Consider the following 55,668-nt stretch of genomic DNA (forward strand, 5'->3'; position numbering starts at 1 on the left):
TGAAGCTGGTCCAGACGGCACCCTGCGCGGTCAACAGATCGTAGGAGCCTGCAGTTTTCATCGGACGGGCTTCAGGGAAATCCTCACCGGGGACATGGGCATCCATATGGGTGCCCCATGTCTCGCGCACCTTGTCCATGGTCCACCGTTTCGAGGCATAGTCCGAGAACCGGCGCGGGTCGAGTTCCGACATGTCCATACCCGGATCGCCATCTACGATCCATTTGGCCAGACGATTGCCCACAGTGCCGCCCCAAAGGATACCGCCGGGCATCCCTTCGGCCAGCCACAGGTTCTCGTGCCCGGGTGCAGGGCCGGCCAGAGGCAGCTCGTCCGGGGTCATCTGGAACGGGCCGCGGGTGTTGGCTTTTATGCCAACCTCGCCCAGCGTCGGAACCCGTTCGATGGCGCGCTCCCACTGGGTTTCCACGGCATCGAAGTCTTCGGGCAGAAGATCGGCCCCGAAATCAGGCGGCACGCGGTCTTCGGCGAACAGCTTGAGGTCCTTGGTGAATTCATAGGGGCCAAACTGGATGCCGCCCACGTCCTCGCGCAGATAGGCGCCATAATCCTCGTCCCGCAGGATCGGGAATTCTGGCAGACCCTGTGCCCTGCGCTCTTTCAGCAGCGGCACGGTTTCCGTCGTCCAATATTGGTGAATGATGGGGATACAGGGCAGGTCCAGACCCACACGGCGCGCGTTTTCACGGGCGTAGTTTCCGGTGGCAAAGATCAGATGCTCGCACGTGATCTCACCCTGGTTGGTGGTTACCTTCCAGTGGCCGTTTTCCAGCTTTTCGTAAGCGGTGGCTTCGGTGTTCTGATAGACCTTGGCCCCGGCATCGCGCGCCAGCTTGGCCAGCGCCATGGTGATGTCGGCGGGGTTCACATAGCCGTCTTCGGTGTGCAGGATGCCGCCACGAATGTCGGGGCTTTGGTTCAGCAAGGGGTGAACCTCGGCAATCTCTTCCGGTGTCAGCAGCTTGCACGGCACCCCGGCGGCCTCGGCGATCGAGATATAGGACTGGAACTCATCCCAGCGCTTTTCGGTATTGGCAACGCGCAGCTGGCCCACTTTGCGAAGGCCCACCGAGGCGCCCATCTTTTCCTCAACCTCGGAATAGATGCGAATGGTCTCCATGGTCATCTTCGACACGTTTCGCGACCGTACAAAGGTCACAAGCAAACCGGCCGCATGCCACGTGGACCCTGACGTCAGCGTCGTCCGCTCCAACATCACCGCATCTGTGCAGCCATGTTCGGTCAGACCATAAAGGAGCGAGGCGCCAACGCAGCCGCCCCCGACCACTACGACTTTCGCATGTGACTTCATCGTATGTTCATACCGTGTCTGGTTTGCCAACAGTGTTTGGAAGCACCATTCCGTCAGTCGGTCTTTTGCGCAATTGGAAAAATATTTCACTCTGAATGAGTTGAAGTCACCCAAGCCGAACTTGTGCCTTTTGCATTGCGCAGGGTACCCAAGCTTTCGGCTAGGGTAAGATGATCAAAGGCCCCAATGGTAGACTGCCATCGAGTGTTGGACGGCGCTCTTGCTTGATCCGTGCAACAGGGCGGCCAGTTCTTAGGCGAAAACCGGTGCAATGGCGGCGTCGTGAACCTTGAACCATTGCCTCTTGCGGGCCGAGGCCCTAGCTTAACGTGCAGTCAACGATAGCAAGGCAGGATTTTGGTGGTTTCCCTGGTTCGTCGCGTGGCACTGGCCGCGCTGCTTTCATCCTCGGTCGCAATCCCGGCATTTTCGGATACCGGGTCCGGGGCCTATCTGGCCGGGCGTCAGGCAATCTACGAAAACGACTATGCCGCCGCCGAAAGGTATTATGCGCAGGCGTTGCGGTCTGATCCGCAGAACGCCTTGCTGTTGGAAAGCGTGGTTGTCGCCCGGCTGGCGCTGGGCGAGGTTGAGCGCGCATTGCCCATCGCCCAGACCATTGAAGAGATTGGCCTGCCAAGCCAGGCAGCCCGGATTGCCATTGCTGCAAATCTGATCGCCGAGGGCGATTGGGAGACCCTGCTGTCTCGTGATCCCGAAACGCAGGGCGTTGGCCCCTTGGTCGATGGGCTGATGACTGCATGGGCCTACCTTGGTCAGGGTGAGATGACCAAGGCGATGGAGCAGTTCGACACGGTCACTACCCAGGAAGGTCTGCGCGAGTTTGCCCTCTATCACAAAGCGATGGCCCTGGCGTCGATTGGTGATTTCGAAGGGGCCGAAGCGATTTTCGCAGCCGATGACGGGGTTGTGGCCCGGTTCACCCGCCGCGCCGCGTTAGCCCGGACCGAGGTTCTGTCGCAGCTTGACCGGAATGAGGACGCTCTGACCTTCCTGGCCGATGTGTTTCAGGCCGGAAGCGATCCGTCGATCACAGATTACACAAGCCGATTGTCAGACGGTGAAACACTGCCCTTCACCCATGTAAGAACGGCGCAAGACGGCATGGCCGAGATCTTCTTTTCGGTGGGTGCCGCGTTGAATGACGAGGCCGCGCCGGACTACGTGCTGCTCTATGCCCGCACGGCCAGCTTCCTGCGGCCCGATCACGTCGACGCCCTTTTGATGAGCGCTGAGCTTCTGTCGGAACTCAACCAGCTTGATCTTGCGGTCGAAGCATATCGCGCGGTTCCAAAGGACAGCACCGATCACCACGTGGCCGAACTGGGCCGGGCCGATGTTCTGGGGCAATCCGGTAAAACCGACGCGGCGGTTGAGGTTCTCCAATCGCTGGCTGCGGAAAAGCCTGATCTGCCCAGTGTTCATGTCGCTTTGGCCGATCTGCAGCGCCGTGAGGAGAACTACGCCGCCGCGGTTGATTCCTACAACACCGCAATTGATCTGGCGGAGGGTGTCTCGGCCGCGAATTGGTTCCTGCACTACGCGCGCGGGATTTCTCATGAGCGCCTCAAGCAATGGGATCAGGCCGAAGCCGATTTCCGTCGCGCGCTTGAGCTGAACCCGGATCAGCCGCAAGTTCTGAACTATCTGGGCTACTCCTTGGTCGAACGGCGCGAAAAACTCGATGAGGCGCTGGACATGATCGAACGCGCCGTCGCGGCTCGCCCCGACAGTGGCTATATCGTTGACAGTCTGGGCTGGGTCCTGTTCCGCCTTGGTCGCTATGGCGAAGCGGTCGAGCATATGGAGCGCGCGGTTGAGCTGATGCCGGTGGATCCGGTGGTCAACGACCATCTGGGCGACGTCTACTGGGCCGTCGGACGCGCCCGCGAAGCTGAGTTCCAGTGGAAACGGGCTCTGTCCTTTGTTGATCCCGAAGACACCGATGGTGAGGCTGATCCCGAACGCATCCGACGCAAGCTCGAGGTCGGTCTGGATACGGTTCTTTCCGAAGAGGGCGCGGATCCGTTGAAGGTTGCCAATGGCAACTAGCGCCTTTGCGCCCGCCAAGGTCAATCTAACCCTGCATGTCACCGGCCAGCGCGCCGATGGCTATCATCTGTTGGATTCGCTGGTGGCCTTTGCCGACATTGGCGATCAGTTGGCGTTTGAGCCGGGCGCAGACCTGTCGATCTCGGTGGGCGGAGAGCATGCTGCCGGGGTTCCGACGGACAGCCGAAATCTCGTCTGGAAAGCGGCCGAGGGCACCGGGTGGACGGGCCATGTCACGTTGAACAAGGCGCTGCCTCATGGCGGCGGCATTGGCGGAGGGTCTTCGGACGCGGCTGCCATGCTGCGCCAGGCAGCGGCGCAAGGGATTGATATCCCACCACATCTTCCGGCCGCGTTAGGGGCTGATATACCGGTTTGCATGGTGGCCGAGGCCGCGCGGATGCGGGGAATTGGCGAAATGGTGGATCGGATCGCTTTGCCCTCATTGCCCGCTCTTCTGGTCAATCCGGGTGTCGAGGTTCCGACCGGATCGGTCTTTAACGCTATGTCGTCGCGGGACAATCCAGGCTTGCCGGATCAAGTCCCCTCATTCGCAGGCGTGGAAGACTGCGCCGCTTGGCTTTCCGACCAAAGAAACGACCTAGAACAACCCGCCATAAGCCAGTCCCCGCAAATCGGGCGCGTGTTGGAAGAGTTGGCGGACACGAGGGATGTGCTGTTGGTCCGAATGTCGGGGTCAGGGTCGACCTGTTTTGCGCTCTATCCGTCGATGAAGGCCGCGCATTTCGCAGCCTATGAGATCGGCGCGGCCCAGCCCGATTGGTGGTGCTGCGCAACCAGCCTCAGTTGAGGCGCGAGACCACGTAGTCGGCCAGATCGCGCAGCAGAGTGCGGATTTCGTGATCAGGCAGAACCTCGAGCGAGGCTTTGGCTTTTTTCGCCCAACCAAACGCATCCTGACGGGTCGCCTCGAGCGTCTGGTATTTGTTCATCAGACCAAGCGCATGCTCCAGATCGCCGTCCTGCTGGCGGCCTTTCTCGATCGTACGTTCCCAGAAGATACGCTCATCTGTTGTTGCCTGCGCAACGGCCTTGATCACAGGCAGGGTCAGTTTGCGCTCGCGGAAATCGTCGCCCACATTCTTGCCGGTTGCCTTGCTATCACCCTGATAATCCAGAAGATCGTCGGCGATTTGGAAGGCAATGCCCAGGGCATCGCCATAGTCGAACAGAGCTTTGACCTGCGCGTCTGAGGCTTCCGCAATCACGCCGCCAACCTCGGTCGCTGCGGAAAACAAAGCCGCGGTCTTGCCGCGTACGACCTGCAGATAGATGCTCTCATCCGTGTTCAGATCGGTGGCGGCGGTCATCTGCAGCACCTCGCCTTCAGCAATCGTGGCCGAGGCATTGGCGAGGATGTCCAGAACGCGTAGCGATCCGGTTTCAACCATCAACTGGAAGCTGCGGGAAAACAGATAGTCGCCCACCAACACGCTGGATTTGTTGTCCCACAACAGGTTCGCCGTAGGCCGCCCGCGTCGCTGGGCGCTTTCGTCTACCACATCGTCATGCAACAGGGTCGCGGTGTGAATGAACTCGACCGTCGCGGCAAGACGCACGTGATGTTCGCCGGTATAATCAAACAACCGCGCCGCCGCCAATGTCAGCATCGGGCGCAGGCGCTTACCACCCGCTTCGACCAGATGCGCGGTCACCTCGGGGATACGGGGCGCGTGTTCGGACGCCATCCGGGTCCGGATCAGCGTATTCACCGCCTCCATTTCGCCGGTCAACATTTCGGCCAGCCGTTCGTGCGGCTTCGAGATTGTGCTGATGCCCATCACACTCCTGATACAAGGCTCGACTTTCGCCTTGCCTTGCCCTTACATCCATCCCCATGAAAGAACTATTGCGCAGCACCGATCCGACAATCCTGGCCTTTGCATCCGCTCTTCTTGAGGGCGAGGATATAGACTGCTTTCAGATGGACGTAAATATGAGCATCCTCGAAGGCGGTATCGGAATCTTCCCCCGTCGTCTGATGGTTCGCGCCGATGACCTGAGCCGCGCAGAGCGTGTGATGCGCGACAACGAGATCCCGCTGGGGCGATGACCGGGTTCAAGGAGGATGAGCTGAGCCGGAATGATTTCCTCGGCGGGCGGCTGCGTCTATGGCAACCTGTATCTGGTTATAGAGCGGGCGTAGACCCTGTTTTGCTGGCGGCCAGCGTACCTGCGACCAGCGGCCAATCGGTGCTGGAGCTTGGCTGCGGGGCAGGTGCTGCAATCTTGTGCCTTGCGACACGGGTCCCCGGATTGGACCTGTGCGGTGTTGAACTGCAAGCGGCCTATGCGGATCTGGCCCGCCGCAATGCCGCCGATAACAATATGGTGTTGGAGGTCGTTTCCGCTGATCTGACCGAGCTGCCCTCCGATCTGAAGCAGCGCCAATTCGACCATGTCATCGCCAACCCGCCCTACTATCGCGCAGGCGCGCATAGCGCAGCCATGGACCGGGGGCGCAGTGTGGCTTTGGGAGAGCAGACGCCTCTGGGTGATTGGATTGGTGTCGCGGCCAAACGACTGGCCCCGCGCGGCTATCTGCACATGATCCAAAAGGCGGATCGCCTGCATGATATGCTTTTGGCCTGTCAGGGGCGTCTGGGCTCAATCGAAGTGCTGCCGCTTGCGGCCCGCATGGGGCGAGAGGCCGAGCTTGTGATTCTACGGGCCCGCAAAGGCGGGCGGGCGGCGTTCCGGCTGCATGCTCCGGTCATCCTGCATGCGGGTCAACGGCACGAGCGCGACGGTGACAGCTATACGCCGGAACTCTCGGATGTGCTGCGGCAGGGCGCTTCGTTGGGGCCGTTTCACGTCAATCGGCAATGACCAGCCGAATTTGTCGGATTTATCACGTTTTCTTCGCGTCTGCGGCGTGACAGGGTGGAAACGATATGCTCAACTTCTTACGTGACATCTAGACACGTAAACCAAGGAGGATCGCCATGAGCGTGAGCGCACATCTGACGGAACTGAAGAAGAAGCACGAATCTCTCGGTCTCGAAGTGGAACAAGCTCAACGCGCGCCAGGCATTGATGATCTTCATATTGCCCAGCTAAAGAAACAGAAGCTAAGGCTGAAGGAAGAGATCGAGCGCTTATCGACCTAACCTTTAAGACTGGCGCGCGCCGCAACCAAGGCCCCGCCGGTGATCAAGACCGCCGCGATCGCCAATGTCCACGTCGGCATGGCGATCCCGGCAAAAACCAGAACCACGGTAGACAGTAAAGGCGCCGCGTAAGAGCTGGTGCCCAGCATCTGAATGTCGCCCTGCTTGACCCCGATATCCCAGACATAGAACGCCAGACCGACCGGTCCCAGACCAAGGGCCAGTGTCGATATCCAGCTTAGCGTGGTGTCCGGCCAGACCGGTGCCTCAAGCGCGAAATGCAGGCCCCATGAGGCAATCGCCGTGAACACGCAGAACACCGCGACCGAGCTTGTGGGCGTTTCCCCCAGTTTCCGCGACAATACGGAGTAGCCTGACCATGTCAGTGCGCATAGGAACGCCAGCGCATATCCCGGCAGGTGGTCGGCTTGAAACCCGGCGCTGCCGCCTCCGGTGATGATCAGCGCAGCCCCGGCAAAGCCCAAACAGGCCCCGATCAGGTGGCCAGCGCGCAGATTTTCTCCGGGCAACAAGCCCGAGAACAGGACGATAAGCAGTGGCCAGAGATAGGCGATCAGCCCTGCTTCGGCCGCCGGGGCCATCCGAAGGGCCGAGAAGTATAGAGCATGGTAGCCAAACAGACCCACCGTTCCAAAGGCGTAGACTTTCCAACTGATGCGGCGCAGCTGGGATAATCCGCCCGATCGCCACGTCCAGACAAGCCCCAAAGTACCGCCGATACTGAAGCAGATCGCATTCAGCAGCAGAGGCGGCGTTGGGGTTGACCCGACCGTGAACAGGGCCAGCAGCGCCCAAAGCAAAACCGCAATGAAGCCGATGACGGTGGCGCGTTGTCTGGTCATGTGGATGAGGCGTCTTCTACAGGAACGATGGTGAATTCATCCGAGATATGAGCGGTTTTTTCAATCTCCGCAACAAACCAATCGCGAAACGCTGCGACCTGAGGCCGGTTCTCCGCTCCGGGCAGACAGAGAAAGCGAAAGCGACCTTTGGTCTCAATGGCCGTTTTGAATGGCGCGACCAGCCGCCCCTCCATCATGTCCTTGATGATCATCGCTCGTCGCCCCAAGGCCACACCCACTCCGGCGACAGCCGCGTCAATCGCGTGGTCTGCGTTGGAAAAATGCGCCCCGTGGGTCGGCGTGAACTCGACGCCAACAGCTCGGAACCACGTCGGCCAATCTGCCGGAGGTTTCAAAAACGCAATCGAATCGTCATGAATCAGAGGCGCGTCACGCAGGCTTTCGGGAGTTGTGAACTCGGCGGCCAATTCGGGTGTCATGACAGGGGTCAGCCACTCTTTACGAACCGGTAGGCAATAGAGCCCATCATCCCCGCCATAGCCAAACCGGATCGCGACATCCACGTCATCCCTCTCAAGGTCCATATTGCGCAGGGTGGCCGAAAACCTCAGGTCAATTTCGGGATGGGCGCGGGCAAAATCGTAAAGGCGCGGAGCCAGCCATTTGGCCGTCAGCGCAGGACCGGCCGTCACGGTGAGGGTGGTGTTGTCCTGAAGCCTGCGTGTTGCGGCCCACGCGGCTTTGAGCGACGCAAACCCCTCGGCAGCCCCTGGGGCAAGCGCTTTTCCGGCCTCTGTCAACTCGACCGCGCGGTTCAGGCGGCGAAACAGCGGGTGGCCCAAATGGTCCTCAAGCGATTTGATCTGGAAGGACAGCGCCGCGGGCGTGACGTTCAACTCGTCTGCGGCCTTGGCGAACGACATGTGCCGCGCGGCAGCGTCAAAGGCGCGCAAAGCGGTGAGAGTGGGAAGGCGATCACTCATGTCACTTAAGTAATACTTATCTGAATGCTTGAAAACTCTCGTTTGTGCCTTTTCCCATCACGGGTCATGTTTAGGGCAAGTCAAGTTCCGCTTTAGCAAAGGGGATCCGCCATGATTGAGATGTCAACAAACCCGTCCGTCCAGATTGCAATTCGTCGTGCCCATGAAGAGCGCAGCAGGCTTGTTCACAAAGTTCTGGGATGGGTGTTTGGTTCCCGCTGACCGCAGCGCGCGCGGACTTACGGGATAAAGAAGGGCCGGTCCAAAAGGACCGGCCCGTTTTCGTTCAGTGCGTTGAAATCAGACGAAGAACTGAGCGCCGTTGGCCGAGATGGTCGACCCATTGATGAACTGCGAATCGTCGGACGCCAGGAAGGCGACGCAGCGCGCGATTTCCTCTGGCTCACCCAATCGGCCGGCCGGAATCTGGCCGATGATCGACTCGCGGACCTTTTCAGGCACAGCCATAACCATTTCGGTGGCGATGTAGCCGGGGCAGATCGCATTGGCGGTGATACCGGCACGCGCGCCTTCCTGCGCCAGCGACTTCACGATACCCAGATCGCCCGCTTTGGTCGCCGCATAGTTCACCTGAGCGAACTGGCCTTTCTGACCGTTGATCGAGCTGATGACGATGACGCGGCCAAACTTACGCTCGCGCATGCCGGGCCAGATGGGGTGTACGGTGTTGAACACGCCGGTCAGGTTGGTGTCGATGACCTGATGCCACTGTTCAGGCGTCATCTTGTGGAAGGGCGCGTCGCGTGTGACGCCCGCATTAGCTACGACGATGTCGATGGGGCCGACTTCGGCCTCGACCTTTTCGATACCCGCTTTGGATTCGTCATAGTCGGCCACGTTCCACTTGTAAGTGGCGATGCCGGTTTCCTCGGTGAATTTTGCAGCGGCTTCGTCATTCCCCGCATAGGTGGCGGCAACATTGTATCCTTCGGCCTTGAGCGCCTTGGAAATTGCTGCGCCGATGCCGCGAGATCCGCCGGTTACGAGTGCTGTACGTGCCATGGATGACTCCTCCAATTTTGGTCGTCTTGGTAATTCTGTTACTCTGAGAGAGAGTGTTGCGCAATATCGTTTCGTGTTCGATCTTGTCTTTCTGTCTGGCGATATTGTCGCAGCGGTTGTGTAAAGCTTGATTGTAACAAAAAAGGGCGCCCAGTGGACGCCCTTTTCTATTTAGATGTCAACGCACTTAGTCGCGCTCCACGCAGAGGGCGACACCCATGCCGCCACCGATGCAGAGGGTGGCCAGCCCCTTCTTGGCATCACGGCGCTTCATTTCGAATAGCAGCGTGTTCAGAACCCGGCAGCCGGATGCTCCGATCGGGTGGCCGATGGCAATTGCGCCACCGTTCACGTTCACAATCGACGGGTCCCAGCCCATGTCTTTGTTCACGGCGCAGGCCTGCGCGGCAAAGGCTTCGTTGGCTTCGACCAGATCCAGATCGTCAACCGACCAACCTGCTTTCTCCAACGCTTTACGCGACGCATAGATCGGGCCAACGCCCATGATCGACGGGTCGAGACCGGCAGTCGCGTAGGATGCGATACGGGCCAGAGGTTCAATCCCGCGCTTTTCGGCGTTTTCAGCCGACATCAGCAGGGTCGCGGCGGCACCGTCATTCAGGCCCGAAGCGTTGGCGGCCGTGACCGAGCCGTCCTTGGTGAAGGCCGGGCGCAGTTTGGCCATTGCTTCCATTGTCGCGCCGTGACGGATGTATTCGTCCTTATCCATCACGATGTCGCCCTTGCGGGTTTTGATGGTAAAAGGAACGATCTCATCTGCGAACTTGCCCGCGTTTTGCGCGGCTTCGGCCTTGTTCTGCGAGGCAACGGCGAATTCGTCCTGCATGTCACGGCTGATCTGCCATTTCTCGGCGACGTTCTCAGCCGTCTGACCCATGTGATAGCCGTTGAAAGCGTCCCACAGACCGTCGCGGATCATAGTGTCGATATATTTCATGTCGCCCATCTTGTGACCGGCGCGCAGAGCGGCGGCATGGGGCGACAGGGTCATGTTCTCCTGACCACCGGCGGCGACGATCTCGGCATCGCCCAGTTGGATATGCTGCGCCCCCAAGGCAACGGCGCGCAAGCCCGAGCCGCATACCTGGTTGATGCCCCAAGCCGCGCTTTCCTGCGGCAGACCGGCATTGATATGGGCCTGGCGTGCGGGGTTCTGCCCCTGAGCGGCGGTCAGAACCTGACCCATGATGGTTTCGCTGACTTCGCCTTTGTCGACGCCGGCGCGTTCGACGACGGCTTCGAGGACGGCAGCGCCCAGATCATGCGCGGGGGTATTGGCAAACGAGCCGCCAAAGCTGCCCACACCTGTGCGTGCGGCGGATGCGATTACTACATTGGTCATATAATTTGTCCTTTACCGTCGTGGTCCAGCGGGAAATGTGACGACGCGGACCGCAGAGGGCCTCCTCTGCCCGTACCAGAGCGCCAATTTCTCCCCCCTCTAGTGCCTTCTGCAATAGCGTAATGCTGCACTTGCAGCAACGGACAGCTTGCCTCAGGCGGCAATCGGGCAGGTATTCGCGCGGCAGTGGCCCAACTAAGTACCTGTTTTGGAATTTCTTTCTGCCTTCCACGGCGGCGACAACGACGGTGCGCCAAACAGGAAACCCTGCATGCAATCGACACCACTTGCGCTCAGAAAAGCGGCGTCTTGCGGATTTTCGACTGATTCGGCTGTGACCAGAATTTCGAACTCTCGCGCGACTGCGATCAATGCACGGACGAGGGCCTGATTGTCGGGGTTGTTGCTGATGCCGCGAATGAATTGACCGTCGATCTTGGCGGCATCAAACAGGAATTCGCGGAAATGCCGAAAGCTGAAATTGCTTGCGCCGAAGTCATCCAGAGCAAAGGCAATGCCGCGCTCCTGCAACCTGTCCATCAGGTCAATGACCAGTTCTGGAACCTGCATCGCCGATTTCTCAGAGATTTCAAGGATAAGTCGTTCGCCCAGATTGCTATCCCGTTTGAGAAAGCGATCCAGAATACGGGACCAGTGCGAATACCCGATCGAACGCGCCGACATGTTGATCGACAACCGGATCTGAGGGTTCTTGACCAACGTCTGCAACCCCATCTCAAGCGCGATGCAATCCAACTCGCGCCCGATTGGCGTGTTTTCCACCTGAGGCATGAAATCCCGCGCAGGGATGACCCGCCCGGTTTCGTCCAACACGCGGATCAGCCCTTCGTAGAAGGCAACGTTATGGGGGGCCTGTGCCTGCATCACCGGCTGAAAGGCCAGTTTGCATTGTTTGTGCCGAACCGCATCCGAGGCCATCTGCAATACAGATTGATCCCGACCGGAAACTGCCGAGGTCAAAGGGCTGTCGGGCCCTTGCCCTGACTCTGCAACTGTCTTGTCCCGCATGCGCGCTGATCCTGAATGGCTCTTCGGTCGCAGTGTCGCAGGAAACAGATGAATCTGTGGTTAATGCAGGTGACGTTCAGCGCGCAGATTGCCACGCATGGCTGAGGGAGGCCGCTGCTCCGAACACCGCGCCCATTACGCCAAGGATCATCATGGAAAACCCGATCAGGACAAGCGCTGATGCTGCCGTTGCGATGGCGGCGAACATGGCCAGAAGCACACCCAGCAGTCCGACTGTGGTTGATACGGTTGTCACGCGGGTCATTCCGGCCTCCGGTCACTGGTTACGTCACATCTGACGTTCCATATGGACCGTTCAGGCCGGATTTCAACCAAAGCGACGTGGTGTAACGCCGGGATCAGGCCTGTTTTGCTGCGGAATTAGGCAGGTTTTCGCGGGTTTGCTCGAATCCGGGCGTTCCGAGATCTTCAGGGTGGCGGGCCAGATGCTTCGCCTTGATCTGCGCTGAGCTGTCCCGGCTGCCATCATGGCTATAGCCGGGCGGGGCAAAGCAATATGCGAGGCGTTGCTTCAGCGTCAGGCCGGGTTGGGTCGCATCGCGCCAGATGCCGACCCATTCGTGAAAGGCGACGCGCAGCGGGTTGAAGGTGGCGATGTTGTGAACCAGCCCATAGTCGACCCGGTCGTTCTCTTGCTCGGGGACAAAAGTGCCGAACATCTTGTCCCAGATGATGAAAACGCCAGCATAGTTGCAATCCAGATAGCGCGCGTTGCGGCCGTGATGCGCCCGGTGATGGCTGGGAGTGTTCATGACCGCTTCGAACCAACGGGGCATTTTGCCGATGGCTTCGGTGTGAATCCAAAACTGGTAGATCAGGTTGATGCCGCCCACGAACAGCACCATCGCCGGGTGAAAACCCAGCAGGATCAGCGGCGCGCGCACCACCATCATGAAGGTAAACGTATAGGTCCAGGTCTGCCGCAGCGCGGTGGTCAGGTTGTAGTGCTGCGAGCTGTGATGGTTCACATGGCTGGCCCAGACCCAGCGGATACGGTGGCCGAACCGATGCACCCAGTAATACCGCAGGTCTTCCAGCACAAAGCAAAGGATGATGATCGGGATCGAGGTGCCCAGATCGAGCGGCGTTATCCGCCACAGCCACATGAAGAACCCATAGGCGATGAACCCCAGTAGAAACCCCGATGCAATATTGCCTGCCCCCATGATCAGAGAGGTCACGGCATCGCGCGTCTCGTACCGCCCGCCGCGGCCTTTGACAGCGATCCAGAGGAATTCGGCCAGAATGGCGGCGATGAAGAAGGGGACGGCCCATTGGACGACGTCGGGAAAGGTGATCTGATCGGTCATGCGGGCTCCATCAGGTTGCGCCAGTGGGGGCGCTCGAGGTCATCCAGATGGATGATGGCTTTGGGGGTGCCGAAATCGTGGAACAGAATCTCGAACCCGTCGGTGCGGTCTAGCAAGTCATAGTCTAGGAGACGCTGCGCGACGGTATCCGCGCCAAAGGACCAGAGGAGACCCGGCCCATTTTCCGTCCGTACCAGCGCAGCATGGCGATCATGGGCAACCGTGACGTCAATAACTGTGTCTTCCGGGAAGTGCCGAACCCATTGTTCGCGCGCGGTTTCCAACGACAGAACGCAGCGTTGCGATCTGCCGGTCAGATGCACCAACAGTGTGATCCCGGCGATTCCGCCGACCACAAGCACCAACAGAATTTCCAGTGGCATTCCATCCTCCTGCGCACAGAGTGCGGATCAGAGGATAGGCTGTCAAAGGTGGCGTAGCGTCAGCTTGGGCACAAGTTGGACCCAGAGGTTCGTTGGGCTCTCACTCCTAGTTTGCGATCGTGTAGACGATCGCGTCACCTTTGCCCTTGTTGCGAACGAACTCGACCTGATTGCCTTCGATTTTGACTTTCAAGCAATCCTCAGGGAGTTTCTTTTGCCCAACGACGACGTTTCTGCACCAATAGCGTTTGCTCCAGGCCCAGGCACCGGTAACTTTTGCGTTGTTACGACCTGTGCCTTCTAGTTTTCCGTCGGATGATATGATCAACCAAGTATCGCCGCTGACCAGTTTTTTGTCGGCCACGGCTTCGATAAACTGGTTTTGTTTCTTGAGGTCCTTGGCTTGCGCATCAGTACCCAATCCGGAAATGAAAAAAGCACCTGCGGCGATTGCAACAAAAAGTCTCATCAAAAAATCCTCCCACTCATTACAGGTGGGAGGGTAGCATGGTTTCCACCAGTATCTAAGCCCTTTAGCTGTTGGCTTCGACCAGAGTCGAAATGATCGCCTTCGCGCTGTCCGAGTTCCATTCGGCATCACCGATCAGGCGGGCGATTTCATTGCCGTCCGGGTCGATGATGACCGTGATCGGCAGACCGATGACACCCATCTCACGCGCCACAGCTTGCGAGGGATCCTGATGGCGGGGCAGGTTGTCGATGCCGTTTTCCTCGAAGAATTTCTTGATCCCGGCGGGCGAGTTGCGCCCGGTTGCAAGGGTCAGAACCTCGAACTTGTCGCCGCCGAACTCGTCTTGCAGCTCGGCGATCTGGGGCATTTCCTTGCGGCAGGGCGCGCACCAGGTGGCCCAGAAGTTCAGCAGGACGTATTTGCCCTTGTAGTCCGCAAGCGAGGCCGTGCCGCCGTCATCTTCCAGTTGGAAATCAACCGGCGTCACAGGCTTGGGTTCTTTATGCAGGATCAGCCGTTTCAGGCTGTCTTCGCGCAAGGGGCCCAGCGTTTCGGCATCGGTCGCCAAAGCGGCATTTGCACCCAGCGCAAGGGCCATATAAAGGGGGATCAGACGAAATAGGCGCATATCAACTCCGGGTTTTCTTACATGACCGATCAATCCTCGAACCAGATGTGGGGCGGCCGCTTTGCCGCCGGTCCAGACGCGATCATGGAGGCGATCAACGCCTCGATCGGGTTCGATCAGCGGATGGCAGCCCAGGACATCGCAGGCTCGCGCGCCCATGCCGCTATGCTTGCGGCGACAGGCGTTATTAGTGATAGTGACGCGCAGGCCATTCGGGAAGGGCTGCTCACAGTCTTGTCAGAAATCCAGAACGGAGAGTTTCAGTTCTCGACTGTGCTGGAAGACATCCACATGAACGTCGAAGCGCGCCTGAAAGAGGTGATCGGAGAGCCCGCAGGCCGTCTGCACACGGGCCGGTCGCGTAATGATCAGGTGGCAACCGATTTCAAACTCTGGGTCCGCGATCAACTGGATGCGGCAGAAACCGGCCTTCTGGCCCTGATCCGCGCGCTTTTGGCGCAGGCCGAGGCCGGGGCGGATTGGGTCATGCCGGGCTTTACCCACCTGCAAACAGCGCAGCCGGTGACATGGGGCCACCACATGATGGCCTATGTCGAGATGTTTGGCCGCGATCTCAGCCGTGTGCGCGATGCGCGCGCCCGGATGAACGAATCCCCCCTTGGGGCCGCCGCGCTGGCCGGGACGTCCTTTCCCATCGACCGGCACATGACGGCCGAGGCGCTGGGCTTTGCCCGCCCCGCCGCGAACTCGTTGGATGCCGTCAGCGACCGCGACTTCGCGTTGGAGTTCCTGTCCACTGCCTCGATCTGCGCCGTCCACCTGTCGCGCTTTGCCGAAGAGCTGGTGATCTGGTCCTCGGCTCAGTTCCGGTTTGTGACGCTCTCGGATCGCTTCTCGACTGGGTCCTCGATCATGCCGCAGAAGAAGAACCCCGACGCTGCGGAGCTGATCCGGGCCAAAGTCGGCCGCATCTACGGCGCAAACACCGCGCTGATGATGGTGATGAAAGGTCTGCCTCTGGCGTACTCCAAGGACATGCAAGAAGACAAGGAACAGGTCTTTGACGCCGCTGACAACTGGATGCTGGCTCTGGCCGCGATGGAAGGCATGGTCAAGGACATGACCGCCAACCGCGACAGCCTTGCCGCAGCGGCGGGGTCGGGTTTCTCGACCGCGACTGATCTGGCCGATTGGCTGGTGCGGGTTCTGGGTCTGCCGTTCCGCGATGCCCATCATGTCACTGGTTCGCTGGTGGCGCTGGCTGAAAACAAGGGCTGCGACCTGCCTGATTTGACCTTGGACGACATGCAGTCGGTCCATGCGGATATCACCGATAACGTCTATTCTGTTCTTACTGTCCAAAACTCGGTAAACTCGCGCCAATCCTATGGTGGCACCGCCCCCGATCAGGTGCGGGCGCAGGTTGAGCGATGGAAGGCGCTGGTGTGATGACAGTTCTACGCATAGCGGCAATTGTGGCGGCGGGGTTCGCGCTCGCCGGATGTGGCGCGGATGGTGAGCCGGTTCAGCCAACGGCCAGCCTGGGTGTCGGCGTCGGCTCAAGCGGAACGCATGTGGGCGGAGGCGTCGGATTCCGCAGCGGAGGCCTTGGCATCTACATTGGCGTTTAATCGCTGATCGCGCTGTAATTCCGGGTAAAATACCCAAGTCGTGTTTGCCATGTCATGGCATAGCCTCATCTATCGAACTCAAAGACGGATCTCATGCGAATTTTCGGACTATTCTTGGCGCTCTTCGCGCTTTCGGCTTGCGAACCGACCTCGAGCTCGCGGCCGAAGCCGCAAAAAGAGACCAGTTCAACCGGTATCTCTGTGTCTGGTTATGCGCGCGTCGGGGCGTCCAAAGAATTCTGACCGCCCTGCGGCGTATCGTTTCAGCGCGAATCCATTGATCCATAGGGCGGTTTTGGTCTAATCGCGCTGCTATGGATCACTTTCTCTACCGCGACGGCGCGCTTTACGCCGAGGATGTCCCAATTTCTGAGATCGCAGCCGCGGTCGGAACGCCGTTCTATGTCTATTCGACTGCGACCCTGTTACGGCATTTCAAGCTGTTCGATGACGCGCTTGAAGGCGCCGATCACCTTGTTTGCTATGCGATGAAGGCCGCGAGCAACCAGGCGATTCTGAAAACGCTTGCGCAGGCGGGCGCTGGAATGGATGTGGTCTCGGGCGGGGAGTACCTGCGGGCCAAGGCCGCCGGTGTGCCGGGCGACAAAATCGTCTTTTCGGGCGTTGGCAAGACGGCGGATGAGATTCGCACTGCTCTGACTGGCGGCATCCGCCAGTTCAACGTCGAATCCGAGCCCGAGATGGAAGTGATCAACGCGGTAGCGACAGAGCTGGGCGTTGTTGCGCCGATCACCGTTCGGGTGAACCCGGATGTGGACGCTAAGACCCATGCCAAAATCGCAACCGGCAAGTCCGAAAACAAGTTCGGCATCCCGATCTCGCGTGCGTCCGAGGTCTATGCCCACGCGGCCGCTCTGCCGGGGTTGGAGGTGATCGGCATCGACGTCCATATCGGCTCGCAACTGACCGAGCTGGAGCCGTTTGAGCTGGCCTACACCAAGGTCGCCGAACTGACCGAGCAGTTGCGGGCAGAGGGTCACAACATCCGCCGCCTCGATCTGGGCGGTGGGCTTGGCATTCCCTACACGCGCTCGAACGACGCGCCGCCTTTGCCGTTGGAATATGGCGCGCTGATCAAAGAAACTTTGGGCCATCTGGGCTGTGAGATCGAAATCGAACCCGGTCGCCTGATCGCGGGCAATGCCGGTTTGATGGTCAGCAAGGTGATCTATGTGAAATCCGGCGAAGGGCGTGATTTCCTGATCCTTGACGGGGCCATGAACGACCTGATCCGCCCGGCGATGTACGAAGCGCATCACGATATCGTTGCGGTGCAGGAACCCGCAGCGGGGGTCGAACAACAGCCCTATGACATCGTGGGCCCGGTCTGCGAATCCGGTGATACTTTCGCCAAACAGCGCAACATGCCGCCGCTTGCGCCGGGTGATCTGATCGCCTTCCGCAGCGCCGGGGCATATGGTGCGGTGATGGCCAGCGAATACAACACGCGCCCGCTGATCCCCGAGGTTTTGGTGAATGGGGATCAATTTGCCGTAATTCGTGAACGCCCGAGCTTTGACGAAATCATAAACCGCGATACCATACCTGAGTGGCTCTGACGCGGTAGGCGCGCGGGCCAACCCCCGGAGGCCCGCTTTGAGCGACAAACCAAACCTGCCCGTTCCCCGCCTGTCCGTGTGGATGACACATGCCGGATTGCTGGCCGAGCAAGTTTTGCGCGCGTTTTGGCCGTTTTTCTCGGTTTTGATGGCTGTTTTGGCCGCGTTGATGCTGGGTCTGCACGATCTGGTGCGGGTTGAGGTCGTGTGGGGCGCCGCTGTCGTCGTAACTATTGCGCTGCTGGTCAGTGCGATCTGGGGGATTCGGCAATTTCACGTGCCATCACGCGCCGAAGCGCTGGCCCGATTGGATGAAACCCTTCCCGGACGTCCGATTCAGGCATTGATGGATGATCAGGCGATTGGCGCGGGGGATGCGGATTCGGTTGCCCTCTGGCAGGCGCACAAGGCGCGGATGGCGGACCGCGCGGCGCAGGCGCGCGTTGCCAAGCCCGACCTCAGATTGGCGTCGCGCGATCCTTATGCCTTGCGCTACGCGGCTTTGCTGGCGTTGGTTGTCGCGGCTCTGTTCGGTTCGTTCTGGCGGATTGGCTCGGTGGCCGAGATGGCCCCCGGAACGGCGGTGGCGGGGCAAGGGCCAACATGGGAAGGTTGGGTCGAGCCACCGCGCTATACCGGATTGCCGACGCTCTATCTGGCCGATCAGACCGGTCCCACGCTGTCGATCCCGCAAGGCAGCCGCGTTACCCTGCGCTTTTATGGCGAGGTCGGCGTGCATAGCCTGACCGAAACAAGCTCTCCCCTCGGTGCCGAGGCCACCACCGCGCCCGAACAGGATTTCACCGTCGCCCGTTCAGGCCAGATGCGTATTGACGGCCCTGCCGGGCGGGACTGGATGGTGGACGTCATTCCCGACACTCCACCCGGCATTGCCGTTGCAGGCGCAGCCGAGGCCGAGGCGGGCGGGCAGATGAAGCTGCCCTTTGCGGCCTCGGATGACTATGGGATCGTCTCCGGTTCGGCGGTGATCGAGTTGGACGTGGCCTCGGTTGATCGACGCTATGGACTGACGACAGACCCGGAACCGCGCGCGGTGATCGAGGTCGAATTGCCAATGCCGATCACCGGTGACCGCGCGGATTTCACCGAGGATCTGATCGAGGATTTCTCGCAGCACCCATGGGCGCATCTGCCGGTTCGTATCACGTTGTTGGCGCGCGACGCTTCGGACCAGGAAAGCACGTCCGAGCCATATTTGACCGATCTGCCCGCGCGCCGGTTCTTTGATCCCCTGGCGGCTGCGGTGATCGAACAGCGCCGCGATCTGCTCTGGTCGCGGACCAATGCACCGCGCGTGGCTCAGGTGCTGCGGGCGATCTCACACCGGCCCGAGGAACTGTTTCGCTCCGATACCGCCTATTTGCGCTTGCGGGTCACCCTGCGGCGGTTGGAAACCTTCAACGACTACGGTTTGAAGGATAAACAACAGGCCGAGATCGCGCAGGCCCTTTGGGAGCTCGCGGTTTTGATCGAAGAGGGCACTCTGGCAGATGCGCTCGAGCGGATGCGCCGGGCACAGGAGCGTCTAACCGAAGCGATGCAAAACGGGGCCAGCGATGAGGAAATCGCCGAGTTGATGCAGGAACTGCGCGAGGCCACGCAGGATTACCTGAACCAATTGCAGCGTCTTGCTCAGGAAAATGGCGACAGTGATGAGCGCCAGTCCGGTCAGAACGGCGAAAGCATGCAGATGACGCAGGACGATCTACAGGCCATGATGGATCGTATTCAGGAATTGATGGAACAGGGCCGCATGGCCGAGGCGCAGCAGGCGCTGGAAGAGTTCCAGCAGATGATGGAGAACATGCGCGTCACCCAAGGCCAAGGGCAGGGTGGTCAATCCGAAGGGCAACAGGCCATGGAAGGCCTGGCCGAGACCCTGCGCGAACAGCAAGGCCTGAGCGATCAGGCGTTCCGCGATCTGCAGGAACAGTTCAACCCCGGCGCTCAGGCCGGAGAAAATCAGGGCAATGAAGGCCGCAATGGCGGTCAAGGCCGCGGCGAAAGCCACGAGGGTCAGGGCGGTCAGGGCCAAGGCTCGGATCAGGCGGGCGAAGGGCAACCGGGTGAGGGGTCTTTGGCGGATCGGCAGCAGGCCCTGCGGCAGGAACTGAACCGACAGCAACAGGGTTTGCCCGGCGCAGGCACCCCCGAAGGCGACGCGGCGCGCGATGCTTTGGGCCGCGCAGAAGGTGCCATGGAAGAGGCGGAGGAGGCGCTGCGCGGCAATGATCTGGCCGAAGCGATCGACCGCCAATCCGAGGCGATGGAGGCCCTGCGCGAAGGGATGCGATCCTTGGGTGAGGCCATGGCGCAGAACCAGCAGAACCAATCCGGACAAGGTACCGAGGAAGGTGAGGCGCAAGCCAACAGCCGTGATCCGCTTGGCCGCAATCCCGGTGCAGCCGGGTCGATTTCAACCGATGACAACCTGCTGCAGGGCGAAGACGTTTACCGCCGCGCGCGTGAGTTGCTGGACGAAATCCGCCGTCGGACCGGCGAAACTGACCGGCCTGAGATCGAGCTGGAATACCTCAAGCGTCTGTTGGAACGGTTCTGAGCCGCATATCGTTTCGGCTTAAACCTGAGACACGAATACCCTGCCACGCTTGCAGCGTTATAGGGCCATTCGTGTCACTTGATGACTAAGGTAAAACCCGAACGCTTTATTCCTGCGGCGCGCCTGCCCCGGCTTGCGTCTCAAGCCAGATACGGGCCTGATCAATCAAAGAGACGTAGGAGTCCAGCACGGGATCGGCTTGCGGCACTGCCTCACTGATCTGTTGCGCATTGCCATAGATCAGATACAGGATCACGCCGATGACCAGCATCACGGCAAACCCGCGCACGAAGCCACGGGATTGTTTGGCCGGGGGCGTGTCGCCGCCCTCATCGCTCATCATGCCTGAATTGATGGTCTCAACGTCAGGAAGCGCATCCTTTTGGCCCGCATCCTCGGCGGTCTCGGTCGCAGTCGGGCGCTTGATCTGAAACTCGGGTTCGACAGAATCCTCCAGCGCCAGATCCGGTTGCGTCTCAAGGCTGCTGCCTTCCTGAGAGCGCAGCTCCGCCTCACGCGCGGCCTCTTCCTTCAGAATGCTTGCAACGGCCGGGTCAACATTGCCAGATTTGCCGGTGTCAGACGGAGGCTCATCCTCAACCTTGGCGCTTTTCTCGGGTTCAGGTGTTGGCTCCGTCTTAACGTCCGGCTCGACGGCGTCATCAGGCACCTCAGTGACGGGTGCCGTGTCTTCCGGGTGCTTGGACTGAAACCACGTCTGGTCACACGCGGAGCACTGCACATCGCGCCCCTCTTCGGGGATCACCTCGTCCGGCACTTCGTACTGAGCGCCGCAATTCGGACATGTAAGTCTCATACTGCCTCCCCGGCCTGACGTTCGGCCCGATAGTAGTTTTTTCAGGGATGATATTCCGTTAAGACCCAACAGCAAAGGGCGTTTTCGGTTTCATGGGGCAAGTGTCGCCAATTGGACCCGGTGCAGGCATTGAAACCGCAGGCAAGCTCGGGCAAGAAGATCGGCAAAAGAACTGGGGACACCTGTGATCGAGCTGGAAAATGTCAGCTATACCTATGGCGACGGCGCATTGCTGAGCGATGTCTCGGTTAAATTGCAGCCCGGCTCGTTCCATTTCCTGACCGGACCTTCGGGCGCGGGCAAAACCACGTTGCTGAAGCTGTGCTATGGCGCGTTGTTGCCGACCTCGGGCCGGTTGAGCGTGTTTGACGAAGATATCGCGCGTCTGGATCGGGATCAGATGGCCCTGCTGCGGCGCCGGGTCGGGGTTGTGCATCAGGATTGCCAATTTTTGGATCACATGACGCTGGCTGAAAACGTGGCCCTGCCTCTGATGGTGTCAGGGCGGGCCGAGTCGGAAGAGCAGGACAACCTGACCGAGCTTTTGTCCTGGGTTGGGCTGGGGGGCCGGCTTGACGCCCATCCGCCTGAACTGTCGGGCGGCGAACGTCAGCGTGCGGCTTTGGCCCGAGCCGTGATCCTGTCGCCAGACGTTGTGCTGGCGGATGAGCCAACCGGCAACGTCGATTGGGAAATGTCGCAACGGCTGCTGCGTCTGCTGATCGAGTTGAACCGCATGGGCAAGACCGTCCTGATCGCCACCCACGACCTGAGTTTGATCCGGGCGGCCAAAAGCCAGGTTCAGGCCCGCGTGCTGCGCATCTCGCAGCGCAAACTGCATCTGGCCGGAGCGGACCTATGAGCAATGGCGACCTCCGCAACCTGCTGCGCCGGGATACGCGCGCAGATCGCGTTGTCCCTCCGACCGGGTACACGGCGCATCTGACCCTATTTGTCTCGGGCGCAATGGCGTTTCTGGCGGTGTTTGCACTGGCGCTTTCGCTCGCTTCGGGTCGGATCGCAGATCGCTGGGCCTCGGAATTGGCGGGGGCTGCCACCTTGCGTATCAACGCCCCGGCCGAGCAGATGGCGGCGCAGACGGAAACCGCGTTGACCGTTCTTGGCCAGACACCCGGCGTTGCCTCGGCCCGCGCGCTGACGGCCGAGGAACAGGCCGCGCTGTTGTCGCCATGGTTCGGGCCTGATTTGCCGATTGAGACGCTACCGATCCCGCAACTGATTGAAATCGTTGAAGGTGAGCCGGGTCTGGACACGGCGGGTCTCCGTCTGCGATTGGGCGCCGAAGTGCCCGGAGCGGTTCTGGATGACCACACCCGCTGGCGCGAGCCCCTAGTGGATGCGGCGATGTCCCTGCGGCGGCTGGGCTGGGTCTCGATCCTGCTGATCGGAGGTGCAACTGCGGCCATGATCACGCTGGCGGCCAACGCCTCGCTCGCTGCGAATGCCAGCATCATCGCAGTGCTGCGGCAGGTGGGCGCGCGGGATCGGTTCATCGCAGGCGCATTTGTCCGTCGCTTTACCTACCGCGCCTTCTTTGGCGCATTTGTCGGAACGATGTTGGGGATGACGGGCGTTCTGCTCTTGCCCGACCCCTCGGACGAGGGCGGATTTCTGACCGGAGTAGGGTTTCAGGGGCTTGGCTGGGTGTTGCCCTTGCTGATCCCCGTTCTGGGCGCTGTGGTTGCCTTCTTCGCCACCTGGACCGCCGCCCGCCGCAAGTTGAAGGAGCTTTCCTGATGTCACAGGGCTTTCAATGGATACGTTCCCTGATCTTCATGATTGTGATCTACGCTTGGATGCTGATCCTTGGAGTCGTCTATCTGCCATACGCGATCTTCACGAAGCGCGGCGCTTTGCGCGCATGCAAAACCTACGCGCGCAGCACGATGTGGCTGGCGCGATGGATGGTCGGCATAAGGTGCGAGGTGCGTGGTACGGTGCCCACCGGCGAGGTTGTCATCGGGGCCAAGCACCAGTCTTTCCTTGATATCATCATGATCTTCGACGCCATTCCGCATGGTAAGTTCATCATGAAACGAGAGCTTCTCTGGACCCCGGTCATCGGAATGTATGCGCGTCGTTTGGGCTGCATCCCGGTCAATCGCGGTAAGAAGGGTGCGGCAGTGGCCAAAATGGTCAAAGACGTCGCCAAAGAGTTCGCCGAACCCGGCCAACTGGTGATTTACCCTCAGGGCACCCGCGTCGCCCCCGGTGTGTCCAAGCCCTATAAGGTCGGTACGGCGATCCTCTACAACGGGCTGGGCTTTCCGTGTGTGCCGGTTGCGACCAATGCCGGTGTATTCTGGCCGCGCACTGGTATCTTGCGCAAACCGGGGTTGGCGATTGTCGATTTCCTCGACCCGATTGAACCGGGCGTCGAACGGGACGCGTTTCTGAGCCGTTTGGAAGATGTGATCGAGACACGCTCAGACGCTTTGATGAAAGAAGTGGGGTTTGATCCGGATGGAGGTCATTGAAGACATCCCGAGCCTGGAGGCGCTCTATGGCACGCCCGCTGCTCCGTCGTTGCGCAAGGTCGCGCACAGCCTGACGCCGCTTTACCGCCAATGGATCATGGCATCGCGCCTATGTGTCCTCAGCACTGTTGGCCCCGAAGGCGTCGATGGCAGCCCGCGCGGGGACGATGGGCCCGTCGTTTTGGAGCTTGATCCCAACACGCTGGCAATGCCGGATTGGCGAGGGAACAACCGTCTGGATTCCTTGCGCAATATCGTTCGCGACCCGAGGGTTTCGCTGATGTTTATCGTGCCCGGTTCCAACACTGTGGTCCGCCTGAACGGGACGGCACGCGTATCTGCGGATCAAGGGTTGAGGGCCCGGTTCGAAAAACAAGGCAAGCAACCGGCCACCGTGATCGTTATTTCGATTGCCGAGATCTACACCCAATGCGCCCGCGCCTTGATGCGGGCTGGGACGTGGACCGGCGGAGATCAAAGCGATGGATTGCCCACGGTTGGCGAGATCCTTGCAGAAGCCTCATCCGGTGAGGAAGGCGGCGCGCAATACGACTCCAAATGGGGCGCGCGCGCCGCAAAGACGATGTGGTGATCCGTCCACATTTCGCCATGAAGTTGCCATATGTGTAGACAATTGAAGAGCCAAATCTAGGACGCCGAAGAAATTGGAGGCCTTGATGCAGCAGTTACATACCTTTCTGGGTTCGTTCTTTGAGCATGTCTGCAACGTGCTTATGTCTCCACTTGTTCCCGGAAACCGCATCTATGTCCTCTATCTGGCAAGTTCGGCTCTGATCGCGTTTGGGATCTACATCGTAAGACGCAGGAAAGCGCTGGACGTGTTCGGTGCAAAAAACTTTCTGGGTTTTTTGTTTCCCAAGAAGGTCTGGAAGCACCCCTCGGCTTGGCTGGATGTCAGATACTTCTTTTTTCACATGTTCATCGGTCATTTCCTGATTCTTGCCGTGTGGGCTGGGGCTGCGACCTTGGGATTAAAGCTGGCTAGCGGAGCATTTTCTGGGCACGAGGTCACGATTGCGCAGCCGCTGGAAGGTGTGCAGGGTGCTGCCGTGACTGTTGCCTTCATGTTAGTGTTGTTCTTGGTTTCGGATTTTATCGCATTCTACATCCACTACTTGCAGCACAAAGTCCCTCTGCTGTGGCAGTTTCACAAAGTGCATCACAGCGCCGAAGTCATGCATCCGATTTCCAACTTTCGCGAACATCCTGTCGACAATCTGGTCTACAAAGCTTTTATCGGGTTCGGATCAGGGGTCGTAGCCGGGCTCGCGTTTCGGGTTTTGGGGTATCATCCAAGCCTGCCGGTATTGCTGGGCGTACCGGTACTAATGTTCATGTTCAATTTCTTTGGGTACAACCTGCGTCATTCTCACATCTGGTTGCGCTGGCCTGGTGTTTGGTCGAAGATTTTTCCTTCGCCCGCGCATCACCACGTTCATCACAGCTGCCACCCTGATCATTTGGACAAAAACTTTGCGTTCATATTCCCGGCCTGGGATGTATTGTTTGGCACTTACGTGATGCCGGAAGACGACAGAGATGTGAAATTCGGTGTGACGGACAAGGACAACGGGCATGAGCTGGACAGCTGCATGAAGCTATACTTTGTTCCGTTCAGAGATGCGTGGCGTCTGTTTCGTCCTGCACGCCATCCCACCAGACAGCCAAGCCAGCCTCAAACCATAAGTAGCGAGCCAGCAGAATAGATGCGAACGGGGCAACCCGGCAGGGTCCCGGTTGCCCTTTCTGCAACTCAGCTGTGAATTGGGCCGTCACCACAGGCCAGAGCGGCCTCACGTACGGCTTCCGAATAGGTCGGGTGGGCGTGGCAGGTCAGGGCGAGATCTTCGGCTGAGGCGCCGAACTCCATCGCGACGCAGACCTCGTGGATCAGATCGCCTGCAGCGGGGCCAATGATATGCGCGCCCAGAATCCGGTCGGTTTCCTTGTCGGCCAGGATCTTGACGAATCCGTCTGAGGCAAAGTTGGCCTTGGCCCGGCCGTTGCCCATGAACATGAACTTGCCGACTTTGTAGGCGCGGCCCTGTTCTTTCAGCGTCGCCTCGGTTTCACCCACATTGGCAACCTCGGGCCAGGTGTAGATCACGCCGGGGATGACGCCGTAGTTCACATGGCCGTGCTTGCCTGCGACCTGCTCGGCGGCGGCCATGCCTTCGTCTTCGGCTTTGTGCGCCAGCATCGGGCCTTCGGTGACGTCGCCGATCGCGTAGATGCCCGGTACGTTGGTCTGCCAGTCCGCGCCGACCTTGATCTGACCGCGCGGCGTCATCTCGACACCCAGCGCATCCAGCCCCAACCCGTCCGAGTAGGGCTTGCGCCCAGTGGCGACCAGAACGGTATCGGCTTCGATCACATGCTCGCTGTCATCCTTGAGCAGCTTGTAGGTGACTTTTGCTTTGGTTTTCGATGCTTCGGTCTTTTGCACCGCTGCGCCCATCACAAAGTTCAGGCCCTGTTTCTTGAGGATCCGCTGGAAGGTCTTCTGCACCTCGGGGTCCATGCCCGGAGTTATTTCCTTGAGGAATTCGATCACCGTCACTTCAGCACCCAGACGGCTGTAGACCGAGCCCAGTTCCAGACCGATCACACCGGCACCGATCACGACCATCTTTTTCGGAATCTTGCCCAGAGACAGCGCCCCGGTTGAGGTCACGACGACTTTCTCGTCAACCTCAACGCCCGGCAGGGCCGACGGCTCGGAGCCTGATGCGATGATGATGTTTTTGGTGTCATGAACCTCCTCACCAACCTTGACCTTGCCGGCAGCCGGAATCGACCCCCAGCCTTTCAGCCAGTCGATCTTGTTTTTCTTGAACAGGAACTCGATGCCCTTGGTGTTGCCCTCGATCACCTCGTCCTTGTAGGCCTGCATCTGTTTCCAGTCGACGGACGGAGATTTGCCCTTCAGGCCCATCTTGGCGAAGTTGTGCTCGGCCTCGTGCAGCTGATGAGAGGCATGCAACAGCGCCTTGGACGGGATGCAGCCAACGTTCAGGCAAGTACCGCCCAGCGTCTCACGCCCTTCGACAACGGCGGTTTTCAGACCCAGCTGGGCGCAGCGGATGGCACAGACATAGCCGCCGGGACCGGCTCCGATTACGATGACGTCATAGCTGGACATTGAGGGCACTCCTTGGTGTGTCTTGGCCGCATCCTGGCGCGGCGTACTAAGCTATAGGGCTAGCAGGTAAAGGTAGGCGGTCGCAAGAAACCCAGCCAACCAGACGGTGGTCCGCAGGAAGGGAACAGGGATTGCGAAGGCGTAGACCGGAACGAAAACCACACGCGCGATCAGAAAAATCTGCGCGGCCAGCAGCGATCCGGAGGTGAAGGCGTCCTTGGCGGACAGGATCAGAACGGCAGGGGCAAACAGGGCCATGGCGACAACCGAATTGGTCAGAGCCCGCTCCACCCGGCCCGCAACACCGGTCAGGGCGGGCATGTCATCTCGTGCGCCACCCAATGTCATCAAACCGACCTGCGACATGGCTGTCAGTACATTCAGCAGAACCACGACGATGATCAGAAGGCCGTACAGGGCAAGAATGGAAAGTTCGGAAGACATGACGGGTATCCTTTTTCAATCAGAGTCCGTTTGTCGGTTAGCATTCTCTGACATCAATAGCAGGCGCGCTTCACGAGTATTTGCGGGGCTGTGTGCGAGATGGTCCCGCACACAGCAGCGTTTCATGGTCAGACCGGATCCAGAAGTTTGACCTGAATATGGGCAACCCCACCGCGTTCGTGATGCATGGCCAGCTCTTCCGAGTCGAAGAAAGCGCGGGCTTTTTGTATGTCATCCACTTCGAACATGGCGACGGCGTGATCCTTTTGATCGGGGTCACGCCAGACATGCAGGTCGTGGATACCGGCGGCCTGGCGCATCGCGATGTCTTCGCGAAACACCTTCAGCCAGGCATCAAAATCGGCCACATCGGCCTGCCACAGAACATGCGTTGCCATGATTACAGATCCATCAGCAGGCGGCGTGGGTCTTCCAGCGCCTCTTTCACGCGGACAAGGAAGGTCACCGCGCCTTTACCGTCAACGATCCGGTGGTCATAAGACAGCGCCAGATACATCATCGGACGGATCACAACCTGACCGTTGATCGCCATCGGGCGGTCCTGGATCTTGTGCATGCCCAGAATACCCGATTGCGGGGGGTTCAGGATCGGCGAAGACATCAGCGAGCCATAGACACCACCGTTCGAGATCGTGAAGGTGCCGCCTTGCATCTCGGCCATGCTCAGTTTGCCGTCACGGGCGCGTTTGCCTTTCTCGGCGATGGCCTTCTCGATCGCCGCAAAAGACATCGAGTCCGCATCACGGATGACCGGCACCACCAGGCCCGTGGGTGTACCAGCGGCGACACCCATATGGACGAAGTTCTTGTAGACGATGTCGGTGCCGTCGATCTCGGCATTCACCTCGGGCACTTCTTTCAGCGCGTGACAGCAGGCCTTGGTGAAGAAGGACATAAAGCCCAGACGCACGCCGTGCTTCTTCTCGAACTGGTCTTTGTACTGGCTGCGCAGGGCCATCACCTCGGTCATGTCCACCTCGTTGTAGGTGGTCAGCATGGCGGCAGTGTTCTGGCTGTCTTTCAGACGCTTGGCGATGGTCTGGCGCAGGCGTGTCATCTTGACCCGTTCCTCGCGCGCGGCGTCATCGGCGGCCACGGGCGCGCGCGGCGCAGGGGCCGGAGCCGGAGCGGCAGCAGGCGCGGGTGCAGCAGCCGTTGCCACGGCGCGGGCCACGTCTTCTTTCATGATGCGGCCATCACGTCCGGTGCCAGAGACCTGAGCGGCGGACAGACCGGCCTCGGCCATGGCTTTCTCTGCCGACGGAGCGTTGGCGACATCCTTGCCCGTTGCTGCTGCAGCCGGAGTTGCCGTGGCGGCAGGGGCGGGTGCAGGGGCTGCCGCCGCGCCGGAGCCCGAGATCACAGCCAGTTTGGCCGAGGCATCCACGGTTGTGCCTTCAGGCGCAACGATTTCCGCGAGAACGCCAGCAGCAGGGGCGGGAACCTCGACTGAGACCTTGTCGGTCTCCAGCTCACACAGCATTTCATCCTGCGCGACCGCGTCACCAACCTGTTTGAACCAGGTCGAGACGGTGGCTTCGGTGACAGACTCACCCAGCGTGGGCACCATCACATCAACACTACCACCCGACGCTGCCGGAGCGGCCGCAGGGGCGGGCGCTGCTGCGGCCGGAGCAGGGGCTGCGCCTTCGCCTGCGGCGATGGTCGCCAGCAGGGCGTCGACGCCAACGGTTTCACCTTCGGCGGCGACGATCTCGCCCATGACGCCAGCGGCGGGCGCGGGGACTTCGACCGTCACCTTGTCGGTTTCAAGCTCACAGAGCATCTCATCCACGGCCACGGCATCACCGGGTTTCTTGAACCAGGTTGCAACCGTGGCTTCGGTAACAGACTCGCCTAGCGTGGGAACACGAACTTCAATGGTCATCGTTTACTTTCCTTCGAGGCTCAGCGCGTCGTTCACGAGCGCTTCTTGTTGAGCTTTGTGTTGGCTGGCCAGACCCGTCGCAGGCGAGGCCGAGGTTGCGCGGCCGACATAGCGCGGCCGTGTATGTTTGGCGCCGATACGGGTCAGCACCCATTCGATATTTGGCTCGATGAAGGTCCAGGCGCCCTGGTTCTTGGGCTCTTCCTGACACCAGACGATTTCGGCCCCTTTGAAACGCTCAAGCTCGTTGATCAGCGAATGCGCCGGGAACGGGTAATACTGCTCGATCCGCATCAGGTAGACGTCGTCGATTCCACGGGCGTCGCGTTCCTCCAGCAGGTCATAATAGACCTTGCCGGAACACAGAACCACGCGCTTGATCTTGTCGTCTGCTGCCAGTTTGGTGTCCGAGTTGCCCTGTTGCGCATCGTCCCACAGCACCCGGTGGAAGCTGGAGCCGGTGGTGAAATCCTCAGCCGTACTGACCGCCAGCTTGTGGCGCAACAACGATTTCGGGGTCACCAGGATCAGCGGTTTACGGAAGGTGCGGTGCAGCTGGCGGCGCAGGATGTGGAAGTAGTTCGCCGGTGTCGTGCAGTTCGCCACGATCCAGTTGTCCTGACCACACATCTGCAGGAACCGCTCCAAACGCGCCGAGCTGTGTTCGGGGCCTTGCCCCTCGAACCCGTGCGGCAGAAGCGTCACCAGACCGGACATCCGCAACCATTTGCTTTCACCCGAGCTGATGAACTGGTCGAACATGATCTGCGCCCCGTTGGCGAAGTCGCCAAACTGCGCCTCCCACAGGACAAGGGCGTTCGGTTCGGCCAGCGAATAGCCGTACTCAAAGCCCAGGACCGCATATTCTGACAGCATCGAGTCGATCACTTCGTAGTGCGACTGACCCTCGCGGATGTTGTTCAGCGGATAAAACCGCTCTTCCGTTTCCTGATGGACAAAGCCCGAGTGACGTTGACTGAACGTCCCGCGTGTCGCGTCCTGACCGGACAGTCGAACCGGAAAGCCCTCGGTCAGCAACGAGCCAAAGGCCAGCGCTTCACCTGTGGCCCAGTCAAAGCCCTTGCCACTGTCGAACATCTGTTTCTTGTGGTCCAGCAATCGCCCGACCGTCTTGTGCAGGGCAAAGCCTTCGGGGGCGGCGGTCAGCGCGGTGCCGATCTCGGCCAGGGTCGCTGGCGCGATGGCGGTTTCACCGCGCACATAGTCCTCTTTGTTTTTGTCCAAATGCGACCAGCGCCCGTCCAGCCAGTCGGCCTTGTTGGGTTTATAGTCTTTGCCGGCCTCAAACTCATCATTCAGATGGGCCTGGAAGGCGGCCTTCATATCCTCGATCTCGCCTTCGGGGATCAGGCCGTCTTTGACCAGACGTTCGGTGTAGAGCGACAGAGTGGTCTTATGCGTCTTGATCTTCTTGTACATGATCGGGTTGGTGAACATGGGCTCGTCGCCCTCGTTGTGACCAAACCGGCGATAGCAGAAGATGTCGATGACAACGTCCTTGTGGAACTTCTGGCGGAACTCTGTCGCGACCTTGGCGGCGTGAACAACGGCCTCGGGGTCGTCGCCGTTCACGTGAAAGATCGGTGCCTCAACCATCAGCGCGATATCGGTTGGATACGGGCTCGAACGCGAGAAGTGTGGCGCGGTGGTAAAGCCGATCTGGTTGTTCACGACGATATGCATAGTGCCGCCGGTTTTGTGGCCCTTGAGGCCGGACAGGCCAAACCCTTCGGCGACCACACCCTGACCGGCAAAGGCCGCATCCCCGTGCAGCAGGATGCCCATAACCTTGGTGCGGTCGGTGTCGTTCAACTGATCCTGCTTGGCGCGGACCTTGCCCAGAACCACCGGATTCACCGCCTCAAGGTGTGAGGGGTTGGCGGTCAGCGACAGGTGGACACTGTTGCCGTCAAACTCACGGTCGCTGGAGGCGCCGAGGTGATACTTCACATCGCCAGAGCCATCCACATCTTCAGGCTTGAAGCTGCCGCCCTGAAATTCATTGAAAATCGCGCGGTAGGGTTTGCCCATCACGTTGGCCAGAATATTCAGGCGGCCTCTGTGCGGCATGCCGATGACAATGTCGCTGACGCCCAGTGCACCACCGCGTTTGATAATCTGCTCCATCGCCGGGATCAGGCTTTCGCCACCATCCAGACCGAACCGCTTGGTGCCCATGTATTTGACATGCAGGAATTTCTCGAAACCCTCGGCCTCGACCATCTTGTTCAGGATCGCCTTACGGCCTTCCTTGGTAAAGGCGATTTCCTTGCCGTAACCTTCGATCCGCTCCTTCAGCCAGGCGGCTTGTTCCGGGTCTGAGATATGCATGTATTGCAGCGCGAAGGTGCCGCAGTAGGTCCGCTTCACGATCTCGACGATCTGCCGCATCGAGGCCATCTGCAGGCCCAGAACATTGTCGATAAAGATCGGCCGGTCCATGTCGGCTTCGGTAAAGCCATAGGTCTTCGGATCGAGTTCCGGATGTGTGCTGGCCGCGCGCATGCCCAGCGGATCCAGATCTGCGGCCAGATGGCCCCGGATCCGGTAGGCCCGGATCAGCATCAGCGCTCGCAAGCTGTCCAGCACGGCGCGCTTGATCTGGTCATCGCTGATCTCTACGCCCTTGTCTGCGGCCTTTTCCTTGATCTTCTTGCCCGTCGCCTTGGCATCGATCTCGGCCCACTCACCGGTCAGCGCCCCAGTCAGATCATCCGCAGGCATCGGCGGCCAGTCGGTTCGCGCCCAGGATGGCCCCTCGGCCTCACGCTGAACGTCCGGAGACGCGTCACCCATCGCCTTGAAGAACTCGGCCCAGGCGGCATCCACCGCCCCGGGGTTCTTGGTGTATTGGGCATAGAGCTGCTCGAGATACTCGGCATTGTGGCCTTGCATAAAGCTTGAGGCATGGAACGCGGAATTGGGCGTATGTTCGGTCATTGGGCTACCTCATATGGGTTGGGACCGTATTGGTTGGTGCCTGGTTGAGACGGGCGGGTCAGCCACCACAGAACCAGGAGGGGCGACACAAACAAGACAAGCAGTGTCGGAATGACGATCAGCAGAGTGGCACGTGTGAACAAAATGTCCAGATTGCCGCCATGCTGGAAACTTGAGGCAAGGCCGATGCCGAAAATCAGAACCGCGAAGGCTCCGAGGATCAGCAGGATCGGCAACAGAGCGTAAAGCCCACTGCGCCCGGAATCGTGCATCCGCCGCCACGCGACGGCCAGATGTGGGAAGAACACAATCAGGCTGACGATGCTTTGCACCGGTTGACGGGATGTGGCGGAGACGGATTTCACGCCATCTCCCTCGGTCACCGAGACCTGAGTGAAGAACTGCGCATCAATGATCCCGGCAAGAATGCTCCAGATCACGATGAACAGGAAAAAGAACCAGTATTCGGGCCGTGAGGCACGACCCGAAAAGGTGAAGAACTTGGAGAAACAAGTGCGGATGGCGTCGGAGAATGTCATTCAGTCGCCTCCGGCTTTTTCGAGGTGAGCGTGAAAAAAACGGATGCCACGTCAATTTCGGAATCTGAAACAGCCGAAATCCGTTCAGTATTGAGGATCGCTCCATTCAGCCTGCGTTTGAGGCCAGCGCTTTCGGATGATTGAGGCTGCAGATGGTAGACCGGCGGAAACGTTTTGGGGTCCCGATCTGAGCCCGCTAGCAATTTCCGAAATGTCGTTGGTGAGTCGTCTTCTTTTAAGGCAAGAACACATTCTATCTGACCATAGGACGCATTCTCAAAACCATTCGCGCGCAAAAGGCTGCCCGTTTGTGTTCGAACAAACCAAAGGTCTTGCTGCTGCCCGCCTTCGATCTGCTTTAGACTGCGCGCACCGGCTGCATTCTTAAGCGCTTGGGTCCATGCACTCTCGATTCTTGGGTCTGGAACATCGCTGAAGCCAAGGTGATGGTATAAAAAAGTAGCCGCATAGGACCGTATAGCGCGGTCATCGAGATCCGCTGGCGCGCTGGCGATCCAGTCGATTTTTGTGAGGGCGTCGGTCAAACTTGCCAAGTCAGTAGTCGACTGGCAGGCGGCGATGGTTTCCGATGCAAAACCATTTTCATTTGCAGCCACAGGGACGGTTGTGGCTGCCAAAACGGCAGCCACAAAGCCAAACAGGAGTTTACCGCCCCAATTCACGGCTTAACCAATCGCTTCCAACACAGCCTCACCCAGCGTTGCCGGGCTTTCTGCCACAACGATACCGGCCGAACGCATGGCTTCGATCTTGTCCTCGGCCCCGCCTTTGCCACCAGCGACGATCGCGCCCGCGTGGCCCATGCGGCGGCCCGGAGGGGCCGTGCGGCCTGCGATGAAACCGGCGGTTGGCTTTTTGCGGCCCTTCTTGGCCTCATCCGCCAGGAACTGCGCGGCTTCTTCCTCGGCCGAGCCACCGATCTCACCGATCATGATGATCGACTCGGTTTCGTCATCGGCCAGGAACCATTCCAGCACGTCGATATGCTCGGTGCCTTTGATCGGATCGCCGCCGATGCCCACGCAGGTGGACTGGCCCAGACCCACATCTGTGGTCTGCTTGACGGCCTCATAGGTCAGGGTGCCCGAACGGGACACAACGCCGACCGAGCCGCGCTTGTGGATGTGGCCGGGCATGATGCCGATCTTGCAGGCGTCGGGCGTGATGACACCGGGGCAGTTCGGCCCGATCAGGCGCGAGCTTGAGCCTTCCAGCGCGCGCTTCACCTTCATCATGTCCAGAACCGGAATGCCTTCGGTGATGCAGACGATCACTTCCATCTCGGCATCAATCGCTTCGAGGATCGAGTCCGCCGCGAAGGGCGGCGGCACATAGATCACCGAGGCGTTGGCCTCGGTCACATGCTTGGCCTCGTGGACCGAGTTGAACACGGGCAGATCAAGATGCGTCATCCCGCCTTTGCCGGGGGTCACACCGCCGACCATCTTGGTGCCATAGGCGATGGCCTGTTCAGAGTGGAATGTGCCCTGCGAGCCGGTAAAGCCCTGACAGATCACTTTGGTATTTTCGTCGATGAGGACTGCCATTTGGCGTTCTCCTTTGTTGTGCCCGAGGTCTCATCCCCGGCATTTGATTTCGAACTCTACCGGCCGTCGATTTTTATTACGGTGCCAGAAATGTAGTGAGTTTCCTTGCCTGGGGTTCTTTCCACAGCGCCTTCCGCATCATAGACTTCGACTTTGAAGTCGACGCCGTCTCGGCGGTAGGTGCCAAAATACCCGACTTTATCTGTGCCGATATTAGTTTCCCCAGCTATGCGATTCATTGCCTTTACAGTTTGAAAGCCGTTTGCAGTGAGTTCTTTTCCAAGTTCTACCGCAAACTCGTCCGCCCATGTTCCTCTGATTTGAGCGTCGCAACTATATCGTTTGAAGACCGTTCCTTTTGGTACCGGAGGAGCATCGGTTTTGTCCCAACGTCCGGGTTGATCCGTGTCGATATAGAAACGAGGTTTCCCGTAGAAATTGAAATCATCCCACCCCTTTAGATCAACGCCAAGTCCTAGGTCTTCGCGTCTTGCCACCTTTTGCGCATCCAAGAAGGTAACGGGCTTACGCAGGCAAAGATCGCGCATTGCAAAAAAAACCTGCTCAGCACTAACCCCACGAGCGGCAGGGTTGGCCAATAGGGAATTGGCCGTTTGACCGCTGCCGCCCCCTTCGCAGGCCGATAGACCGGCAAGACAGGCGCACAAGGTTAGCATTCGCGCTAAGGGATGATTCATCAGGACTTAACCCTTAACCGCCTTCACGATCTTCTCGGCACCGTCTTTCAGGTTGTCCGCCGCGATCACGTCCAGGCCAGAGGTGTTGATGATCTCTTTGCCCTTCTCGACATTGGTGCCTTCCAGACGCACGACCAGCGGAACCTTCAGACCGACCTCTTTCACCGCGGCAACTACGCCTTCGGCGATGACGTCACAGCGCATGATACCGCCGAAGATGTTGACCAGAATGCCTTTGACGTTCGGGTCCGAGGTGATGATCTTGAACGCCTCGGTCACTTTCTCTTTGGTCGCACCGCCGCCCACGTCGAGGAAGTTGGCAGGCTCAGCCCCATACAGCTTGATGATGTCCATGGTCGCCATCGCCAGACCGGCGCCGTTGACCATGCAGCCGATCTCACCATCCAGGGCGATGTAGTTCAGATCGTACTTGGAGGCCTCGAGTTCCTTGGGGTCTTCCTCGGTCTCGTCGCGCAGCTCGGCGATGTCGGGGTGGCGGTAAACCGCGTTGCCGTCAAAGCCCAGCTTGGCGTCCAGCACCTTGAGCTCGCCGCTGTCCGAGACGATCAGCGGGTTAATCTCCAGCATCTCCATGTCCTTCTCGACGAAGGCTTTGTAGAGGATGCCCATCAGGCGCACACATTGCTTGACCTGCGCGCCCTGAAGACCCAGCGAGAACGCGATGCGGCGGCCGTGATAGGCCTGGTATCCGGTCACAGGGTCCACCGAGAATGAGAGGATTTTTTCAGGCGTGGACGCGGCTACTTCTTCGATATCCATACCGCCTTCGGTCGAGCAGACAAAAGAGATGCGGCTGGTCTGGCGATCCACCAGCAGGGCCAGATACAGCTCACGCTCGATGCCGGAACCGGCTTCGATATAGATGCGGTTGACCTGCTTGCCTGCGGGGCCGGTCTGGTGGGTGACCAGAGTGCGACCCAGCATCTTCTTTGCTTCCTCGGCCGCTTCTTCCACCGACTTGGTCAGACGGACACCGCCCTTTTCACCTGCGTCTGCCTCTTTGAAGCTGCCCTTGCCGCGCCCACCTGCGTGGATCTGCGCCTTCACAACCCACAGAGGGCCGTCCAGTTCACCGGCTGCGGTTTTGGCTTCCTCGGCGCGCAGAACCGCGCGACCGTCGGAGACCGGAGCGCCATAGCTGCGAAGAAGCGCCTTGGCTTGGTATTCGTGAATGTTCATCGAAATTGTCCCGTCTGACTACGATTAAACCGATATAGAGGTGTCTAGGGCACAATTATAAAGGCTTTTTTGACGTCAGAGTGGTTTTTAGCGAAGATTTTTCTCATTTGTGATCACAGTATTTTAGGGTGTGATCACAAAATTCATAGGAATGAGTGTTGATTCGAATCCACTTTGAACAGAGTTTCAAAACCGCATCAAAATAGGCATTTGCGACGTTTGCCCTAACATTCCAGGCAGCGGATTGGTGTCGCAATGGGCCCGCCTCATAAAAAAACCGGCCCAATTCAGGGCCGGTTCTGAAAATTGAGTCTTAGAGCGTTTAAGCCAGAGAACCATCAATGCCTTTACAAGCCTCAATCAGGCCCTTCACGGCGTTGACCGAGTTTTCAAAGCCCGCTTGTTCGTCTTCGTTCAGCTTGATGTCGACGATACGCTCGATGCCGCCTGCACCGATGACGGTCGGAACGCCGACATACATGCCGTCAACGCCGAACTCGCCGTTGCAATAGGCCGCGCAGGGCAGAACGCGCTTTTGATCTTTCAGGTAGGCTTCGGCCATTTCGATCGCCGAGGTCGCGGGCGCATAGAACGCGGATCCGGTTTTCAGCAGGCCAACGATCTCGGCGCCGCCATCACGGGTGCGCTGAACGATGGCGTCCAGTTTCTCTTGCGTGGTCCAGCCCATCTCGACCAGATCGGGCAACGGGATACCGGCGACGGTCGAATAGCGCACCGACGGTACCATGGTGTCGCCATGGCCACCCAGAACAAAGGCGGTGACGTCTCGCATCGAAACATTGAACTCTTCCGATAGGAAATGTGCGAAACGGGCCGAATCCAAAACGCCCGCCATGCCGCAGACCTTGTTGTGCGGCAGGCCTGAGAATTCGCGCAGAGCCCAGACCATCGCGTCCAGCGGATTGGTGATGCAGATCACGAATGCGTCGGGCGCGTGGGCTGCGATGCCTTCGCCGACCGACTTCATGACTTTCAGGTTGATGCCCAGCAGGTCATCGCGGCTCATCCCCGGTTTACGGGCGACACCTGCGGTGACGATGCACACGTCTGCGCCTGCGATGTCCGCATAGTCGCTAGAACCTGACATTGCGGCGTCAAAGCCTTCGGACGGGCCGGACTCGGCGATGTCGAGCGCCTTGCCCTGAGGCAGTCCGTCAGCGATGTCAAACAGGACGACGTCACCGAGTTCTTTGACAGCTGCAAGATGCGCAAGCGTGCCGCCGATGTTCCCAGCGCCGATCAGCGCAATCTTGGGTCTGGCCATTTGGAATATCTCCGGTCGGTATTGAAATCGCGGGTTTGCTAGTCGTTAAATGGCTTTTGCGCAAGGGTCCTGCGGCGCGGCATGCCACCGCATACCGTTTGCCATCCCCAATCCGGTTGCGCTAAACCGCCTATGAATCAAGCCAATTCCCGGGACGCTGCATGTTTGAATTGAACCTGATGTTTTTTGCAGTCGCGATCCCGGCGGTCATCTTTGCGGGCATCTCGAAGGGTGGGTTCGGCTCGGGCGTGGCCTTTGCGTCGTCGTCGATTCTGGCTTTGATCCTGACACCGGGGCAGGCGTTGGCGCTGATGCTGCCGATCCTCATGGTGATCGACGTGGCCACGCTGGGACCCTATTGGAAACGCTGGAGCTGGCCGGATTCGCGTCTGCTGATCCTGGGCGCGGTTCCGGGTGTTCTGCTGGGCACCTGGCTATACCGGGTGACAGATGACGACCTACTGCGCCTGCTGATCGGAGGGATCTCGATCGGGTTTGTGATCTGGCACGTCGCCCAAAGCAAGGGCTGGATACGCGGTTTCACCCGCCGTTTGCCTGCCTCTGCTGGTCTGTTCGCGGGGCTCGTCGCCGGGTTTACCAGTTTCGTCAGCCATGCAGGAGGTCCCCCGGCAGCGGTCTACCTGCTGTCGCAACGCCTGTCGAAGACCGAGTTTCAGGCCTCGACCGTTTTGGTGTTCTGGGTGATCAACGCGGCGAAATTCGTGCCCTACGCCTATTTGGGCCTATTCACATGGCACACGGCGCTGGCGGATCTTCTGCTGACCCCGTTCGCCATATTGGGGGCCTGGCTGGGCGTCCGGGCGCATTTCATGCTGTCCGAACGCCTGTTCTTTGGTATCGCCTATGTGTTGCTGACCCTGACCGGAGGCAAGCTGATCTGGGACGCATTGACTTAGGTGTTTGGCGGCAGGACATCGGCCATCTGCTCATAGGCTCGCCCGGAGGCCACAAGGCAGGTCATCCCGTCCGGCATGGTTACCGTGATCGTCCAACTGCCGGATTGGTCCGAGGCAAACAGCTCCATCACCGCACCCTGACGGGCAATGCCGATCCCCCGGCGCTTTTCACCATAGGTTTCCGCAAGGCGTTGCAACACATCGGCCCGAGGGGCGCAGTTGCGGGCCTGCGCCTGAACCTGTTGCGCCGCGAGGGCCATGATTCCAAGCCCGATTGTCATCTTCAATACTGTATTTTTCATCTCTGACCCCATCTGTCACCAGTCGTCCAAAGTCTGCGGTCAAGAGGGCGATATTGCGTTAAAGCAAAGAGCGTTGCGTCATTTATGCTGCGTTGCGGCGATTTTTACCTTGAACTTTCCTGAGAAAAATGCCCCTTTCTGCGCAACATTATTTCAACGGGAGAGGCCAATGCACCCGCGTCAGCGCCCTTATCGCTCGGTTCTATACATTCCCGGTTCGCGTGACCGGGCCTTGGACAAGGCCCGCACCTTGCCGGTCGATGCCATCATCTTCGATCTCGAAGACGCGGTGTCTGCCGACGAAAAACCCAATGCACGCGAGACCCTGAAGGCCGCGCTGGCCGCTGGCGGATACGGCTCTCGGGTCAAGATCGTTCGTATCAACGGCCTGGATACTCCGTGGGGTGCAGATGACGCCAAAGCCGTGCGCGAGATGGATGCCGATGCGGTTCTGTTGCCCAAGGTGAATTCGGCGGCGGATGTGGATGCTTTGGCCGCGATCACCGGGGATCTGCCGATCTGGGCCATGATGGAGACCCCGCGCGGTATGCTGAATGCGGCCGAGATTGCAGCGCATCCGCTGATGGCGGGTTTCGTGATGGGGGCAAACGATTTGGCCAAAGACTTGCAAACCCGGTTTCGTCCCGACCGTCTGCCGCTGATGACCTCACTTGGTCTTTGCCTGCTTGCAGCCAAGGCCGAAGGGCTGATCATTGTTGATGGCGTCTACAACGCCTTCAAAGACACTGAAGGGTTGGCCGCCGAATGCGAACAGGGCCGCGATATGGGCTTTGATGGCAAGACGCTGATCCACCCGGCGCAGATCGAGGTCACCAATGCAGCCTTCGCCCCGTCGGATGACGAGATCGACCTCGCCCGCCGTCAGATCAGCGCGTTTGAGGAAACCGAGGCGCAAGGGCAGGGTGTTGCCGTTGTCGACGGCAAGATCGTCGAAAACCTGCATGTTGTAACTGCCCGCGAAATTCTGGCAAAAGCGGAGGCGATTTCAGCTTTGCAAGCGGGGTAAGCCAGCATGGGCTTTGTTCTTCTGATCCTTGGTGTGGCGCTATGGTGGGCCGCACATCTGTTCAAACGCATCCTGCCTGCGCAACGCGCGGCGATGGGCGATGGCGGCAAAGGGGCTGTGGCGCTGGCGCTGGTGGCCGCGATCTTGTTGATGATCTTCGGCTACCGCATGACCGAGTCTATCTATGTCTGGGCACCGCCAAGCTTCATGACCCATATCAACAACCTGTTGGTGCTGATCGCGATCTACATGATGAGCCCCGCCCCCAAAAAAGGCCGTCTGCTGCATAAGCTGCGCCATCCGATGCTGGGCGGGTTCAAGCTATGGGCCTTTGCGCATCTGTTGGTGAATGGTGATCTGGCTTCAATCATCTTGTTCGGCGGGCTTTTGGCCTGGGCCGTGGTCGAGGTGATCGTGATCAACAAATCCGAACCCGACTGGACCCCTGGCGAACCCGGCACCTATGGCATGGACGCGATGTTCTTTGTCGCCTCGATCGTGCTGCTGGGTGTGATTGGCTATATCCACGGGCTGGTCGGCCCGTCTCCATTCGGATGATAAGGACCTGAAAGAATGGCAAAACTCTATCGCCTGCTGACCGAGGAGGACACCTCGGCCTTCTGTCACAAAGTGTCGGATGCCTTGGCAAAAGGGTGGGAGCTTTATGGCGATCCCTCCTATGCCTTCGATCAGGCCAACAACGTCATGCGGTGCGCGCAGGCTGTGACCAAAGAGGTCGACGCGGACTATTCACCTGAGATGAAACTGGGACAGCAATAATGGCAAAAACCAATCCGGGCCGCTTTTTCGAGGATTATTCCGTCGGGCAGGTGCTACCGCACGCCGTCCCGCGCACCGTGACGGAGGGAGAGCGCGGCCTCTACCATGCGCTCTATCCCGCGCGTCATGCGCTGTATTCCTCGGATGAGTTCGCGCGGTCCTGTGGTTTGCAGGAAAGCCCGATTGATGATCTGGCGGCCTTCCACGTTGTGTTCGGCAAAACGGTGCCCGATATCTCGCTGAACGCCGTGGCCAATCTGGGCTATGCCGAGGGGCGTTGGCTGCTGCCGGTTCATGCGGGTGACACGCTGCGGTCGGTGTCCGAGGTGATCGGGGTCAAGCAGAACTCGAACGGCAAGACCGGTGTGGTCTGGGTGCGGACACGCGGTCTGAACCAGTTGGACGAAGTGGTCCTGGAATATGTCCGCTGGGTGATGGTGCGCAAGGCAAACCCGGATGCGCCGGCACCGGAAACGGTTGTGCCAGAGTTGAAGAAAGTGCTGGAGCCGAGTGATTTGGTCATCCCTGAGGGGCTGGATTTCTCAAACTATGATTTCACTCTGGCCGGTGAGCCACACCGTTGGGGCGACTATGAGATCGGCGAGACCATTGATCACGTGGACGGCGTGACGGTTGAAGAGGCCGAGCATATGCTGGCCACACGCCTGTGGCAGAACACGGCCAAGGTGCATTTCGACCTGACCTTCCGCCCCGAAGGCCGCTTGATCTATGGCGGTCACGTAATCTCGATGGCGCGGGCCTTGTCATTCAACGGGTTGGCCAATGCGCAGATGATCGTGGGTCTGAATGGCGGCGCACATGCCAACCCCTGTTTCGCAGGAGACACGATCAAGGCGTGGTCCGAGGTTCTGGACAAGGCCGAAACCGACGTGCCCGGAGTAGGGGCGATCCGCCTGCGCCTGGTGGCGACCAAAGGCGGCGCGCCGTTCGAGCTGCGCGGTGAAGACGGAAAATACACGCCGGATGTGTTGCTGGACCTCGACTATTGGGCCTTGATGCCGATCTAAAGCGTTTCGGGTTTACCGGACTCATCAAGTGACACGAATGTCCCGAGAACGCCGCAAGCGTGGCAGGGTATTCGTGTCACAGGTATAACCCGAAACGCTAAAATCGGGTTACAGTGATGTGAACACAGGACCCGCAATCCGTGCTAGGGTGGCGAAATGTTTCTGCGTTTTCTCACCCTTTTCCTGTGCCTTACACGCCCCGCCTGGTCGTGTGATCTGGCGATGGCCTTGGCGGTGGATGTCTCGGGCTCTGTCGATAGCAGCGAATATCGCATTCAGATGGATGGCCTCGCCGCTGGGCTGCGCGACCCCGTCGTGTCCGAGGCCTTGGTGCGCGGACAGGCGCAGTTGATGCTGCTGCAGTGGACGGGCGAATCCCGCCAGCGGGTGACGATCCCGTGGACGAAAATCGACAGCTTTATTGCTCTGGAGAAGTTCGCTGATCAAGTTGCACAGGACCCAAGGGTCTGGCGCAATTTCTCGACTGCGATCGGAGAGGCTTTGGAAGCCACCCTGCTGCGGTTTGACGACGTGGCAGAGTGCAGGCGACTGCTGATTGATATCTCGGGCGATGGGGTTTCCAACGAAGGTGTTGAGCCAACACAGATTCACGGCCTTCTGAAAGATCGAGGCGTGACAGTAAACGCCATAGCTATTGAAGAAAGTGAACCGGACCTAACGGCCTATTTCTTTGAAAATGTCATTTTCGGAGAGGGGGCGTTTGTGGTCTCGGCCTCGGGTTTTGCAGATTATCCAGAGCGCATACGCAAAAAGCTGCTGCGTGAGGTGACGCAGCAATCTGCCGGTTTTCGCTGATCTGCAGGGATTCGTGATCACAATGCTTGGGCATTGAAAACGCTAACATTGTATCGAGGGAATATTTTTTGTGATCACACCTACATTTAGCGTGATCACATTCGGCCTAAATCACCTTATTTGAGGCAATTTTACCTGTTTTTGCAGGTGCAGCACGTGACAGAAGCGCAAAAACAAGTAAAAACTCTGGTAGCCAAAGTAAGAGGAGCCGCCATGGCCGATGTCAATCGGGGCAACCGCCCGCTCTCGCCACATATTATGATCTATCGCCCGCAGATGACTTCGATGTCGTCCATCATGGTTCGGTTCTCCGGCCTCGGGGTGTTTGCCGTTGCCATTCTGGTCGTCTGGTGGCTGCTGGCCGCGTCAACTTCGGAAAGTGCCTTTGCGCTGATCGACGGGTTTCTAACCGGCTGGTTCGGTAAGCTGATCCTCATCGTTGCGACCTGGGCGCTTTGGTATCACACACTGGGCCGCCTGCGTCACGTGTTCTGGGACTTCGGCTACTGCCTCGACGTGAACACCTCGGAAAAACTGGGGATGGGCATGTTCATCGGGGCCACCGTCCTGACCATTCTCACCGTGCTTGTGGTTTAAGGAGACGGACATGCGATATCTGACCGACCGCAAACGCGCGCAGGGCCTGGGCGCAGGGAAATCGGGAACACAAACCCATTGGCGTACCATGGTGCGCGCGATGATCCTGACCGTGCTGGTTCCCATATTTATCATCACCTTCGGAATGGGCCTCGGCGGCACGTACGAAGAGGTTCTGGCCTATTTCAGCCGTCCTTTCCCTGCGATTGTCACCGCCCTGACCCTGATCGTGGGCCTTCAGCAGCTTATGTATGAGGCGCAGGAAACCATCGAAGACTATATCCATGGCATTCTTGAGAAAATCTCTCTCGTTGCGATGTGGGCGCTTGGCTACACGCTGATGGCTGCGGGGCTGTTTGCCCTGGTCAAGCTGGCCCTGTGACGCGCGATAAGGAACAAGAACAATGACAGCAGCATATGAATATGAAACCCACGAATACGACGTTGTCGTCGTAGGCGCAGGTGGGGCCGGTCTGCGGGCAACATTGGGCATGGCCGAGCAGGGGCTGCGTACAGCCTGTGTCACCAAAGTGTTCCCGACACGCTCACATACGGTTGCCGCGCAAGGTGGTATTGCCGCGTCCCTGTCCAACATGGGGCCTGACCATTGGCAATGGCACATGTACGACACCGTAAAGGGTTCGGACTGGCTGGGTGACACCGATGCGATGGAATATCTCGCGCGTGAAGCCCCCAAAGCTGTGTATGAGCTGGAGCACTACGGCGTGCCCTTCAGCCGGACCGAAGAAGGTAAAATCTATCAGCGTCCCTTCGGCGGTCACACCACCGAGTTTGGCGAAGGCCCCGCCGTGCAGCGCACCTGTGCAGCCGCGGACCGGACGGGCCACGCGATCCTGCATACGCTCTATGGACAATCGCTGAAAAACAACGCTGAATTCTACATCGAATATTTCGCCATCGACCTGATCATGTCCGAGGACGGGCAGTGTCAGGGCGTCGTCTGCTGGAAGCTGGACGACGGCACGATGCATGTCTTCAACGCCAAGATGGTTGTACTGGCGACCGGCGGTTACGGTCGTGCATATTTCAGCGCGACCTCGGCCCATACCTGCACCGGCGACGGTGGCGGCATGGTGGCCCGTGCCGGTCTGGCCCTGCAGGATATGGAGTTCGTTCAGTTTCACCCGACTGGAATCTACGGCTCGGGTTGCCTGATCACCGAAGGTGCGAGGGGGGAGGGCGGTTACCTGACCAACTCCGAAGGTGAGCGATTCATGGAGCGCTATGCGCCCCAGTACAAGGACTTGGCGCCGCGCGACTATGTCTCGCGTTCGATGACGATGGAGATCCGCGAAGGTCGTGGTCACGGCGATGACGGGGATCATATTCATTTGAACCTGAGCCACCTGCCAGCCGAGGCGCTGGCGGAACGGTTGCCTGGAATCTCGGAATCGGCACGTGTCTTTGCTGGTGTTGACGTTACCAAGGAACCCATCCCGGTTCTGCCGACCGTGCACTACAATATGGGCGGTATTCCGACGAATTATTGGGGTGAGGTTCTCAACCCAACTGCCGACAACCCAACCGCGGTTGTTCCCGGCCTTATGGCAGTGGGCGAAGCGGGTTGTGCTTCGGTCCACGGTGCCAACCGTCTGGGATCTAACTCTCTGATCGATCTGGTCGTCTTCGGTCGCGCGGCGGCCATCCGGGCCGGTAAAGTAGTGGACGCGGACGCGTCGAACCCTGTGCTGAACCAGGCATCGGTTGACAAGGCATTTGATCGGTTTGACGCCGTGCGGAACGCCTCGGGCGCAGTCCCGACCGCTGACCTGCGGCTTGATATGCAAAAGACCATGCAGCAGGACGCGGCTGTCTTCCGGACCGCCAAGACCATGGCGGAAGGCGTCGAAAAGATGACGGCGATCGCTGCCAAGATGGACGATCTGAAGGTTTCGGACCGGTCTCTGGTCTGGAACAGTGACCTGATGGAGTCGTTGGAACTGACCAATTTGATGCCGAGTGCTCTGGCTACCATCGTGGGGGCCGAAGCGCGCAAAGAGTCCCGTGGCGCGCATGCGCACGAGGATTTCGCCGAGCGCGACGACGAGAACTGGCGTGTCCACACCGTCAGCCGGGTCGAGGGTAACAAGGTTGAACTCAGCTACCGTCCGGTGATCGTTGATCCTTTGACCAACGAGGATCAGGGCGGCATCAGCCTCAAGAAAATCGCGCCCAAAGCGCGGACGTTCTAAGTAGGAGCAACCATCAGGCAATGAGGTGCAAGCGCCACATACCCACCGACACGATAAACGCCCCTTTCGGGCGTGGTGAGGGGTGCTTGCCATGACGGTTGAACAGCTGCCCTCGGGTCCGCGAGACCCCAAGATCATCCTGATCGGTCTGAACCGCTGCGCCACCACGTCGCTGCACAAGCTGTTTCAGAACAGCGGCATCGCGTCGGTGCACTGGGTGGACGATCAGGGCAACAACCTGGCCCAGAAAATGGTGACGAATATTGCCATGGGTCGGAAACCGCTGGATGGGTTCGGCTCGGTCCGGGCCTTTACCGACATTGCCTTCGTGAATGCCCGGTTCATGCTGGATGGCACGCGGTTCTTCCGCGAGTTGCACGCCGCATATCCGGATGCCTATTTCCTGCTGAACACGCGCGATCGCGAGGATTGGATTTCCTCACGCGCGCTGCACAGCAATGGCGGCTATCTCGAACGCTGCTGCAAGGCCAACGGGATGGGCGCAGACGAGGTGAAACAGGGCTGGCGCCGGATGTATGACGTACACCACGCCGAGGTGCAGGCCCATTTCAACGGGATCCCAAGGTTCCTGCGCTTTGATATCGACCGCGATGACCCTCAGGCGATTGCCGACTGGTTATCTGCGGATTTTGACGTGAACATTGCCCATTGGGGGCACTACAATCGAGGCGCGTCTGACCGCGCCCGGACAGGCTGAATGGAGAATTGACATGGTTCAACTGACCCTGCCCAAGAATTCCCGGATCACCACCGGCAAGACATGGCCCAAACCGGACGGCGCGAAGAACCTGCGCAAGTTCCAGATCTATCGCTGGAACCCCGATGACGGACAGAACCCGCGTGTCGACACGTATTTCGTCGATATGGACACCTGCGGTCCGATGATTCTGGACGCGCTGATCAAGATCAAGAACGAGATCGATCCGACCCTGACCTTCCGCCGTTCGTGCCGCGAGGGGATCTGTGGCTCCTGCGCGATGAATATCGACGGGATAAACACGCTGGCCTGCATCTACGGCATGGATGAGATCAAGGGCGACGTGAAGATCTATCCGCTGCCACATATGCCGGTGGTCAAGGACCTGATCCCCGACCTGACGCATTTCTACGCGCAGCATGCCTCGATCATGCCGTGGCTGGAAACCAAGACCAACCGTCCCGCGAAAGAGTGGAAGCAGTCCATCGAAGACCGCAAGAAACTGGACGGCCTGTATGAATGCGTGATGTGCGCCAGCTGCTCGACCTCGTGCCCGAGCTACTGGTGGAACGGCGACCGCTATCTTGGCCCCGCAGCCTTGCTGCATGCCTATCGCTGGATCATCGACAGCCGCGATGAAGCCACGGGGGAGCGTCTGGATGAGCTGGAAGACCCCTTCAAGCTGTATCGCTGCCACACGATCATGAACTGTGCCAAGACCTGCCCGAAGGGCCTGAACCCGGCCGCAGCGATCGCGCAGATCAAGAAGATGATGGTCGAACGTTCTGTCTGATCGACCGATGCGCTTGCCGTGCTGCGGCAAGCGCATGCCCCCTTTGCAAAAACGTCCGATGTCGTCGGGCAACTGACGCGGTATATTTGCAGAAGGGAGGAGTGATGAAATCAGGATCACTCCGATGAGTACACAAACAAACACACCGAAAACCGACGCCAAGGAAGCTCTGACCTTGTTGGAGCAAGCTTGGGCGTATTACACGCCAGAACCGGTTGGCGCGGAAGATCAAAGAGAGCCTGAGCTGTTCGAATACGCAAACGCAGCGTAACACCATCCTTGCCATTTGCGGCTGGAACGGGCCAAACAGATCTATGCCTGTTCTTCTGCTTCTTCTGGCCGCTGGGGTTTTCGCCTATTTCTTCTGGCGATCCCGCACGTCTTCGCTGACACGCGACTGTCGCTGGCGACAGCATCGAAACGAAAATCTGTGGGTTTGCGCCTTTTGCGGCGCGACGTCAGACGGTTCAGATCGTCCTTCGAAATGTCTGCGGCAATCAATTGGCAAATAGAAATCGGGCCGAGACATGCTCGGCCCGTTTCACGTTATGCTGCATCCGGGAAGGCCGCTTGCAACGCGATCTCGACCATATCGCGAAAGCTACGCTCCCGCTCGGATGAGGGCAGGGCCTCGCCTGTCAGCAGGTGGTCCGAGACGGTCAAAACCGCAAGCGCCCGGCATTTGTGTCTGGCGGCGAGGATATACAGCTCGGCTGCTTCCATCTCGACCCCCAGAATGCCGTGACGCACCATCTGTTCGTTCAAATCGGGGCGCTCATCATAGAACACGTCAGACGAATAGATCCCGCCCACATGGGTCGGTGTTCCCTTGGCCGCCGCCGCATTGGCCGCCGCCTGCAAAAGACCCCAATCGGCACAGGGGGCGAAGTTCAGTTCCTTCATGATGCCCCGGGACGGGGTGCTGAGCGTGGTCGACGTCATGGCAAGAATAACATCGCGGACATTGACGCTGTCCTGCATACCGCCGCAGGAGCCAATGCGGATCAATGTCTTTGCGCCGAAATCCCGGATCAATTCGTTCACGTAAATGGAAAGTGAGGGCATCCCCATGCCGCTGCCCTGAATGGTAACAGTGTTCCCTTTCCACGTTCCGGTAAACCCGAGCATGCCGCGCACGTTATTGACTAACCTAACATCATCCAAAAACGTTTCCGCCGCCCATTTCGCCCGATGGGGATCTCCGGGCAATAGAACGGTTTCTGCGATGTCGCCTTTTTCAGCGCCAATGTGGATTGTCATTTCTGAAACGACCTCAAATTTAGATTTCCAACTCGGCGATATCGGTGCCGGAATTCAGCGCGTCATGGACCCATTGAGGCTTGCGTCCACGGCCGGTCCAGGTTTGTTCCGGGGCGTTTGGATTGCGGTATTTCGCTTTTGATTTCTGAAGTTTGGCGCCTTTGGGGGCGGCGTCCGAAAGCTCGGACAAGGAAAATCCGAATTCGGCTGCGGCTTTTTCGGCAGCTTCCAGAGCGGCTTTGCGCTCGCGCTTTTCGGCATTTACCAGGGCTTTATCAATATCGTTGCGCAATTGCAGAAGTTCATTGCGCGACATGTTTTCAAGCTCAAGTCCCATTATAATTCCTCTTTCAGACGTGAGTGGTTGTGGTTGTAAAATACAAGCCGTATTTCCACACGCCGATATAGGCTATTCCCTTCATTTCGGGAATAGCCATCAAGAGTTTTTCAAAACGGGTGTTATTCGGCGGCGATTTCCTGTGGGTCCACCAGCGCGACGATGTCGCCCATGATTGCGTTCAACTCGAAATTCTTGGGGGTGTAGATTCTGGCAACGCCCATTTTTTTCAAAGCGTCTGCGTCATCGTCTGGGATAATCCCGCCGACAATGACAGGCACGTGTGACAGGCCTGCCTGTTTCAGGCGGCTCATTACGTCTTCGACCAGAGGCAGATGACTGCCAGACAGGATCGACAAACCGATGACATGGGCATCATCCTCGGACGCGGCCGAGACGATTTCTTCTGGTGTCAGGCGAATGCCCTCATAGCTGATATCCATGCCGCAATCGCGGGCGCGGAAGGCGATCTGCTCGGCTCCGTTGGAATGGCCGTCCAGCCCCGGCTTGCCGACCAGGAATTTCAAACGACGCCCGAGCCGGTCGCTGACCGCATCGACCGAGGCGCGCAGGTCTTCCAAGCCTTCGGTCTTGTTCGAGACCGAGCCGGACACGCCGGTCGGGCCACGGTAGGTGCCGTAGACCTTGCGCATTTCCTCAGCCCATTCACCCGTAGTTGCACCGGCCTTGGCCGCAGCGATCGAGGGCTCCATGACATTCGCCCCAGTTTGCGCCGCCTTGCGCAAAGCAGCCAGCGCCACTGCGACGGCTGCGTCATCACGTTCGGCCCGCCATTCGTTCAGACGATTGATCTGCTCCTGCTCGACCGCAGGATCCACGACCATAATGCCGCCATCCTCGGTTTGCAGGGGCGAGGGCTCACCGTCGACCCATTTGTTCACACCGACCACAATGGTTTCGTTCCGTTCAATGCGGTTCAGGCGTTCTGCATTGGAATCGACCAGCCGGGACTTCATATATTCGATCGAGGCCACGGCACCGCCCATGGAGTCGAGATTGGCCAACTCGGCCCGCGCGCCTTCTTTGAGTTCTTCGACCTTGGCATCAACCGCCGGGTTCCCGTCGAACAGGTCTCCGTATTCCAGCAGGTCCGTCTCAAAAGCCAGAATCTGCTGCATACGCATTGACCACTGCTGGTCCCACGGGCGGGGCAGGCCCAAGGCCTCATTCCAGGCGGGCAACTGAACGGCACGGGCGCGCGCCTTTTTCGACAGGGTCACGGCCAGCATTTCGATCAGGATGCGGTAGACGTTGTTTTCCGGTTGCTGTTCAGTCAGCCCAAGCGAGTTCACTTGAACGCCATAGCGGAATCTGCGGAACTTGGGGTTCTCAACACCATAGCGTTGTTGAAGGATTTCATCCCAAAGGTCGACAAAGGCCCGCATTTTGCACATTTCGGTAACAAAGCGGATACCTGCATTCACGAAGAAGGAAATGCGCCCACACAGGGCAGGGAAGTCCTCGGCAGGCACACGCGGGCGTAGTTCGTCCAGCACTGCGATGGCTGTGGCGAGTGCGTAGGCCAGCTCCTGTTCCGGTGTCGCGCCGGCCTCTTGCAGGTGGTAGGAACACACGTTCATCGGGTTCCATTTCGGCACGTTAGTATAGCAATACTCGGCCACGTCCGCGATCATCTTCAACGACGGCTTGGGCGGGCAGACATAGGTGCCGCGGCTGAGATATTCCTTGATCAGGTCATTCTGTACGGTGCCCTGCAGCTTTGAGACATCCGCGCCCTGTTCCTCGGCCACGGCGATGTAAAGCGCCAGCAGCCACGGGGCCGTCGCGTTGATCGTCATCGAGGTGTTCATCTGCTCCAGCGGAATCTGGTCGAACAGCACCCGCATGTCGCCCAGATGGCAGATCGGCACACCCACTTTGCCGACCTCACCCCGCGCCAGTGTGTGGTCGCTGTCATAGCCCGTTTGAGTCGGCAGATCGAAAGCCACCGACAGGCCAGTCTGACCTTTGGCGAGGTTGCCGCGATACAGCGCGTTCGAGGCTTTGGCGGTGGAATGACCGGCATAGGTTCGGATCAGCCAGGGGCGGTCTTTCTGCATCTGCGTCATGGGCGGGCCTCGTGTTTCGGTGAGCAACAAAATTACGTCTACGGGTTCTAAATCGCAATTTTCAGGCATTGTCAATTCGCTGCGTTGCGGCATATGCGAATTGTCTAGATTGTGAGCCGTCTCGTTTGGTGGCAGTGTGGCCCGATGTTGAGAACCGTGGAACTTCCGCTGTGGCTATTCCTGTTGATCGTGGTCTTTGCCATGGTCACCTTCGCCTCGCATTTTCTGTTCCCGTCGGTCCGCTGGTTTTTTCGCCGCAGGCTTGAGAGGGCGGTCGCTCGGTTGAACCAGCGCCTGCAGAGACCGATCCAGCCGTTCAAGCTGGCGCGGCGGCACGACATGATCCAGCGGCTCATCTATGATCCTCAGGTCGGGCAAGCGGTGCAGCAGCACGCCCATGACGAAGGCATCCCCGAAGCCGTTGCGTTCGAACAAGCCCGCCGATACGCGCGTGAGATCGTGCCCTCCTTTTCGGCTTTTGCCTATTTTAGCTTCGCCATTCGTCTGTCCCGGTTGCTGAGCAACGCGTTCTACAACGTGCATCTCAGCTACAAGGATGAAAGCGCGATCAAGGATATCGATCCTGAGGCGACGGTTGTCTTTGTGATGAACCATCGCAGCAACATGGACTATGTTCTGGTCACTTATCTGGCGGCGCAGCAATCCGCCCTGTCCTATGCCGTGGGCGAATGGGCGCGGGTTTGGCCGCTCAGCCGGTTGATCCGCGCGATGGGCGCGTATTTCATCCGTCGCAAATCGGGCAGTGAGCTGTATCGCCAGGTTCTGGCCAGCTATGTGCGCCATGCGACCGAAGCAGGTGTAACGCAGGCGATGTTCCCCGAAGGCGGGCTCAGCCTGACCGGGGCTTTGGGGCGCCCCAAGCTGGGCTTGTTGAAATATATTATCGACGGCACCTCGCCTGAGGGGCGCGATGTGGTGTTTGTGCCGGTGGCCTTGAACTATGACCGCGTGCTTGAGGACACGATCCTGACGCGCGCCGCCCTCGGAACCGATCGACGGTTTCGCGCGCGGATCGGGGTGATCACAAGCTGGGTTCTCAAACAGATCTGGCGTCGGCTGATCGGCCGCTACAAGCGGTTCGGACTGGCGGCGGTTCGGTACGGTGAACCGATCTCGCTAAAAGAATTCGAGGCGCGCACAGAGGGGGATATCATGACCGACCTCGCCCGCGCATTGATGAAACGGATTGGCGCGGCGATTCCCTTGGTGCCGGGTCCGGCGGCCTGCTGGCTGCTGCGCGAGAACGGCCCAATGCCCGAACCAGAGGTGCGAAGCCGTATCCTTGCCCTCATGGAAGCCGATGGCCTGACGCTGGCGGAGGCCGAGGACGCCATCACCAGTGCGGTGGATCATATGGTCGAGCGGCGCATTCTGACCCGCGAAGACGGGGTTTTGAACCTGTCCGGGCAGCGCGAGGATCTTTTGGATTATTACGCAGACTCGGTACCCGAACAGGTGAAACCCGCCAATGCTGCACTCGCGAAAGATGTTTCTGCACCCGCTGGGTCATAAAATTACAAAAATAGACCAAAGATGGTTGCAATGTTGCGCAACCCCTCCTATCCCTCTGTAGGAGAGGCGGCGATTCTGCGTCGCGGCAAAGGTATTTAAAAGGAGGCCAGCATGGCTTTGGACACCGAAAGCGGTATCGCGTCGTACGAGGCACCCGAAAAGGACCTCTATGAAATGGGGGAAATCCCTCCGATGGGGTTTGTGCCCAAGCAGATGTACGCCTGGGCGATCCGCAAAGAGCGTCACGGAGAACCAAATACTGCGATGCAGCAGGAAGTGGTCGATGTGCCCGAACTCGACAGCAACGAGGTTCTGGTCCTCGTGATGGCGGCGGGCGTCAATTATAATGGCGTCTGGGCTGCTCTGGGCCAGCCGATCAGCCCGTTTGATGGCCACAAGGCCCCGTATCACATCGCTGGCTCGGATGCGTCCGGCATCGTTTGGGCCGTGGGTGACAAGGTCAAGCGCTGGAAGGTCGGCGATGAGGTGGTGATCCACTGCAATCAGGACGATGGCGACGATGAGGAATGCAACGGCGGCGATCCGATGTACTCGCCCAGCCAGCGTATCTGGGGATATGAAACTCCGGATGGGTCGTTCAGCCAATTCACCCGCGTGCAGGCGCAACAGCTGATGCCGCGTCCCAAGCACCTGACCTGGGAGCAGGCGGCGTGCTATACCCTGACGCTCGCTACGGCCTACCGGATGCTGTTCGGGCATGAGCCCCATGACCTGAAGCCCGGCCAGAACGTTCTGGTCTGGGGTGCCTCGGGTGGTTTGGGCTCTTACGCGATCCAGTTGATCAACACGGCCGGTGCAAATGCGATCGGCGTGATCTCGGACGAAAGCAAGCGGGATTTCGTCATGGGGCTGGGCGCCAAAGGCGTTCTGAACCGTAAGGACTTCAACTGCTGGGGTCAGCTGCCCACGGTCAACACGGCCGAATATGCCGAGTGGTTCAAAGAAGCCCGCAAGTTCGGCAAGGCGATCTGGGATATCACCGGTAAAGGCAACAACGTTGATATGGTGTTTGAACACCCCGGCGAAAGCACCTTCCCAGTGTCGACCTTCGTGGTGAAAAAGGGCGGTATGGTCGTGATTTGTGCTGGGACCACCGGGTTCAACTGTACCTTCGACGTGCGCTACATGTGGATGCACCAGAAACGCCTGCAGGGTTCGCACTTTGCACATCTGAAGCAAGCGGCAGCCGCCAACAAGCTGATGGTCGAGCGTCGCCTGGATCCTTGCATGTCGGAAGTATTCGCGTGGAATGATTTGCCCGAAGCGCATATGAAAATGCTGCGCAACGAGCACAAGCCGGGCAATATGTCGGTCCTGGTACAGGCCCCGCGCACCGGCATGCGCACTTTGGAAGAGGTTCTGGACGCGCGTCCCTAAGCCCATCCTGAAATAGACAAAAAACACCCGCGAATCGGCCCTCCGATACGCGGGTGTTCTGCCTTCTGAGAGGGCCCTTTTTTGTTTCAACAGGTTGGAATTTAGCCCCTCACTATTTTTGGGGAGTAGAAACCGGTGAATAGGTCAAAAAGATTGCACATGTTATGGTTGTGTTAACACTTCGTTAACTGTTTCAGAGAGACCCTTATGGCGCAAAATGAGTGGATACTGGACGTATTGTCGGACCTCAACGCGTTCGCTGTTGCGAATGGGTTGACTGCCTTGGCCGAACAGCTGGACGACACCAAGCTGATTGCCGCAGCCGAGATCGCGTCCATGACAGATAAGGCACGGGCGCCCGCGGATGGGAACAGAACTCGACTTGGGTCAGATCCTGAAGGATTTGGAAAACACCAGCACGCTTGATGAGCTTGGCTCGGTCGCCATTCGCCTGCGCGACTGTCTGAAAGTCGAACATCTGACATATCATTGGGTGGATGCCGCCGGGGATCAGTACGGCTATACCACCTATTCCGATGCCTGGGATGAACGGTATCGCGAAAAGAACTATCATCGCATCGACCCCGTGATACTGGGGTGTTTCCAACGATTTCACCCGGTTGATTGGAAATCGCTGGACTGGTCCGGCAAGGTCTCCAAGGCGTTTCTTCAGGATGCGTTGGGACATGGGGTGGGCAATCAGGGATATTCAATCCCGATCCGAGGGCCAAACGGCCAGTTTGCGCTTTTCACTGTCAATCACAGTTGTGACGACGACACCTGGCAGGATTTCATCTCGACCTTTGGCCGCGAATTGATCCTTGTGGCGCACTACATCAATCGCAAAGCACTGGAGTTTGAAAAGGACAGGCAACCTGAAGCGACCCGGGGTCTGTCCCCGCGTGAAATTGATGCGATGACGTTGCTTGCGCAGGGCTTCAGCCGCGCACAGGTTGCGCATTCGCTGTCGATCTCGGAACACACGCTTAGGGTCTATATCGAAAGCGCGCGCTCAAAACTGGGCGCGCAAAACACGACGCATGCGATCGCGACCGCGCTCAGCCGTGGGTTAATAGTCGTTTAAGCAACGTACGGTCCTAGAACAGTAAATTAACTACGACTTCGTACCCCTTTCGTTCCTGCACAGGACGACAAGGGGAATTAGTCATGTTGCGTTATTTGTATGCTGATGAGCTGCATAAGTTTCCAGCTTTGGCCGACGGGATGTTTCGCGATCGCGCGGATCAGTTCAAAACCCGGCTGGGATGGGACGTTTACGTCAATGAAAAAGGGGAAGAGCGAGATCAATACGATGATCTCAACCCGCTCTATGTGATTTGGGAGGAGCCGGATGGCAGCCATGGCGGCTCAATGCGGGTTCTGCCGACCACTGGCCCGGTCATGGTGAACGAGGTGTTCGGTCATCTCAACGAGGGCGAGCCGATCTGCAGTCCTCTGATCTGGGAGGTCACGCGCTTTTGCCTGTCGCGCACAGCCAGCCCCCATACGGCTGGGGCAATTATGCTGAGCGGCGGTGAAATGATGGAGGGCTTCGGTCTGACCCACATCGCCGGCGTCTTTGATGCGCGGATGATCCGGATCTACCGCCTGATCGGATCGTCTCCGATTGTGTTGGGGTCCGAGGGGAAAGGGCGCGATCAGATCTCGGTCGGTCTCTGGCCCTATTCTGCGGATGATTGCAACCGCGTGGCCGAACGGGCGGGCATCCCGCGTGAACTTTCACGCCTGTGGTTCAAAACCGCGTTCGGCCCGGCCAAACAGCACCGGTTTGCGCTGTCGGCTTAGGGCCTTGAAAACGCAAATCCGTATCTGGTGAAGGGTGGCGCGGCCCTGTAGGGTCGCGCCATGTCTTTGCCCAATGTGACCTTCTCAGAAGATCAGGCCGCCGCCTATGACAGCATCGCCGAGATGCTGCGCTCTGCCGGGGTGGACCTTGAAGATGATGCCCTGCTGAAACTGCCGGGACACGGTGAATCGGGCGTTATGGCCGTGATCGGCAAGGCCGGTTCGGGCAAGACCTTACTACTGGCGGAACTGTATAGGGCGCTGGCCGAGACGGGCGTTCACATCGTCTCGGGCGACTATGAAAGCCGCAAATCTCGCGACAAGCGCAGTCTGGCGATTCTGGCCCCCACCAACAAGGCCGCAAGCGTTTTGCGCCTGCGGGGGGTACCCGCGACGACCATCCATCGCATTCTCTATACGCCCGTCTACGACCCGGAATATGAACGCATCGCCGAGTGGCTTGAGGGCAATGACGAACGGCCCGAGATCGAGGGCCTGACGGATGAGGCGCTGGACCGGGCGGCTGCCTTCTATCAGAACAACAGGTCGATCCCGGGTGCCCTGGCCGCTGCCGGTCTGCGCGGGTCGGATTTCATCACCGGCTGGAAGCGCCGGGAAGAGCCGCTGGACATTGGTTTTGTCGAC

Annotated in this window: 59 protein-coding genes (2 of these 59 only partly in view); 31 read left to right on the top strand and 28 right to left on the bottom strand. The window is 59.1% G+C overall.

Translation table 11 applies throughout. The features are described from left to right. Window positions 1-1,333, bottom strand: partial view of an FAD-dependent oxidoreductase gene (locus J7394_RS08205; RefSeq protein ID WP_209252240.1) — the 5' portion only. Its footprint begins 1,121 nt before the window's first position; only the first 1,333 of its 2,454 coding nucleotides appear in the window; its start codon is at window positions 1,331-1,333; its stop codon lies off the left edge, out of view. A 357-nt stretch (window positions 1,334-1,690) separates the two neighbouring features. Between J7394_RS08205 and J7394_RS08210 the strand changes: the two genes are divergently transcribed. Beyond that, entirely contained in the window at window positions 1,691-3,406 is a 1,716-nt protein-coding gene (locus J7394_RS08210; protein ID WP_247748124.1) for a tetratricopeptide repeat protein, read from the top strand. Beyond that, window positions 3,396-4,217, top strand: a complete 822-nt coding sequence (locus tag J7394_RS08215; protein ID WP_209252244.1) for a 4-(cytidine 5'-diphospho)-2-C-methyl-D-erythritol kinase — start codon at window positions 3,396-3,398, stop codon at window positions 4,215-4,217. The genes J7394_RS08210 and J7394_RS08215 overlap by 11 nt, the downstream gene beginning before the upstream one ends. Here J7394_RS08215 and J7394_RS08220 read toward each other — a convergent pair. Further along, window positions 4,210-5,208: a polyprenyl synthetase family protein gene (locus J7394_RS08220; RefSeq protein ID WP_209252246.1), complete on the bottom strand. Its 999-nt coding sequence runs from the start codon at window positions 5,206-5,208 to the stop codon at window positions 4,210-4,212. The two genes, J7394_RS08215 and J7394_RS08220, sit on opposite strands and share 8 nt — an antisense overlap. A 56-nt stretch (window positions 5,209-5,264) precedes the next feature. Between J7394_RS08220 and J7394_RS08225 the strand changes: the two genes are divergently transcribed. From J7394_RS08225 to J7394_RS08235, 3 genes are all read left to right on the top strand, one after another. Next, a complete protein-coding gene (locus J7394_RS08225) occupies window positions 5,265-5,480 on the top strand; it encodes a DUF2007 domain-containing protein (RefSeq protein WP_170474882.1) in 216 nt (71 codons plus the stop codon). Beyond that, window positions 5,477-6,256 carry a tRNA1(Val) (adenine(37)-N6)-methyltransferase gene (locus J7394_RS08230; protein ID WP_209252248.1) on the top strand — a complete coding sequence of 260 codons (780 nt, stop codon included), beginning with the start codon at window positions 5,477-5,479 and terminating at the stop codon, window positions 6,254-6,256. The genes J7394_RS08225 and J7394_RS08230 overlap by 4 nt, the downstream gene beginning before the upstream one ends. A 116-nt stretch (window positions 6,257-6,372) precedes the next feature. After that, window positions 6,373-6,537, top strand: coding sequence for a YdcH family protein (locus tag J7394_RS08235; RefSeq protein ID WP_170379030.1), 165 nt, complete (start codon window positions 6,373-6,375; stop codon window positions 6,535-6,537). On the opposite strand, the gene J7394_RS08240 is transcribed toward J7394_RS08235, so the two are convergent. The 10 genes from J7394_RS08240 to J7394_RS08285 form a co-directional block, all read right to left on the bottom strand. Continuing rightward, window positions 6,534-7,400: a DMT family transporter gene (locus J7394_RS08240; RefSeq protein WP_209252250.1), complete on the bottom strand. Its 867-nt coding sequence runs from the start codon at window positions 7,398-7,400 to the stop codon at window positions 6,534-6,536. The genes J7394_RS08235 and J7394_RS08240 overlap by 4 nt on opposite strands. Next, window positions 7,397-8,344 carry a transcriptional regulator GcvA gene (locus J7394_RS08245; RefSeq protein WP_209252252.1) on the bottom strand — a complete coding sequence of 316 codons (948 nt, stop codon included), beginning with the start codon at window positions 8,342-8,344 and terminating at the stop codon, window positions 7,397-7,399. The genes J7394_RS08240 and J7394_RS08245 overlap by 4 nt, the downstream gene beginning before the upstream one ends. 300 nt (window positions 8,345-8,644) lie before the next feature. Continuing rightward, window positions 8,645-9,367, bottom strand: coding sequence for an acetoacetyl-CoA reductase (phbB, locus tag J7394_RS08250; protein WP_209252254.1), 723 nt, complete (start codon window positions 9,365-9,367; stop codon window positions 8,645-8,647). Window positions 9,368-9,554: 187 nt separating this feature from the next. Next, on the bottom strand, window positions 9,555-10,730 hold the full coding sequence (locus J7394_RS08255; RefSeq protein WP_209252256.1) for an acetyl-CoA C-acetyltransferase: 1,176 nt from the start codon (window positions 10,728-10,730) through the stop codon (window positions 9,555-9,557). A 195-nt stretch (window positions 10,731-10,925) separates the two neighbouring features. Next, on the bottom strand, window positions 10,926-11,759 hold the full coding sequence (locus J7394_RS08260; protein WP_209252258.1) for an EAL domain-containing protein: 834 nt from the start codon (window positions 11,757-11,759) through the stop codon (window positions 10,926-10,928). Window positions 11,760-11,835: 76 nt separating this feature from the next. Next, the gene (locus J7394_RS08265) at window positions 11,836-12,024 is read right to left on the bottom strand and encodes a hypothetical protein (RefSeq protein WP_170639893.1); all 189 of its coding nucleotides are present in this window, start codon (window positions 12,022-12,024) and stop codon (window positions 11,836-11,838) included. A 94-nt stretch (window positions 12,025-12,118) separates the two neighbouring features. Then, window positions 12,119-13,090, bottom strand: coding sequence for a sterol desaturase family protein (locus tag J7394_RS08270; protein ID WP_209252260.1), 972 nt, complete (start codon window positions 13,088-13,090; stop codon window positions 12,119-12,121). Beyond that, on the bottom strand, window positions 13,087-13,473 hold the full coding sequence (locus J7394_RS08275; RefSeq protein ID WP_209252262.1) for a hypothetical protein: 387 nt from the start codon (window positions 13,471-13,473) through the stop codon (window positions 13,087-13,089). Before J7394_RS08275 ends, J7394_RS08270 begins: the two co-directional genes overlap by 4 nt. Window positions 13,474-13,579: 106 nt before the next feature. After that, window positions 13,580-13,942, bottom strand: coding sequence for a hypothetical protein (locus J7394_RS08280; protein WP_209252264.1), 363 nt, complete (start codon window positions 13,940-13,942; stop codon window positions 13,580-13,582). Between the two features lie 64 nt (window positions 13,943-14,006). Then, window positions 14,007-14,573, bottom strand: a complete 567-nt coding sequence (locus J7394_RS08285) for a TlpA disulfide reductase family protein (protein WP_170462648.1) — start codon at window positions 14,571-14,573, stop codon at window positions 14,007-14,009. 21 nt (window positions 14,574-14,594) lie between these two features. Here J7394_RS08285 and argH point away from each other — a divergent pair, with 21 nt between their 5' ends. From argH to J7394_RS08305, 4 genes are all read left to right on the top strand, one after another. Next, window positions 14,595-15,983, top strand: a complete 1,389-nt coding sequence (gene argH, locus J7394_RS08290; protein WP_209252266.1) for an argininosuccinate lyase — start codon at window positions 14,595-14,597, stop codon at window positions 15,981-15,983. Then, window positions 15,983-16,165 (top strand): argininosuccinate lyase, encoded by a 183-nt coding sequence (locus tag J7394_RS08295; RefSeq protein ID WP_209252268.1) that lies wholly within the window; start codon window positions 15,983-15,985, stop codon window positions 16,163-16,165. Before argH ends, J7394_RS08295 begins: the two co-directional genes overlap by 1 nt. Window positions 16,166-16,479: 314 nt before the next feature. Beyond that, a complete protein-coding gene (gene lysA / locus J7394_RS08300; RefSeq protein WP_209252270.1) occupies window positions 16,480-17,745 on the top strand; it encodes a diaminopimelate decarboxylase in 1,266 nt (421 codons plus the stop codon). Between the two features lie 37 nt (window positions 17,746-17,782). After that, window positions 17,783-20,326 (top strand): TIGR02302 family protein, encoded by a 2,544-nt coding sequence (locus J7394_RS08305; protein WP_371811990.1) that lies wholly within the window; start codon window positions 17,783-17,785, stop codon window positions 20,324-20,326. Window positions 20,327-20,432: 106 nt separating this feature from the next. Here J7394_RS08305 and J7394_RS08310 read toward each other — a convergent pair whose 3' ends face one another. Beyond that, the gene (locus J7394_RS08310) at window positions 20,433-21,143 is read right to left on the bottom strand and encodes a zinc-ribbon domain-containing protein (protein WP_209252273.1); all 711 of its coding nucleotides are present in this window, start codon (window positions 21,141-21,143) and stop codon (window positions 20,433-20,435) included. 184 nt (window positions 21,144-21,327) lie between these two features. Between J7394_RS08310 and J7394_RS08315 the strand changes: the two genes are divergently transcribed. The 5 genes from J7394_RS08315 (at window position 21,328) to J7394_RS08335 (ending at window position 25,368) form a co-directional block, all read left to right on the top strand. Beyond that, the gene (locus tag J7394_RS08315; protein WP_209252275.1) at window positions 21,328-22,005 is read left to right on the top strand and encodes an ATP-binding cassette domain-containing protein; all 678 of its coding nucleotides are present in this window, start codon (window positions 21,328-21,330) and stop codon (window positions 22,003-22,005) included. Further along, a complete protein-coding gene (locus J7394_RS08320; protein WP_209252277.1) occupies window positions 22,002-22,901 on the top strand; it encodes an ABC transporter permease in 900 nt (299 codons plus the stop codon). Before J7394_RS08315 ends, J7394_RS08320 begins: the two co-directional genes overlap by 4 nt. After that, a complete protein-coding gene (locus J7394_RS08325) occupies window positions 22,901-23,641 on the top strand; it encodes a 1-acyl-sn-glycerol-3-phosphate acyltransferase (RefSeq protein WP_209252278.1) in 741 nt (246 codons plus the stop codon). The genes J7394_RS08320 and J7394_RS08325 overlap by 1 nt, the downstream gene beginning before the upstream one ends. Next, the gene (locus J7394_RS08330) at window positions 23,628-24,233 is read left to right on the top strand and encodes a pyridoxamine 5'-phosphate oxidase family protein (protein WP_209252279.1); all 606 of its coding nucleotides are present in this window, start codon (window positions 23,628-23,630) and stop codon (window positions 24,231-24,233) included. Before J7394_RS08325 ends, J7394_RS08330 begins: the two co-directional genes overlap by 14 nt. A 73-nt stretch (window positions 24,234-24,306) precedes the next feature. After that, complete coding sequence (locus tag J7394_RS08335) at window positions 24,307-25,368, top strand: sterol desaturase family protein (RefSeq protein WP_209252280.1); 1,062 nt, start codon at window positions 24,307-24,309, stop codon at window positions 25,366-25,368. A gap of 47 nt (window positions 25,369-25,415) precedes the next feature. Here the strand turns inward: J7394_RS08335 and lpdA are convergent, their stop codons facing one another. The 11 genes from lpdA to mdh all read right to left on the bottom strand — a co-directional run bounded on the left by lpdA (window position 25,416) and on the right by mdh (window position 37,408). Beyond that, entirely contained in the window at window positions 25,416-26,804 is a 1,389-nt protein-coding gene (lpdA, locus tag J7394_RS08340) for a dihydrolipoyl dehydrogenase (protein WP_209252281.1), read from the bottom strand. Between the two features lie 51 nt (window positions 26,805-26,855). Next, a complete protein-coding gene (locus J7394_RS08345; protein ID WP_209252283.1) occupies window positions 26,856-27,248 on the bottom strand; it encodes an MAPEG family protein in 393 nt (130 codons plus the stop codon). A gap of 128 nt (window positions 27,249-27,376) precedes the next feature. Then, window positions 27,377-27,646 (bottom strand): hypothetical protein, encoded by a 270-nt coding sequence (locus J7394_RS08350; protein ID WP_209252285.1) that lies wholly within the window; start codon window positions 27,644-27,646, stop codon window positions 27,377-27,379. A 2-nt stretch (window positions 27,647-27,648) separates the two neighbouring features. Further along, entirely contained in the window at window positions 27,649-29,157 is a 1,509-nt protein-coding gene (gene odhB / locus J7394_RS08355; RefSeq protein WP_209252287.1) for a 2-oxoglutarate dehydrogenase complex dihydrolipoyllysine-residue succinyltransferase, read from the bottom strand. A gap of 3 nt (window positions 29,158-29,160) precedes the next feature. Beyond that, window positions 29,161-32,118 carry a 2-oxoglutarate dehydrogenase E1 component gene (locus tag J7394_RS08360; RefSeq protein WP_209252290.1) on the bottom strand — a complete coding sequence of 986 codons (2,958 nt, stop codon included), beginning with the start codon at window positions 32,116-32,118 and terminating at the stop codon, window positions 29,161-29,163. Further along, entirely contained in the window at window positions 32,115-32,657 is a 543-nt protein-coding gene (locus tag J7394_RS08365; RefSeq protein ID WP_209252292.1) for a DUF805 domain-containing protein, read from the bottom strand. The genes J7394_RS08360 and J7394_RS08365 overlap by 4 nt, the downstream gene beginning before the upstream one ends. Further along, complete coding sequence (locus J7394_RS08370; protein WP_209252294.1) at window positions 32,654-33,340, bottom strand: hypothetical protein; 687 nt, start codon at window positions 33,338-33,340, stop codon at window positions 32,654-32,656. Before J7394_RS08370 ends, J7394_RS08365 begins: the two co-directional genes overlap by 4 nt. A gap of 3 nt (window positions 33,341-33,343) precedes the next feature. Continuing rightward, on the bottom strand, window positions 33,344-34,225 hold the full coding sequence (gene sucD, locus J7394_RS08375) for a succinate--CoA ligase subunit alpha (RefSeq protein WP_209252296.1): 882 nt from the start codon (window positions 34,223-34,225) through the stop codon (window positions 33,344-33,346). Window positions 34,226-34,281: 56 nt separating this feature from the next. Then, entirely contained in the window at window positions 34,282-34,923 is a 642-nt protein-coding gene (locus tag J7394_RS08380; RefSeq protein WP_209252298.1) for a hypothetical protein, read from the bottom strand. Between the two features lie 6 nt (window positions 34,924-34,929). After that, window positions 34,930-36,123, bottom strand: coding sequence for an ADP-forming succinate--CoA ligase subunit beta (gene sucC / locus J7394_RS08385; protein ID WP_209252300.1), 1,194 nt, complete (start codon window positions 36,121-36,123; stop codon window positions 34,930-34,932). A gap of 322 nt (window positions 36,124-36,445) precedes the next feature. Then, window positions 36,446-37,408, bottom strand: a complete 963-nt coding sequence (mdh, locus tag J7394_RS08390; RefSeq protein ID WP_170378975.1) for a malate dehydrogenase — start codon at window positions 37,406-37,408, stop codon at window positions 36,446-36,448. Window positions 37,409-37,569: 161 nt separating this feature from the next. On the opposite strand from mdh, the gene J7394_RS08395 reads away from it, so the two are divergent. Beyond that, window positions 37,570-38,325, top strand: coding sequence for a sulfite exporter TauE/SafE family protein (locus J7394_RS08395; RefSeq protein ID WP_170661187.1), 756 nt, complete (start codon window positions 37,570-37,572; stop codon window positions 38,323-38,325). Here the strand turns inward: J7394_RS08395 and J7394_RS08400 are convergent. Further along, a complete protein-coding gene (locus J7394_RS08400; RefSeq protein WP_209252302.1) occupies window positions 38,322-38,627 on the bottom strand; it encodes a hypothetical protein in 306 nt (101 codons plus the stop codon). The two genes, J7394_RS08395 and J7394_RS08400, sit on opposite strands and share 4 nt — an antisense overlap. A 169-nt stretch (window positions 38,628-38,796) precedes the next feature. On the opposite strand from J7394_RS08400, the gene J7394_RS08405 reads away from it, so the two are divergent. The 11 genes from J7394_RS08405 to J7394_RS08455 all read left to right on the top strand — a co-directional run bounded on the left by J7394_RS08405 (window position 38,797) and on the right by J7394_RS08455 (window position 46,870). Further along, window positions 38,797-39,654, top strand: coding sequence for a CoA ester lyase (locus J7394_RS08405; RefSeq protein ID WP_209252304.1), 858 nt, complete (start codon window positions 38,797-38,799; stop codon window positions 39,652-39,654). Window positions 39,655-39,660: 6 nt separating this feature from the next. Beyond that, the gene (locus J7394_RS08410; protein ID WP_209252307.1) at window positions 39,661-40,212 is read left to right on the top strand and encodes an NnrU family protein; all 552 of its coding nucleotides are present in this window, start codon (window positions 39,661-39,663) and stop codon (window positions 40,210-40,212) included. A gap of 15 nt (window positions 40,213-40,227) precedes the next feature. Continuing rightward, the gene (locus tag J7394_RS08415; RefSeq protein ID WP_170378966.1) at window positions 40,228-40,434 is read left to right on the top strand and encodes a DUF1737 domain-containing protein; all 207 of its coding nucleotides are present in this window, start codon (window positions 40,228-40,230) and stop codon (window positions 40,432-40,434) included. Continuing rightward, window positions 40,434-41,462 (top strand): MaoC family dehydratase, encoded by a 1,029-nt coding sequence (locus J7394_RS08420; RefSeq protein WP_209252308.1) that lies wholly within the window; start codon window positions 40,434-40,436, stop codon window positions 41,460-41,462. Before J7394_RS08415 ends, J7394_RS08420 begins: the two co-directional genes overlap by 1 nt. A gap of 156 nt (window positions 41,463-41,618) precedes the next feature. Continuing rightward, window positions 41,619-42,278 carry a DUF1194 domain-containing protein gene (locus J7394_RS08425; protein ID WP_209252309.1) on the top strand — a complete coding sequence of 220 codons (660 nt, stop codon included), beginning with the start codon at window positions 41,619-41,621 and terminating at the stop codon, window positions 42,276-42,278. A 213-nt stretch (window positions 42,279-42,491) separates the two neighbouring features. Continuing rightward, a complete protein-coding gene (gene sdhC / locus J7394_RS08430; RefSeq protein ID WP_209252310.1) occupies window positions 42,492-42,875 on the top strand; it encodes a succinate dehydrogenase, cytochrome b556 subunit in 384 nt (127 codons plus the stop codon). 10 nt (window positions 42,876-42,885) lie between these two features. After that, window positions 42,886-43,257: a succinate dehydrogenase, hydrophobic membrane anchor protein gene (locus J7394_RS08435; RefSeq protein WP_209252311.1), complete on the top strand. Its 372-nt coding sequence runs from the start codon at window positions 42,886-42,888 to the stop codon at window positions 43,255-43,257. Between the two features lie 22 nt (window positions 43,258-43,279). After that, the gene (sdhA, locus tag J7394_RS08440; RefSeq protein ID WP_209252312.1) at window positions 43,280-45,088 is read left to right on the top strand and encodes a succinate dehydrogenase flavoprotein subunit; all 1,809 of its coding nucleotides are present in this window, start codon (window positions 43,280-43,282) and stop codon (window positions 45,086-45,088) included. Between the two features lie 91 nt (window positions 45,089-45,179). Next, window positions 45,180-45,806, top strand: a complete 627-nt coding sequence (locus J7394_RS08445) for a sulfotransferase (protein ID WP_209252314.1) — start codon at window positions 45,180-45,182, stop codon at window positions 45,804-45,806. A 13-nt stretch (window positions 45,807-45,819) separates the two neighbouring features. After that, window positions 45,820-46,599 carry a succinate dehydrogenase iron-sulfur subunit gene (locus tag J7394_RS08450; RefSeq protein WP_170462678.1) on the top strand — a complete coding sequence of 260 codons (780 nt, stop codon included), beginning with the start codon at window positions 45,820-45,822 and terminating at the stop codon, window positions 46,597-46,599. A gap of 124 nt (window positions 46,600-46,723) precedes the next feature. After that, complete coding sequence (locus tag J7394_RS08455; protein WP_209252316.1) at window positions 46,724-46,870, top strand: hypothetical protein; 147 nt, start codon at window positions 46,724-46,726, stop codon at window positions 46,868-46,870. 275 nt (window positions 46,871-47,145) lie between these two features. On the opposite strand, the gene deoD is transcribed toward J7394_RS08455, so the two are convergent. The 3 genes from deoD to J7394_RS08470 all read right to left on the bottom strand — a co-directional run bounded on the left by deoD (window position 47,146) and on the right by J7394_RS08470 (window position 50,286). Then, window positions 47,146-47,859: a purine-nucleoside phosphorylase gene (gene deoD, locus J7394_RS08460; protein WP_209252318.1), complete on the bottom strand. Its 714-nt coding sequence runs from the start codon at window positions 47,857-47,859 to the stop codon at window positions 47,146-47,148. Window positions 47,860-47,878: 19 nt separating this feature from the next. Then, window positions 47,879-48,196 carry an H-NS family nucleoid-associated regulatory protein gene (locus tag J7394_RS08465; protein ID WP_209252320.1) on the bottom strand — a complete coding sequence of 106 codons (318 nt, stop codon included), beginning with the start codon at window positions 48,194-48,196 and terminating at the stop codon, window positions 47,879-47,881. A 122-nt stretch (window positions 48,197-48,318) separates the two neighbouring features. Beyond that, a complete protein-coding gene (locus tag J7394_RS08470) occupies window positions 48,319-50,286 on the bottom strand; it encodes a protein meaA (RefSeq protein WP_209252322.1) in 1,968 nt (655 codons plus the stop codon). Window positions 50,287-50,430: 144 nt separating this feature from the next. Here J7394_RS08470 and J7394_RS08475 point away from each other — a divergent pair, with 144 nt between their 5' ends. The 5 genes from J7394_RS08475 to J7394_RS08495 form a co-directional block, all read left to right on the top strand. After that, the gene (locus tag J7394_RS08475) at window positions 50,431-51,819 is read left to right on the top strand and encodes a 1-acyl-sn-glycerol-3-phosphate acyltransferase (protein ID WP_209252324.1); all 1,389 of its coding nucleotides are present in this window, start codon (window positions 50,431-50,433) and stop codon (window positions 51,817-51,819) included. A gap of 111 nt (window positions 51,820-51,930) precedes the next feature. Further along, a complete protein-coding gene (gene ccrA, locus J7394_RS08480; protein WP_209252326.1) occupies window positions 51,931-53,217 on the top strand; it encodes a crotonyl-CoA carboxylase/reductase in 1,287 nt (428 codons plus the stop codon). A 364-nt stretch (window positions 53,218-53,581) separates the two neighbouring features. Further along, entirely contained in the window at window positions 53,582-54,301 is a 720-nt protein-coding gene (locus J7394_RS08485; RefSeq protein ID WP_209252327.1) for a LuxR family transcriptional regulator, read from the top strand. A gap of 83 nt (window positions 54,302-54,384) precedes the next feature. Beyond that, window positions 54,385-55,023 carry an acyl-homoserine-lactone synthase gene (locus tag J7394_RS08490; protein WP_170378937.1) on the top strand — a complete coding sequence of 213 codons (639 nt, stop codon included), beginning with the start codon at window positions 54,385-54,387 and terminating at the stop codon, window positions 55,021-55,023. Between the two features lie 60 nt (window positions 55,024-55,083). After that, window positions 55,084-55,668, top strand: the start of a protein-coding gene (locus J7394_RS08495) for an ATP-dependent RecD-like DNA helicase (protein WP_209252328.1). The gene runs 948 nt beyond the window's last position; the window shows 585 of its 1,533 coding nt (coding positions 1-585); the start codon lies at window positions 55,084-55,086; its stop codon lies off the right edge, out of view.

Source organism: Ruegeria sp. R13_0, from assembly GCF_017743995.1.
Taxonomy (GTDB): domain Bacteria; phylum Pseudomonadota; class Alphaproteobacteria; order Rhodobacterales; family Rhodobacteraceae; genus Ruegeria.

What these genes read in the sequence shown, in the direction of transcription:
- J7394_RS08475 (WP_209252324.1), top strand. Translation starts at nt 50,431, where the DNA reads ATGTTGAGAACCGTGGAACTTCCGCTGTGGCTATTCCTGTTGATCGTG.
- J7394_RS08455 (WP_209252316.1), top strand. Translation starts at nt 46,724, where the DNA reads ATGAGTACACAAACAAACACACCGAAAACCGACGCCAAGGAAGCTCTG.
- J7394_RS08255 (WP_209252256.1), bottom strand. Translation starts at nt 10,730, where the DNA reads ATGACCAATGTAGTAATCGCATCCGCCGCACGCACAGGTGTGGGCAGC.
- sdhC (WP_209252310.1), top strand. Translation starts at nt 42,492, where the DNA reads ATGGCCGATGTCAATCGGGGCAACCGCCCGCTCTCGCCACATATTATG.
- J7394_RS08230 (WP_209252248.1), top strand. Translation starts at nt 5,477, where the DNA reads ATGACCGGGTTCAAGGAGGATGAGCTGAGCCGGAATGATTTCCTCGGC.
- J7394_RS08420 (WP_209252308.1), top strand. Translation starts at nt 40,434, where the DNA reads ATGGCAAAAACCAATCCGGGCCGCTTTTTCGAGGATTATTCCGTCGGG.
- J7394_RS08260 (WP_209252258.1), bottom strand. Translation starts at nt 11,759, where the DNA reads ATGCGGGACAAGACAGTTGCAGAGTCAGGGCAAGGGCCCGACAGCCCT.
- J7394_RS08240 (WP_209252250.1), bottom strand. Translation starts at nt 7,400, where the DNA reads ATGACCAGACAACGCGCCACCGTCATCGGCTTCATTGCGGTTTTGCTT.
- J7394_RS08330 (WP_209252279.1), top strand. Translation starts at nt 23,628, where the DNA reads ATGGAGGTCATTGAAGACATCCCGAGCCTGGAGGCGCTCTATGGCACG.
- J7394_RS08235 (WP_170379030.1), top strand. Translation starts at nt 6,373, where the DNA reads ATGAGCGTGAGCGCACATCTGACGGAACTGAAGAAGAAGCACGAATCT.
- sucD (WP_209252296.1), bottom strand. Translation starts at nt 34,225, where the DNA reads ATGGCAGTCCTCATCGACGAAAATACCAAAGTGATCTGTCAGGGCTTT.
- argH (WP_209252266.1), top strand. Translation starts at nt 14,595, where the DNA reads ATGACCGATCAATCCTCGAACCAGATGTGGGGCGGCCGCTTTGCCGCC.
- J7394_RS08380 (WP_209252298.1), bottom strand. Translation starts at nt 34,923, where the DNA reads ATGAATCATCCCTTAGCGCGAATGCTAACCTTGTGCGCCTGTCTTGCC.
- J7394_RS08425 (WP_209252309.1), top strand. Translation starts at nt 41,619, where the DNA reads ATGTTTCTGCGTTTTCTCACCCTTTTCCTGTGCCTTACACGCCCCGCC.
- J7394_RS08395 (WP_170661187.1), top strand. Translation starts at nt 37,570, where the DNA reads ATGTTTGAATTGAACCTGATGTTTTTTGCAGTCGCGATCCCGGCGGTC.
- J7394_RS08435 (WP_209252311.1), top strand. Translation starts at nt 42,886, where the DNA reads ATGCGATATCTGACCGACCGCAAACGCGCGCAGGGCCTGGGCGCAGGG.
- J7394_RS08490 (WP_170378937.1), top strand. Translation starts at nt 54,385, where the DNA reads ATGTTGCGTTATTTGTATGCTGATGAGCTGCATAAGTTTCCAGCTTTG.
- sdhA (WP_209252312.1), top strand. Translation starts at nt 43,280, where the DNA reads ATGACAGCAGCATATGAATATGAAACCCACGAATACGACGTTGTCGTC.
- deoD (WP_209252318.1), bottom strand. Translation starts at nt 47,859, where the DNA reads ATGACAATCCACATTGGCGCTGAAAAAGGCGACATCGCAGAAACCGTT.
- J7394_RS08345 (WP_209252283.1), bottom strand. Translation starts at nt 27,248, where the DNA reads ATGTCTTCCGAACTTTCCATTCTTGCCCTGTACGGCCTTCTGATCATC.
- J7394_RS08295 (WP_209252268.1), top strand. Translation starts at nt 15,983, where the DNA reads ATGACAGTTCTACGCATAGCGGCAATTGTGGCGGCGGGGTTCGCGCTC.
- J7394_RS08465 (WP_209252320.1), bottom strand. Translation starts at nt 48,196, where the DNA reads ATGGGACTTGAGCTTGAAAACATGTCGCGCAATGAACTTCTGCAATTG.
- J7394_RS08320 (WP_209252277.1), top strand. Translation starts at nt 22,002, where the DNA reads ATGAGCAATGGCGACCTCCGCAACCTGCTGCGCCGGGATACGCGCGCA.
- odhB (WP_209252287.1), bottom strand. Translation starts at nt 29,157, where the DNA reads ATGACCATTGAAGTTCGTGTTCCCACGCTAGGCGAGTCTGTTACCGAA.
- mdh (WP_170378975.1), bottom strand. Translation starts at nt 37,408, where the DNA reads ATGGCCAGACCCAAGATTGCGCTGATCGGCGCTGGGAACATCGGCGGC.
- J7394_RS08410 (WP_209252307.1), top strand. Translation starts at nt 39,661, where the DNA reads ATGGGCTTTGTTCTTCTGATCCTTGGTGTGGCGCTATGGTGGGCCGCA.
- J7394_RS08450 (WP_170462678.1), top strand. Translation starts at nt 45,820, where the DNA reads ATGGTTCAACTGACCCTGCCCAAGAATTCCCGGATCACCACCGGCAAG.
- J7394_RS08485 (WP_209252327.1), top strand. Translation starts at nt 53,582, where the DNA reads ATGGGAACAGAACTCGACTTGGGTCAGATCCTGAAGGATTTGGAAAAC.
- J7394_RS08270 (WP_209252260.1), bottom strand. Translation starts at nt 13,090, where the DNA reads ATGACCGATCAGATCACCTTTCCCGACGTCGTCCAATGGGCCGTCCCC.
- J7394_RS08470 (WP_209252322.1), bottom strand. Translation starts at nt 50,286, where the DNA reads ATGACGCAGATGCAGAAAGACCGCCCCTGGCTGATCCGAACCTATGCC.
- J7394_RS08310 (WP_209252273.1), bottom strand. Translation starts at nt 21,143, where the DNA reads ATGAGACTTACATGTCCGAATTGCGGCGCTCAGTACGAAGTGCCGGAC.
- J7394_RS08445 (WP_209252314.1), top strand. Translation starts at nt 45,180, where the DNA reads ATGACGGTTGAACAGCTGCCCTCGGGTCCGCGAGACCCCAAGATCATC.
- J7394_RS08225 (WP_170474882.1), top strand. Translation starts at nt 5,265, where the DNA reads ATGAAAGAACTATTGCGCAGCACCGATCCGACAATCCTGGCCTTTGCA.
- ccrA (WP_209252326.1), top strand. Translation starts at nt 51,931, where the DNA reads ATGGCTTTGGACACCGAAAGCGGTATCGCGTCGTACGAGGCACCCGAA.
- phbB (WP_209252254.1), bottom strand. Translation starts at nt 9,367, where the DNA reads ATGGCACGTACAGCACTCGTAACCGGCGGATCTCGCGGCATCGGCGCA.
- J7394_RS08350 (WP_209252285.1), bottom strand. Translation starts at nt 27,646, where the DNA reads ATGGCAACGCATGTTCTGTGGCAGGCCGATGTGGCCGATTTTGATGCC.
- J7394_RS08245 (WP_209252252.1), bottom strand. Translation starts at nt 8,344, where the DNA reads ATGAGTGATCGCCTTCCCACTCTCACCGCTTTGCGCGCCTTTGACGCT.
- J7394_RS08215 (WP_209252244.1), top strand. Translation starts at nt 3,396, where the DNA reads ATGGCAACTAGCGCCTTTGCGCCCGCCAAGGTCAATCTAACCCTGCAT.
- lysA (WP_209252270.1), top strand. Translation starts at nt 16,480, where the DNA reads ATGGATCACTTTCTCTACCGCGACGGCGCGCTTTACGCCGAGGATGTC.
- J7394_RS08360 (WP_209252290.1), bottom strand. Translation starts at nt 32,118, where the DNA reads ATGACCGAACATACGCCCAATTCCGCGTTCCATGCCTCAAGCTTTATG.
- J7394_RS08325 (WP_209252278.1), top strand. Translation starts at nt 22,901, where the DNA reads ATGTCACAGGGCTTTCAATGGATACGTTCCCTGATCTTCATGATTGTG.
- sucC (WP_209252300.1), bottom strand. Translation starts at nt 36,123, where the DNA reads ATGAACATTCACGAATACCAAGCCAAGGCGCTTCTTCGCAGCTATGGC.
- J7394_RS08280 (WP_209252264.1), bottom strand. Translation starts at nt 13,942, where the DNA reads ATGAGACTTTTTGTTGCAATCGCCGCAGGTGCTTTTTTCATTTCCGGA.
- J7394_RS08275 (WP_209252262.1), bottom strand. Translation starts at nt 13,473, where the DNA reads ATGCCACTGGAAATTCTGTTGGTGCTTGTGGTCGGCGGAATCGCCGGG.
- J7394_RS08400 (WP_209252302.1), bottom strand. Translation starts at nt 38,627, where the DNA reads ATGAAAAATACAGTATTGAAGATGACAATCGGGCTTGGAATCATGGCC.
- J7394_RS08415 (WP_170378966.1), top strand. Translation starts at nt 40,228, where the DNA reads ATGGCAAAACTCTATCGCCTGCTGACCGAGGAGGACACCTCGGCCTTC.
- J7394_RS08265 (WP_170639893.1), bottom strand. Translation starts at nt 12,024, where the DNA reads ATGACCCGCGTGACAACCGTATCAACCACAGTCGGACTGCTGGGTGTG.
- lpdA (WP_209252281.1), bottom strand. Translation starts at nt 26,804, where the DNA reads ATGTCCAGCTATGACGTCATCGTAATCGGAGCCGGTCCCGGCGGCTAT.
- J7394_RS08405 (WP_209252304.1), top strand. Translation starts at nt 38,797, where the DNA reads ATGCACCCGCGTCAGCGCCCTTATCGCTCGGTTCTATACATTCCCGGT.
- J7394_RS08285 (WP_170462648.1), bottom strand. Translation starts at nt 14,573, where the DNA reads ATGCGCCTATTTCGTCTGATCCCCCTTTATATGGCCCTTGCGCTGGGT.
- J7394_RS08220 (WP_209252246.1), bottom strand. Translation starts at nt 5,208, where the DNA reads ATGGGCATCAGCACAATCTCGAAGCCGCACGAACGGCTGGCCGAAATG.
- J7394_RS08365 (WP_209252292.1), bottom strand. Translation starts at nt 32,657, where the DNA reads ATGACATTCTCCGACGCCATCCGCACTTGTTTCTCCAAGTTCTTCACC.